A 57,671-nucleotide genomic window follows, 5' to 3' on the forward strand; every position below is an offset into this window, starting at 1 on the left:
TTAATCTCGATATCTTCTAAGTTGTCTGAAAACATTACATTTTCTGCATCATTTTGGTAAATATCAGGAATGTCTGACCCTTTCTCTTTTTCATTCTTGTGCGGGTTTTGGTGCTTGTTAAAATTAAGCACTTTCCCGAATGTTTGACCTTGTACCGAATAGATCGAGATAAATCGCGATTTATCTAGAGCACTCACGAGTTGTTCGATATCACAATCGTCATAAGGCAAAAGTTGAACTTTTAGACGCTTTGGCTTGTATTCAAAACAACCCTTAAAATCTGCAATGGTCCATAAGCCGACAAACAATAAACGCGCCAGTGGCGGCAATTCTGAAAGCTCATCATTTGTGAAAAACTGAGGTTTGATGTTTCTTGCTCTAGCCATTAATTACACCCCGCACATTTATTAATTTTCGTACCTGCATAAACCCTGTGAGTTAAGCGCAGTAGACCGCCACACACTCGGCATGGGTTTGTATGGGTAAAGGTTTTACGACCTGCTGAGCGTGCATTGGTGCGATTGATTTGCCATTGTGGAATATCAGAACGTGGCTCACGGTCGCCATCTAATTTGAACGGTAATGGCTCATGTCCGCGTACCCGGTCGAATGCGGTAAAGCGGTCGAGGATTGGAGATTCGGTCATGCTAAAACCTCCCGAACCAAAATTTCATAACGCTTGCCATCTAGTGATGGAAACTCCATGGAGTGCTTGGCTGCAAGCAAGTAATCACCAACAGCAATTACAGCGTCATTGGTCAGGTCGGTGCGCTCACCAACCCACAATCCTGTCTTCTCATTCACGCGACCAACAACAATCTGTTTTGTGATCGGCAACAGTCCGATTTTTATTGGGTTGCTCATGCCGCCACCTGCTGCGCTTTACGAACCTTATTCACAAGACCTGTGATACGAGTCAGACCAAATGCAGTGACGCGCATATGTAAGAACACGCGCTCTCTACCATCATTTTGATTGGTGATTACTGGTGATGTGCGATTAGTGAATACTTTGTTCAATACATATTGAGCATGTGGTTGAAGCTTGCGATCTGCATCACGGTAGATCCATTTTTTATCAATCAGTAGTTTGATTAACTCTGATTCTTTGATACCGATAGTTTTTGCACATTCACGCAAACAATAGGTATTGGTGGTGTCTGCAATCGTTTCTAAGGCTTCGGCTTTTGGTTCAAGTACCGCTACATATTGCTTAAGTGCAATGTTTTCTTCTTCAGCAGCTAGAGCTAATTTAATTAGATCCATGCGAGAAAGTTCGGCTGGCTTTTGGTTTTCCAATTCTGCCCAGCGATCAACTAATGCTGCGGTAAACTCTGGGCAAAGTTGAGCGACCACAATAATGCTGTCACGCTTGCCTTGTTCACCTGAAAAAACATAAAAAGTTGTGGGTCTGCCTGCTGTGGCCTTTTCCCCCATTGGGGGTAAAGTAATAACACCACGCTCAGCAAGCCTTTCAATTGATTGCTTTACTTTGTCATGGCGGGATTGAACAAGCTCTGAAATATCAAGGCTTGTCATACTCTGTTGATTATGATTAAATTGTGTCATCATATTCATGTTTGAATCTCCTTAGGATTTAGACACAAAAGCCCTAGCTATTTGCGGTAGCTGGGGCTTTCTCGTTTTTGGTGGTTTCAATCTCATGGATTACACAGAGCGAAATGATTTTCTGCCCAGTAGTGAAATCCACATTCTTCCGTTGTCCAGATGACAACAAGGAAATAAACGGCTGTGAACAGCCAGCTAAAGCTGCCAATTCTTTTTGGGTCATCTTTTCCAACAGCTGATTAATAATCGATTCCCAATTCATAGGCTATCCCTAACTATAACTTAGGTTATAATTTATAACTTTTGTTTTGACAAGTCAATAATCCATGTTATTTTAAATTGCGTTAAATTATTACACAGGTAATTATTTGTTATGAGTCTTCTTATGGTTGGTTTAACTTGCGGTGATCGTGTCAGAGAAGCACGCACCAGATTGGGATTGTCACAATCAGCACTGGCTAAAAAGTCAGAGGTGTCGCAAGCCGCTATCTCTAAAATAGAGAATAATGAAACCGACAACTCTAAATACATTGCCCAGGTAGCAAAAGCTTTAAATACATCGGTTGACTATCTAATCTACGGAAAAGAGTACATAAAGAAGCAGTCTGGAAGCCTTAATGACTTTGTTGTAGTTGGCGGTGAAAACCCAGGTGAAAAACCAAGTGTTGACGAATATGTTCTCGTTCCTCAGTTTGACATCTATGGCTCATGTGGCGGTGGTTCTATCATAGACAGTGTGGAGGTTAAGGGTGGTCTGGTATTTAGTCGCCAGTGGATTAGGGAGCAAGGCCTACCCAACCCAGACGATCTGCGTGTGATCTATGCGAAAGGCGAAAGCATGTACCCTTCCATTGAAGATGGTCAGGTGCTTTTAGTTAATCCGCATGACAACACACCAAAATCAAATAAGGTTTATTTCCTGTGTATTGACGAGCAATATTATGTGAAGCGCCTTATTAATATGGTGACACACTGGGTAATTAGATCGGATAATCCTGACAAGGTTCAGTACCCAGATATCATTCTCTCATTAGAAGAAATTAAAGAAAAAATAGAAATTGAAGGTCGTATTTGCTGGAAAGGCGGAGCGATGTAGATTCCCTAAATTATAAAGGCGCTCATGTAGCGCCTTTTTTATTACATCAGTTATAACAAAAATTATAAATAATATTCTCTATGTTATTGACACCTCTTTATAACTTAAGTTATATTAATTTCATCGAAACAAAGAAAAGCCCCAACGTTGCTAGAACAACTTGAGGCACGACCCACACCTTACTTGTGAGTGAGATTATTATGACCCAAACCGCATCCCACAGTCAAACCCCAGAGTTTGACACGAACAAAAGTCAAACGACTGCAATTCTTTATCAGCAGCCGACTGAAGCTGAAATGCGTAAACCAAGCCTTCTTCTGCGTCTTGGTGATCTGATGGCAGCAGCCGTTTTAATTGCGACTATTTCAGCCTTAACACTGATGGCTGTTCATGGTTGTTCGAATGACGTAGATCATCAGGAACGAATGGCGGTTAAACACCAGTTGCAGTTTTCCGCTAATGGAGGGAATCGCTGATGAGTCTTTCTAATTTCCAAGCAAAACTTAAATACACCTCAGATGAAGGCTGCGAATACGAATCTGATTTTCGTGTAAATCCGAAGCAAGAAGATGCAAACAAGGTTCTTCTTGACCTTATTGAACATTTAGCTTGGATGGGTGCTGTAGGTGGTCAGGCTGATGAAACCACAAAAGCGTTTGAGCGTGGCCATACACAAGGTGTTGAGCGTCTAGCTTATCTGGATTCTTTGAAAAAGGAGACCAATCATGAACGCAATAGCTAAACCTGAATTGTTCTCTATCGAAGCTATTCGACTTGAAACATTAGCTCGTAAAGTTGCTGAAGAACTGGTTGCCCTATCTGATCCAAGCGACACGGTTTCAGTTATCAAAAGCAATTGGATTCACATTACTTATCTTGGCCGTGGCTCTGAATCTTATGAATTAAGTCTTTCTGGTGAGTTCAGCGATAAAACGCGCATTGCCTATCAAAACGATGTTGTGCTGCGTCTCAATAAGATCAAAAGCTACATCTTAGAAGAAGCGGCTTAGGGGGTAATTATGAATGCTCAAGTTAATCCAGTAGAGGTTGTTAATAACTTCACAACACTCTCCAAAATCAACGTAAACCAACATACTGAAAAAAAAGGTCGTTTTACTTATTTATCGTGGACGTTTGCAGTTAGTGAGGCAATGAAAGCTGACCCAATGACTGTTTGGGCCTTTAGAGAGCCTATGGTTTTCCCAGATGGAACAATGATGGTTCACTGCGATGTCACTATGTTTGGCAAAAGCATCTATATGTTTCTGCCGGTAATGAACAATCAAAATAAAGCCATTCCAAAACCAAATGCTTTTGATGTGAATAGCGCAATGATGCGCTGTCTGGTGAAAGCAATCGCTGCTCATGGTTTGGGTTTATATATCTATGCAGGTGAAGATTTACCTGAAGAAGAAAAACAGGCTCAAGCACAACAATCTACGCAGCAACAGCCTGCACAAAAACCAATAGCCACTGAAGCAGAATGTCAGCAAGCATTGGTTGATATTAATAATGCTCAGTCAAAAGCTGATCTAGCTAAACCTTACAACTACTTCAAAGGCACTCAGTTTGCACAGCAAATTCACAATGCATGCAAAGCTAAAATTGATCAAATGGGGTGGCAATAATGACTGTCTTAAAAACCTTTCCCGCTCCAAAAATTAATCCTCTCGATAAAATCCTTATGGATTTCGAGATGGCAAAAAAAGGACTTAATAAAGTTGTTTTGGTGAATGGTGTTCCAGTTGATGCCACTCACTACGACACATACGGTGGAATGACTACACACCACCGCATAGATGCGCGCGGCTCATTCTATTCTGATGGTGTTAATTGGGTTTCTCATCATCAAGGTTTTGAGTCCTGGACTGTGACAAAAATCGGTTGCTTTGAACCACCTAGAACGAATGGTCCAAATGTGGTTAAGACTGTTATTCAAGATCAAGGGTCACGCGAAATTGAATACTACCGCAAAGGCTCTAAATGGGTGGGTGATTAATGAACTATTCCTACTCATCCCTAACTCGCGTGCTGTTAATCCAGCACAACGGTCGGATTAAAACGTACAAGGATATCAATCTTTTTGGCATTGAAGATTGCATTCAGGATTTTGTGAATAGCTGGGGGTACAGATGAAAAAGCGCAGTTTAGTTCATCCACTCATGAGCGAAGCCTTCATTATCTGGCTTGTCAGTATCGGCTATAAGGGCGTGACAAATGCGTCAGGTGTTTTGTTCTATTGCGAAGCGTCTGGCAGAAATTTCCCGCGTAACGTGATGATTATGGCGAATGGTCGACTGAATAAGCCTGCGACTCAGTTGTTTGAAGAATTCAAGAAATACAACCCTTTTGGCGAGGTGGCGTGATGGATATTAAAGGATTCAAAGCTTGGGCTGAAAGCAAAAAATTAAGCACGGATGGTGAGACTGGTCGCAATTACAGCTACACATTCTATGATTCAAAAACTCAGGCAGCATGGGATGCATGGCAAGCCAAAGCTCAAGCGGTGCCGGAAGTAATCACTATTGGTAATGAATTGCAATCATGGGTAGCTGTCTGGTCATTCAGGGCAAAAAATGACGGTGAAGATTACGTGGTGGTTGATGCAAACCTTCTTGCTGAAAAAATTGAAAAATTAACAGGAGCAAATGCGTGATGGATATTCAAAAAGAAAGAGAAGCATTTGAGCAGCATTTAACTGATACAGGTCTTGTTGAGTTTGCAGGCTATGGTTTTGCGGTTGATGAGTGTGATGAGTATTTGCATGAACCAACTCAAGTTGCATGGGATTCTTGGCTCATTGGGTTGAATAGAACCAAAGCCCAAGCGGTGCCGGAAGGGTTTGTTTTGGTGCGGAAAGAGCCAAGTGAGCAGTTGCTTAGCAAGGCAATCCGCAAATATTTGCAGGTTAGTGATCTTTCAATCATTACCAGTCGTATGACCCATCTTTATGAACTTATGATTCAGGAAGCTATGATCGAAACACAGGAGCAAAAGGGATGAGCGAAAATAGCTATTACAAAATTGAAGATGCTGAAACCTTGGCAAAAATTGATGCTTTTATGGATAAACGTGATGCCTTTTATGAGCAAGTCACAAAACTCTGTAAGCACTATGGCTTTGAGATGCATCAAACACACGACAGTATTCAAAATGGTATTCGTTTTTGCAATATGTCGGTAGACCCAAAGGCTGAAATTGATAAAACAAAATGGAAAACATCAAAGCATAAAAGTGGTTATTTAGCTGTTTTGCCTCGTGCTACTGCCAAAGAGCATAAGGCTGAATATGACGCTATGAAGCCGAAGTCCATGGCTTACGATGAGCTGAGTAAGATTATTTTGGCTGAAGATATTTTGCCTTGGGGTTCTGCTTACGGCTTATCTTGGAAAAAAGGTGAGTATTTCAAGTTTGAAACATCGCTAAAGGTTTCGCCAGTAGCTATTGAAATTTTGGGCAGTGAGTATCGAAAAGCTGAAGCACAGGAGCCAACCAATGACTGAATACAAGATTGAAAGCCTAAAAGACCTTCTAGGTATTCCTGTAGATCGAATTGATGATTGCTTGGATGAGCTAAAAGATGGTTTGAAGTTAATGCATGTACAAATGGAAGCTTTTGAAATCCCTGTGGCTGATGCTGTGTTTGATAGCTTCACTTGGCAAGATGATGGTGCGAAAAACATGACCAGTAATGCACATTTTTCTTGTGGTGGTGTTGCTCAAATTAAGGTGGATCGAAATGACTGAAAAACTAGAACAAGCCAAAGACCTCATTGAATCTTTAGCAGCTCGGAAAATTGGCGGTACTGGGATTGAGTTGAACAGTGAAGAAGTTGAATTGGCGTATGAAGTTTTTAACGATTATGTGGAACGGAATGAAGTGAAAGGCGTTGACGTGAAGTTGCCTTTTACTATCTTGCAGAGTTTGAAGGAGGTGTCATGAAAGCGAATAAGTTCATGAAAGAGCATGGTCTCCAATATACAAGAAATTTAGTTCGAGATTATCCGAATCATACCCATGTCACCAATGATGGGAGAATGTTTATTAATGAAAATACGTGTGTATCTCATATCAAAGTTCAGTTGAATGAATTGGTAAAAATGGACGACCTAAAACGCCTTGTTGAAAGTCGTGAGTTGGTTGAGTCTTATGGTGGGCTTGATTTGGCTAAGAAGGAATTGCAACGTCAGTCTATTTTGCGCTGGATAAATCCAGAAACAGAAAGGCTTCGCGGAGCCATCGCAGATGTTGAAAGTTGTCTTGAGACAGATAAGAAATTGGAGGGATTGTGATGATGCATACTGAATCAGAACATAATTTACTTCAGGCGATCTTTGATGAAATGCAAGAGCTGAAAAATGCCCTTGCTCATCAAGATGAGCGTCGAGTAAGTATCAAGGAGTTCGCTAGTCGAATGAACATGAGCGAACCCACTCTTTATGATCGAATCAAAAAAGGAGAAATAACCGCTCCACATAAGGATGGACCACGAAGTTACTATCTAAATAGTTATGTGAACGAAGTTGTCACAAGACATTCAAAAACTGATAAAGTAGCCGCTTAATAAGCGGCTTTTTAATGCCTGTTTTATTAGTCACTTTGCATGAAGTGAGTAACATTGTGAGTAATGGTTGAAATACTAAAAGCTCATTGCAATACATTTCAAGAGGTTACATCGAATATGCTTCTCATGATCGACAACTATGACTCCTTTACCTATAACATCGTTCAATATTTTGGCGAGTTAAATCAAGACGTAAAAGTAGTCCGTAATGATGCCGTGACATTGGAAGATATCGAGCGATGGCAACCCCAGTATCTGGTGATTGGTCCTGGCCCTTGTTCACCAAGTGAAGCCGGAATTTCAATTCCAGCCATTCAGCACTTTGCCGGCAAAATCCCATTGCTTGGCGTGTGTTTGGGACATCAAGCGATTGGCCAGGCTTTTGGTGGGGATATTATTCGCGCAAAGAACGTCATGCACGGTCGCTTGTCCGATATGTATCACAGTAACAAAGGCATCTTTAGCAACCTGCCTTCCCCCTTTTCTGCGACACGCTATCATTCACTGGTGATTGATCAGGCAACCGTACCAGATTGTTTGGAAGTGACCTGCTGGACCAATGAAGCCGATGGCAGTATGGAAGAAATCATGGGTGTTAAACATAAGACATTAGCCGTCGAAGGCGTGCAGTTCCACCCTGAATCTATTTTGAGCCAACATGGTCATCAAATCTTCCAGAACTTTCTCGAAATTTATGCATAAAGAGCGTAACGAAAATAATGAACATTCAACAAGCTTTAAATAATATTACCAAACAGATTCACCTGACCCAGCCACAAATGGAAGATGTGATGCGTAGCATCATGTCCGGTGAAGCAACCGATGCTCAAATCGGTGCGGTGATGATGGGCTTACGCTTAAAAGGCGAAAGTATTGATGAAATTACTGCTGCTGCACGTGTCATGCGTGAGTTTGCCATTAAAATTGATGTTAGCGATATTCCACATTTAGTCGATATCGTGGGTACTGGCGGTGACGGTCAAAACCTGTTTAATGTCTCTACAGCATCCAGTTTTGTAATTGCTGCTGCCGGTGCAACCATTGCCAAGCATGGTAACCGAGGCGTGTCTTCAAAATCAGGTTCATCTGACTTGCTTGAAAAAGCAGGCATTAACCTAAACCTGAATATGCAGCAAACTGAACGCTGTATCCGTGAAATGGGTGTCGGCTTTTTATTTGCACCGAATCATCACAAAGCCATGAAATATGCCGTGGGTCCACGTCAAGAACTGGGTATTCGCAGTATTTTCAACTTGCTTGGTCCACTGACCAATCCGGCAGGAGTACAACGTTTTGTACTGGGTGTATTCTCGAATGAACTGTGTCGCCCGATTGCCGAAGTCATGAAACAATTGGGTGCTGAACATGTCATGGTGGTTCATTCTAAAGATGGTTTAGATGAAATCAGCCTTGCATCTTCAACTTATGTCGCTGAACTAAAAGATGGTGAAATCACCGAATGGATGATTAACCCTGAAGATGTCGATATTGAATCACAGACTTTAACCGGTTTAATTGTTGAAGATTCAGCTGAAAGCCTGGCTTTAATTAAAGATGCTTTGGGCAAGAAAAAATCGGCAAAAGGCGAAAAAGCGGCCAACATGATTGCACTCAATGCAGGTGCAGGCATTTATGTCTCCGGTTTAACCACAAGCTATAAACAAGGTGTGGCATTGGCACATGACATTATTTACGGTGGACAAGCTTTAGAAAAAATGAGCGTTTTGTCTGAATTCACCAAAACCCTCAAAGAATACGAAGCTTAAGGCTATAAAGGAAATATTGTCATGTTAGATATCACAAATACGATTTTAGGTAAAATTGTTGACCGCAAGCAGATAGAATTTGCTGCACGTTTAAAACAACATAGCTTAAAAGATGTTGAAGAACTGGCGCAGGCAGCGACACCTGTACGTGGTTTCGCGCAAAGCCTGTTAAGCAAACGTCCAGGCGTGATTGCTGAAATTAAGAAAGCATCACCGTCTAAAGGCGTGATTCGTGAAAATTTTAATCCTGCTGAAATTGCCCAGCAATATGAGCAAGCGGGCGCAGTCTGTTTATCGGTACTGACTGATGTGGACTTCTTCCAAGGTGCGGACGAAAATATTGCGATTGCTCGTTCACATTGTACCCTTCCTGCTCTACGCAAAGATTTCCTGATTGATCCTTATGGTGTGATTGAAGCACGTGCCCTGCATGCAGACTGTATTCTTCTCATTGTGGCGTGTCTGTCTGACCAGCAACTGGAAGAAATGTCTAAAACTGCCTTTGAACACAATCTGGATGTTCTGGTTGAAGTGCATGATGAAGCTGAGCTTGAACGTGCACTGAGACTTTCAGAACGTTGTCTGCTAGGCGTGAATAACCGTAATTTAAAAACCTTTGATGTCGATTTAAATACCTCTCTGCGTTTGAAGAAATTGCTTGAGCCTTCACGTTTACTGGTGACTGAAAGTGGTATTGCCACACCAAATGATGTCCACATGATGCAACAGCATGATATTCATGCCTTCCTTGTGGGTGAAAGTTTTATGAAACAGCCTCGTCCAGATCATGCATTCACCGCATTATTTGGTCAGCCTGAACCTGTTTGATGAATAATTAAGATTATGAGTAAACATGATTCTTCGCTTTCGAAAGATCAGTACAACTTGCTGAAATCTTTTAAAAAGCAAATGACCAATCCGCATTCAACTGCTCTTGCCAAGCAACCTGAGCCTAAAGCTCAGGCCCAGCAAGAACAGGAAGATGATTTCGATTTGTTCCAAAAGTCGATGCAAGGTGTCAAAAAAATGGACACCAGTAATATTGCGCCGATTGAAAAGAACAAAAAGAAAAAGATGGATGCCCAAACATTAGCGAAACGTGCTTCAGCCACTGGCCCAATGCAAATAGACAATGCAGAGCTTTCTGATACCCAAGCCATGCTTAATCCCGTTGCCAGTCAAGCTACATTAAGCTATCGCATTGCAACTTTACAGCACAAAGTGTTTGAAGATTTAAAAGCCGGTAACCTGCGCTGGTTTGAGGCAGTGGATCTACATGGTTGTACGGTTGAAGATGCGCGAGCTGCGGTATTACAGATCATTCAAATGGCCAAAGATGAAAATCAAAATGTCATTAAAATTGTGCATGGTAAAGGTCCAGAAGCCATTTTAAAAACCTATGTCAATGGCTGGCTTCGTCAACACCGTGATGTTTTAGCGTTTGTCAGTGCACCTGAAAAGCAAGGTGGTACGGGTGCCGTTTTAGTCTTGCTCAAACGAAGCGAAAAAAACCCTAAATTTAAACAGTAATCGGAATTTTTCCCCAAAACACGGCATTGTAGCGGTTTTCTGCTACAATGCCGTCCTTGTTCGATATCAGTGTAAGTGAACACGTCTTATGTCTATGCAGCAATCCTACGCCAACATTTTAACTGCCGTTGGTGAAGATCTTAATCGTCCTGGTCTTAAAGATACGCCAATGCGTGCTGCTAAAGCTTTTTCGTATTTAACGTCTGGATATAGCAAAACTTTGGAAGAAGTGACCAACAGTGCGGTCTTCCCTTCTGACAACCGTGAAATGGTTTTAGTAAAAAATATTGAATTCTATTCTTTATGCGAACACCATTTATTGCCTTTTTACGGTCGTGTGCATATTGCTTATTTACCTGAAGGTAATGTTTTAGGTTTATCCAAATTTGCCCGCATTACTGAAATGTTTGCGCGTCGTTTGCAGATTCAGGAAAACCTGACTCAACAAATTGCTGAAGCTGTAGCTGAAGTCACTAAAGCACGTGGTGTTGCCGTTATGATTGATTCTGCACATATGTGCATGATGATGCGTGGTGTAGGCAAACAGGAATCCACCACCCGTACGGTTTCTTTTGTCGGTGATTTTAAAACCAATAAAGATGAACGTCGTGAATTCTTGACTGCTTTACCTGAAAGTCTCTAAGCTTTTCAGCTTTTAAAAAGTCCCCGCTTGTTCGGGGCTTTTTTATTGATGCTTTAATATTTTTCGTTTACACAACTTTTAACTTTAAGGATAAGTCATGTCATCTATTTACTTAGCAGGTCATGGTTTGACTCAGAGTGAGGCAACGATTGATTATCCTCGTCCTGATCGTCTGGTTGCAGGTAATCCTAAACGTATCACCCAAAGTTTATATGAGCATCCCAATATGAACTGTGGCATCTGGACGTGTGAAGTGGGAGCATGGAATATTCAATTTGCTGCCAACAAACAGGAATTCTTTCAGGTGATTGAAGGTCTGGTACGTTTACATGATGCCAAAACACAAAGTTTTGTCGAAATTAAAGCAGGTGAAGCTGGCATTATCCCACCCGGCTTTACTGGTAAATTTGAAGTTGTTGAAGCAGTTAAAAAATATTTTGTCGTGGTTGAAGCCTAAAACCTGTATATACAGGTTTTCTTTTTTCTTCGTGCTTTTATATGGGAGAAAACCCAAAGCTCATCCCTACATATCTAGCACAAAAACAAAAAAACCAAGACTGGATTAATCAGTCCAATATCTAGCGCTTTGTTAGAGCTCTGCACAGGCACAGGTGATTAGCAACCTGTAACTTTGTTTTGAGCCAAATAGACACGGTTTCGGCCACTATTCTTGGCTGCGTACAGTGCAGTATCCACAGCATCCAGGAAACGTTGATAATCGGGATGTCCATCATAAAGTGAACAACCGATACTGACGGTAAAATTAAAACTATTGCCCGTAGCGGTACGAATAGACGTTTCCTGAACACGCTTGCGGATATTTTCTGCAATTTCCTGCGCTCGGGTTAAATCACTGTCTACCAGAAGCAACAAAAATTCTTCCCCACCCACCCGGAATGCATAATCACTTCCCCTTACCGACTCCAGCAACACTTCACCAATAAACTGTAACGCCAAATCACCGGCTGCATGACCGTATTTGTCATTAATTCGCTTAAAGTAATCGGCATCAATTGCGAGCAAAGACAACGGCACATCATTTTTTCGAGAAAAATTAATCTCTCGGGAAATAATAGTATTTAAATAGCGTCGATTGAGCAGCTGAGTTAAAGAATCATTTCCTGAATCAATATATTCAGCCACCTGAAAAATCTGATCGACCAAATGCTGGATTTCTCTATTTTTCTCACGTATGTGTTGGATCAATTGAATAGTTTTATCTTTTTCAACACACGCTAAAACATTTTCATTTAACTGGTCAATCTCATAAATTCGCTCAATGATGACATCAACTTGCTCTGAACCTGTAAATGCATAGGCTGCTTTATGAATAAACCATAAACCAAACTCAGATTTCGATAATAAAGGATGCTTAAAATTAACCTTGTCTGAAAAAACTTTAAACATCAGCTCATTTTCCCAATCCAGTAATGAGCCACGCTGCTTATCTTTTTGTACGGCTACATCTTGCATGGCTGAAAATAAACGGTAGGTATGCTTGATGTCATTACTTTTTTCTACATTCACTTCATAAGAACGGCACATGATTTCAGACGCAAAACCCAATACCTGAATAATATAATTGATAATAACGAAACTATTTTTCTGTACTTTAAAGGATTGCAGATGAAAAACTTTATTTTCAATCTCCCGCACACCACGCATGATCAACCAGGAAGGAATCCCGATACGCGCATGAACTGTTCCCACCACCAGCTGTTTCTTTGACATTTCTTCAAAGTTTTGCTGAAATGGCACATTAAAACAATCGACTAGCCATTGGTTCAAAGTCGCTTTTAAACGGTTTTGAACAAGATTGTCCGAGAGAAAGTAGGATGCTTCTTTTTCTCGCATAATATTTTTATAGAATTCATCTACTAAAACGAGTGAATGGGCTTGAATAAATTGAAAAGTGTCATTTAAATCAGTTGTAGAGTAGCCAGCACAAATCGATTTCCATTGCTCCGCCAGCATGGCAATACTCTCTGTATTCATACAATTGATTCCAACAGCTTTAAAATTTAAAGGGAGATAATTAATTTATAAATATAACAAATTTTCAAAAAAATTACTGTGTGATCTATTTTAAGTTTTATCTAAATAATGAGATAACTAACAAAATATGATCTGATTTTAAAAAAAGTTTATATATCCTAAGCTTGCCTTATTCCAGTTTTTTCCATCCTGTTGTTGATATTCCCAGCCCACTCGAATCGCATTTTGCTGATTCAACACATATTGCCATTGAGTATTCAATTTCAATTGCCACTGGTGTGAATCTTCCCAATACGGCAATTCTACTTGAATTAAAGAATTAATTTTATCTGACCAAATATTCTGGCAGCCTAAGGTTGGTCCCATAGCGACACGCCAACCTTCATCCAATGCCTTGCCGGCTTGAATATGATTTTGCAGCTGCGCATAACATAAATGCTCACGTGCCTGATCGGAATAGCTATAGCCCATTTGCACTTTTAAATTGGCGACTCCATGCTGTTCCTGTTCACTAAACCTTCCACCCTGCTCTAATGCTTCTTGCTGCCAGCCTAAATTAAAGCCCCAAGACAAAGGCAGTTTAAAGGGTGAAACAGGATTGTAAGAATTGACTGTCATCAGGTCCATTTGTTCAAATTTCAGCTCATCTTCACGGTACTGTATTGCTGTATTTAAAAATAACAGCTGTGTGCCGGTACGAAAACCGCTCTGAGGATCTATCAGGTCATGATAGGCCTGCCTGTGTCCAAGCTCGATAAATTTCTCACCCTGCACTTCACCCGCCTGAATTGAAATATGACGAGCGTTATGACTTTGGGTCGGATCCGTTTTTGGACGCATCGGCGATTTTCGCTGCTTTTCTATATCAAGCTGGCTTCTTAAACCCAGTAACTGACGGAAACGAGGCTGGGCAAAAAATTTATCGACTTTTTGTCTCAGAAAATCCAGATATAGATGGTCATAGGCCATCTCCAGAATTTTAGCCTGATCCTGCACCGAAAACTTCTGTAGCTTTAAAGACTGAGTGTCTGTATTTGCATATGCCACCTGATGGGCAGTTTTCGCCAAAGTTGTACCGTGCTGTCTAGCTTGTGCCAATAATTGTGTTTCCAAAGCAGGTCGATAAATTTTTTCCTTGATCAGACCTTGCTGTTCCACAACTTTCAGGGTTTCTATAGGAATAGCAGCTGAATTGAACTGTTGTTGAAGATTTAGCTCGGGACGTGCCAGGTCAAAAAGTCCGAGCAAACGGTAAGCACAGTTGTCATTGATAAAATAATACGGGAAACTGACTTTCTGCATTTCCCACAGATGTTGAACCAGAAACAGCGTTTCTTCCGGATTTAAATTCAGCTCATATTCCCATAAATCACGACTTTCAAAGTCACCATATTCTTTGACCTTACGATAATAAGGCATTAGGGAATATTCGCCCGGGTATTGTCCGGTCAAGCCTTTCCAGGCAAAAGACCAGTTATCATTACTGTTTACTGTGGCCGCATAGTTTACCGCATAGGAAATCAGGTTTAATTGTTGCTGATCTTTCGGATCTAGACGCAATAAGGTATGGCCAAACATGGAGCTGGGATTACCCATAAAATCCGTGGCATAGATTAAAGTAGCCTTATAAGGTTTGACCTGACCAATCCACTGTTCAAATTCGGGACAGCTTACCGCCGGTAGTTGCTGTTCAGAGATGTTCAGCTGCTGTATCAGCCAGTGACTGCGTGCCGGAAATTTACAGCGTATCGATTGATTCGGTTCTGCTGCCGTAAATAAAGCCTGTATATTCTGCTGCATTTCCTTTTTAAGGTCGATTGATCCGTGCTCGGCCAAAAAATAACCTGCATAATTAACCTCGCTTTTACCCTGTGCATTCGCATACATGAGGCGTTGCCAGGTACGAGCGTGATTCAGCTGTTTGGTCTCGGCCAGATTGAGATAACTTTGTATTTCCGGTTTTATTTCGGCTGCATGACTTAAATGGACACAGGTCAGACCAAGCAGTAAAAAGGCATATTTCATTCAGTAATTTTATTCTCTGCAATTCTTGTATTCATAAGAAAACCCTGCCAAGGTGACAGGGTTTTCAGTCAGCGGCTTAGATGTAGGATTTTAATACATCATCCTTCGCCATAACCGTTTGTAGAGAGGTTAATACTTGAAGAGTATCCTGATTTTTATCAGAATAAATTTCAGAAAAATTCTGCTTGGATACCGCAAAGAAACGGGCTTTATCTTCAGCTTTAATATTGAGCAATTCAGCCAGCACATTCAGGCTTTCGCCCTCACCTACCGACATATCACGTGCGAGAGTTTCGGAATTTTCATTGGTGAAAGTGACCACCTGAGCGGTAACTCTTCCGCCTTGACTACATCCTAAAGTACCGAAAGTAATCCCGATCCATTGGTTAGTGAAAAGAACGTTGGTTGTTCCTGCTAGAAGTTTAGGAATGATGCCGGACTGACCTTCCCATACCTGACTACCTATACCACAACCGACATCATTGTCGGCCATAGCCATACCTGAACCTGTGACCAGTACAGCGGCCAGTATTATTTTTTTCAACATGCTTATTCTCCAATTATTCTCATGCAATCTTGTTATTACTCTAGTCATGTAATTTAAATTACACCCTTAGCAGATTAGCGGGAAGTCAAGTGTGGTGCAATGGAAAAAATGTATGCTTTAGCTAAAGATAAAGACCTGCTGTTCTAATGTGGTTTAAGTGTCCAGTTGCCTTCGGTATGACGCGTGCCTAAAATTTTCAGCACCAGCACCAGACTGAGCATTAACAGTAGATACCAGGAACCCAACTTGCCCCAACCGACCATATGCCAGGCATCGACCTGACTCGGATAAAGCCAGATTTTATAAAAGGTACTGATATTTTCTGCAACCCAGATAATAAACGCCAAAATCATCAACACGGGTAACATCGGAAGCTGGATTTTATGCTGCTGCAGCTGAAAGCGAATTTTTGTTTTCCAGAAAATGATGACGCTCCATGCAAATAGTAAATAGCGAATATCTGGCACAAAAAATTTGCTCATGAAATTAATATACGAGAATACTGCCAACGCCATCATGTTAAGAAAGTTAGGAAGCTTCTCGAACGATACCTGATACAGCCTTAATGAGCGGGCAAAAAAACTGCCTACGGCTGAATACATAAATCCAGCAAATAAGGGTACGGTCAAAATTTTGAATATTGCAGGTTGTGGATACTGCCATGAAGCAATTTGCGGATGGGTCAGGAAAATTTCCATGACCATCGCCATAATATGAAACAAGGCAATGACTTTGGCTTCTGACCATGATTCCAGCTTTAAATACAGCAAGCAAACTTGAATAATTAAGGCATAAAACAACAAATAGTCATAACGAAAAAAGCCATAAAGCTCTTGGCTTCCCATAGAGGCTGTAAATACAAAAGCAACCAACAGTAAAATCCCAAATAAGGCAGCCGAAGCTGCCTTAAATGAGAACTCAAAACATGATTTAACAAGACTGATCACGGTTGAATCCTAAAAAAATGATTTTACTCACAGATGCTTAAAGATATTTGGCGCTATATTCATGCACAGTATCAATAAATACTTTAGGATTTGCAGGATCGACCCATTGGGTAATACCATGACCTAAGTTAGCGATGTAACCTGTTTTTTCACCACCCGCATACGCATCATCCAACATGGCTTTGGTGGCTTTTTCAATGGATGCCGGTGTACCATACAAAGTGGCTGGATCCAGGTTTCCTTGCAAAGCAGCGCGGCCATTGACAGTTTGGCGTGCCACATTCAACGGCGTAGTCCAGTCCAGACCTAATGCATCTGCACCCGTGGCCAGCATAGGCTCGATCCACTGACCGCCACCTTTGGTAAATAAAATCACCGGTACTTTACGACCTTCATTTTCACGTTTTAAACCTGCAACAATTTTCTGCATGTAGTTCAATGAAAATTCAATGTATTCACGATGTGCTAATGCCCCGCCCCAACTGTCAAAAATCTGTATTGCTTGTGCACCCGCATCAATTTGCGCATTTAAATAATCAATGACAGCAATAGCCAGGCGGTCCAGCAAGGCATGCAATACTTCAGGTTGGGCATACATCATATGTTTGGTATAACGGAAGTCTTTACTTGAACCCCCTTCAATCATATACGTTGCAAGCGTCCAAGGACTGCCGGAAAAACCAATCAGTGGCACTTGACCGCCTAATGCAGAGCGAATGGTGGTTACAGCATTCATCACATAATCTAGATCAGATTTGGCATCAAAGTTGGGTAAATTTGCCACATCCTGTTCAGTACGAATGGTTTTATGAAACTTCGGACCTTCACCCGCTTCAAAATACAGGCCTAACCCTAAAGCATCCGGCACAGTTAAAATATCTGAAAATAGAATGGCTGCGTCCAGATCATAACGACGCAAAGGTTGCAAAGTGACTTCACATGCAAAATCATTATTTTTACACAAGGAAAGAAAATCACCCGCTTTGGCACGTGTTTCGCGATATTCAGGCAAATAACGCCCTGCTTGACGCATCATCCAAACTGGTGTGCTATCTACTGGCTCACACAACAAAGCACGTAGAAAACGATCGTTTTTTAGAGTCGTCATTTACTTTCCCATCTCATTTTTAATCTTCGAACCATCATACCAAAAAGCCCGAAAATTTAGTAACTTCTCTCGCCTTTAAAAAGTAATCATGGGAAATGTAAAATAATTTTTACACAAAACAAATACTGCATCTCCTCTTTTTTTCTGCAATACTTGTGTAGTTTTATCAAATTGTTAATGAATAATTTTTAAGGTTGAATTCCATGTTCGTTCGCACATTACTCGCTATGAGTTTAAGTTGCATTTTTGCGGGTACAACGTTTGCTGCATCTACTGCTGAACAGCCTTTAACTCCCAAAAAGATTGCTGATACTGCGGTTCAAGACCCTATTGACCCTCTTGCAACTGAAGCAGCCTCAAGCGCTCAAAGCACTGAAACCCATATTACACAACAAGAACAACAAGACTTGAATAAGGCTTCAAAAACCTTAGAAGATCTTAAAAATTCTGAAGATGATACCGCTGCAATCGGTACTGCACCTACGACAAAAACATCGAGTGTGACCCCCAGCTCTAGTGCTGCTGCAGCCAAAGCATCATGGACATTAGATGGCCTGAACAATGCCGAATGGTATGAAAATATTGGTAAAGGTCAGTTCCCAGTTTATGCTCGTGCACATGTCATGTTAAATAACTCGCATGCTTCCCCGGGTGCGATTGATGGTTCAAGTGGTAAAAACACCCTCAAAGCAATTGCGTCATTCCAACAAATAAGTGGCATTAAACCAACTGGGACCTTAACTCAGGAAACCTGGAATGCCTTAATTGCCAAACACGGTTCTAAACCTGCATTTATTGAATACACCATTACCGATGCCGACTTAAAAGGTCCTTATGCTGCATCTATTCCTCGCGATTATGCATTACAGGCAAAAATGAAAGGTCTGTATTACACTCGTGTAACTGAAATGTTGAGTGAAAAGTTTCATATGGATGAAGACTTTTTGAAAAAGTTAAATCCGAAAGCAACTTTCAAGAAAGCGGGTGAGAAAATCATTGTCGCCAACATCCGCAATGAAGTACCAGAAGATATTCATTTGATCGTTGCGCATAAAGGTGCCAAACAACTGTACTTGTTTAACAGTCGCAATCAAATGATTGGTTCATTCCCAGCAACCATCGGTAGTTCAGATACTCCTTCTCCTACTGGCACTTATAAAGTCACTGGCGTAGCACCAAATCCTTGGTATAGCTATTCACCAAGCAATTTTGTGCAAGGGAAGAATACTAAACCGCTTTCACTTCCACCGGGTCCCAATGGTCCTGTTGGAAATATCTGGATTGGTTTAAGTAAAAAATCATTTGGTATTCACGGTACACCAAACCCATCTGCAATTTCTAAAACTGCATCGCATGGTTGTATCCGTTTAACCAACTGGGATGCCAATGACTTAGGTAAAAAAGTGAAATCTGGCGTAACTGTTAAATTCCTAGAATAATCAAAATATTGATAATTCCAAAGCCTGCATTTATGTGGGCTTTTTTTACAAAAAATAAAATGCCATTTATCTTAAAACCACTCATAATGTGATCTATTCTACATATTCTAAATATTAACAATAAAAAATATCCGTTGCATAAATAGAATGATATGTCGCTTTTATACTATTTTTATCACTTTTATAGCACGGTATTATCATTCTAATTTCAAATAATAAGGAGCATCAAAGATGAATACTTTTTTGCATCATGCTGAGAATCGAGGTCATGTCAAAGCCGGCTGGTTAGATACCAAGCATAGTTTTTCTTTTGGCAGCTGGTATGACCCCAAATATATGGGCGTCAGTGTACTTCGCGTGATTAATGATGACACCATTGCTGCCCATAATGGTTTTGGCGCCCATCCACATGAGAATATGGAAATTTTGACCTGTGTACTGGATGGTACAATTTCGCATAAAGACAGCATGGGCAATGAACGTCATATTACTGCAGGTGAATGGCAACTCATGAGCGCGGGTACCGGGGTTCAACATAGTGAAATGAACAATGGCGATACCCCAGTGCATATGTTGCAAATCTGGATTCATCCAGATATTCAGAATGCTGAACCCAATTATCAGCAAATTCAGTGCAATCCGCATGAGCAACCGAATCAGTGGCATTTAATTGCTGGACCGAGTGATAATGCGCCTATGCATATTCGCCAACAAGCTGAAGTAAAAACTGCAGTCTTAAAAAAAGATCACCTGCTGCCTGTTGAAGCAACACAGCAAGTCAATTATGTGCATGTGATTTCAGGGGTAATCCAGATTGAAGATCAAATTGTGAAAGCTGGCGATGCGCTACTTTTTGCTGAAAATAATCAAATTAAAGCTTTAGAAGACAGTCAATTCATCTGGTTCGATTTACCACAAGCTAAAAATTAATGCTTTATATTGCTAATTTCCTATTTGAGATGACTATTGCCAATAGTCATCTCGATTAGATTTAAAAAGTGAATATTAAAAAATGTCTTTAACCGCTTATTCAATCTAACTATCGTTATATCTTGTCGCATCCATAGCTATAAAAATCAAACCAATAACCCTCATATTTTTACCCAAAAAAACTACCTTTTAGAGGAAAATAAATCCGGTTTATTTTGAAATAAAGAGATAGAACATTGCTTTCATCAGTAAGAACTATCTTGGTGAATCTATTATAATTGGTGAAATAAATCTATAAACCTTAAATTATTTTTAATAATCAGAAGAGAAAATCTACATGAATCAGATTTTGGATGTTCAAACCACTCAACAACAGGCTCTGCTTTTTTTATTAGATTTTTTAAAACAGAAAAATTACCACTTTACGACGATTACTCCTCTTTCCCATCAACGTATTTTGAACCGCAATAAGAATACAAAAAATAAGGATATTACTCTCCGCGATATATTTGGCTGGAATTTAGCATTCACAGAAACCGCTCTGGAATCCTCCCTTTTTACAATTCTAAAAGAAAATCAGCTCATCCGTTTCCATGATGGTCAGTGGTTCAGTCAAGTGCGAGTAGCTTCCTTAGATGATGAATTATTTATTCATTCTGGTTTTCCTACCGTTGAACATGACGCGGTTTTTTTTGGTCCCGATACCTATCGCTTTGTTTATCATTTAAAACAATATTTGGCGCACAAACCTCAGTCATTCAAGCAGGGGCTGGAATTGTGCTGCGGTACTTCTGCTGCTGCGATTAGTATGGCTAGAAATTTTTCTGATTTTGATAAAATTACCGTGGCGGATCTTAATCCGAAAGCATTGTCATATAGCCAAATCAATGCAAGCTTTGCAGATTTGAATAATATCACCCCAGTCTACAGCAATTTATTTAAGAATATTGAAGGACAGTTTGACCTTATTTTTGCCAATCCCCCCTATTTAATTGATGCAGATCAACGGCAATATCGTCATGGCGGCAATGAACTGGATGGTAGTGAATTATCCTTTAGAATACTGCAAGAAGGTATTACGCGGCTAAATCCACAAGGGTGTTTGTTTTTATATACGGGGGTAGCAATCCGGTCAGACCGTAACCCTTTTTTAGAACAGCTTGAAAAGTTAATGCGCTCTAAATCGAACATACACTGGTGTTATGAAGAAATTGATCCTGATGTTTTTGGCGAAGAGTTAGAGCAGCCTGCTTATCAACATATAGAACGAATTGCTTTGGTTTTGGTTAAATTGGAATTGATGCGTTAAGAATAGCTGTGTTACCCAAATATTTAAAAATTCAAAAGTATCCCCAGAAAAATAAATGATTTATCTATTTTTTTTTCATTAGTTTTGTCGGATTGTTTTTTATTTATCGTATCCATTCTTATATAGCTAAAATCGTAGACATTAAAAAAAGCCCCTGTTTTCACAGGGGCTTTTGAATTTGGCGGAAGCGGTGTACGCCTAACAGATGTCCTAGGCAATTTTGATTATGCCCAGGCTAGGAAATATTTTGTTGGGGAGAACGCTGCTGAATGGAAAAGCAATTTAGAACCCATCCTCGGTAATTTAAAACAGATTTCTCGCCCTCATCCATCTTTTTTATGATCAAGTTTATGATTTTATTAAGCATTTAAGATAGAAAAAAGAGATTCCCCCTAAAGCTCTGGAATTTGCAATTCTGACTATCTATCGTTCTAGTGAAATTTTTGGGACTAAATGGCAGGAAATTGATTTTAAGCATAAAGTCTGGATTATTCCTAAAGAACAAGTGAAAGCTCAAAAGGAACATGGTGTATCGTTATTTCAAGAAGCTATTAATTTGCTTAAATCAATTCAAGAATATACTCCACCTCAAAATTTCATCTTCCCTGCTCCACGTAATGGGCAAATGCTTTCGGATAGGTCATTAACTACACTGATCAAACGCATGCATGAACAAAAATTTAAAGATACGGGCTTAGGCTATATTGATCCAAAACAAAATCGAGTGATTACAACACATGAATTCAGATCAACATTCCGTGACTGGTCAACCGATAAAACAGACTACCCTCGTTAAGTTTGTGAACATGTACTTGCACATAAATTACCAGATGAAGTTGAAGCTGCTTATTTACGTGGGGCTTAGCTTGGAAAACATAAGAGTTTGATGATAGGAAGTAAGTTTATTAATTTTTTCAAAAAAATCATAATTTAAAACTACACCTAGCCAAATTGCGAGAATCAAATTAAATTGCATTAAAGTAATAGGTTTTTTAAATTTTTTATTTTTAATAACAAGTGAGGCATATTTATTCAGTCATAAATTTTTAAAAGATATTTTATAAATTAAACCTTAAAACTGCATTAAGCAATACGACTATTCTTTAATAATTATAATAAAAATCAAATATTTAAGATAATTAAACAATGAGCATCTAACTTTCCTAAATGCGTTTAAGTGACTAAAATTTTATTGTATATCTGATAGAAGAATTAAACAGATTATTACTTTTTCTTATCGACAGATAAGAACAAAAATATCATTTATTCTTAAGCTTAAGTTAATTAATCCAATTTAAAATATTAAAAAAGATCACCAAAGAGTCCAGCTGATGAATCAACAAGAATCAAGTATCGCTACTCACCTTTCTAAAGTTCCTCAGATCACTGCACTTTTCTGGATCACTAAAATTTTTGCCACAACTTTTGGTGAAACTGGCGGTGATGCAGTATCGATGTCTCTAAATTTAGGCTATTTGATCAGTACCTTTATTTTTGCAGCCATATTTATAGCTTTGCTATTCTTTCAAATCAGCTCTAAATCTTACCGTCCTTATTTGTATTGGTTTACTATCATCGCCAGTACGACCGTAGGTACGACACTGGCTGATTTTGTCGATCGATCTTTGGGGATTGGATATGTCGGCGGAAGTAGCCTGTTGCTCGGTTTGGTCTGCTTGTCTTTATTCAGCTGGTATAAAGTTGAAGGCAGTATTTCACCGCATACTGTGAATTATCCACGGGCAGAAATTTTCTATTGGTTAACCATTACCTTTTCCCAAACCTTAGGGACGGCTTTAGGAGATTGGTCAGCAGACACCATGGGGCTGGGTTATAGCGGTGGAATTATTCTTTTCGTCGGTCTTATTCTTATGATTTTGGCCCTGTACAAATTCACTCATGTTTCAAGAACCTTACTGTTTTGGAGTGCATTTGTTTTAACTCGCCCTTTGGGCGCTGTGGTCGGAGATTTTCTGGATAAACCGATCGCTTCGGGTGGTTTGGATTTAAGTCGTTTTACTGCTTCAGCTGTTATTTTGATTGCGATTCTATTGTGTATTTACTTTAGCAATAAAACGACTGTAAAAAAGGCCTAAATATATAAGGTCGTATTGATATTGAAACATTGATTGGATCTGTGCGCTGACACAATAAGCCAGTAAGCCCTGCTAAAAATGCTTTCAACAAGGAATTTTTTTGCCATGATGTCATTGATTCAAACCCATCAGCAATTGTTCATCTTGGGCATCCTCCTATTTTCACTGGTTATTCTTTTGTGGGGGTTGCAGTACTGGATTATTCGGCATGGCAAGCAATTATTTGATCAATTTGTGCAGTATGGGAGAATGTTTAAACAACATGTCGGAAAAAGCAATTTATTCATTCGAATGAAATATAAGTACCCGCGTTTTTTTGGTTTTTTGTCGAGAAGATTCCAACTTCAGCATTTTTATGGCTTACCTCTGACGCTTTTATTTTTAGCTATGGGCTATATTTTAGCTTTGTTTACCGGACTTGTTGAAGATGTGGTTACTTCAGACTCCATCGTGACAATGGATTATTTTGTTTCCCAACAGATGAATATGCTGGATCGGCCCAGTTTAGTGAATTTTTTTATTTTCATCACCAGTTTTGGTTCTACAGCAATTTCTTGTTTGATTGTGATTTTAGTCTGTGTGATCTGCTGGATCATTCGCCAACCCTATATATTAATAGGGTTGCTGGTCTCCACCATAGGAAGTTCTATATTTACCTTCCTCAGTAAATTATTATTTCATCGCGTGCGACCAGTCGATGCTTTACTGCTTGAGCAGTCATACTCATTCCCTAGTGGGCATGCCACCATTGCCATTGCCTTATATGGATTTCTTGCTTACCTCACTATTCGTTTTAGCGCAAATTTTATCAGACAAGTCCGTATATTTTTTACGATGTTTCTTTTTGCTGTACTTTTAGGCCTCAGTAGAATGGTATTAAATGAACATTATCTAAGTGATGTACTGGGTGGATTTTTAGTAGGAATATTATGGTTAATTATCAGTATTAGTCTGACAGAATGGTTAAGTGCCAGAGGAAAAATTATTTGGCAAATACCTGGGTCAGCTATGCAGACTTATACAGTAGGCCTAAGCATTATTTTGGTTCTGCTTGCTGCGCTAATATATGCAGAAGTCTATCAATTTCCATTGTTAGCTTAAGTAAAATCAACTTTTAAGATCTTTTAGTGGCCAAGTAAAATAATTGACCAAATAATAAAAATAATGAGAAATGCTAAAAATTGTGCCGCACTTCTCATATCTTTTGCATTTTTGGAATGCTGGTTTGTCAAGTGAAATCCGATCTAAAACAGCTTCAATTGCAGAATTGAATAATTCCACATACAGCCAGTAAACGGACAGCCCCCATCAGTGCCCGTTCTATAGAAGAAACAGCAATAAAAAAGCTCATAGGAATTAGAATAAGATTAATTAATACGATTTGACGAAAAGCCGCCTATTTTTAAACGCTGTTTTAAATCCTGAAAATGAATAGACAGTGGCTACTAGAATCCGTTTTAAATTTTTTTTGCCTTTTAATCCCGGTTTTTGAAATTAGCCAATAATAATCTCTACAGATGAAATAAATTTATTATAATCATCCTGATAACAAAAAGGATATACCTTGTGCGCCATTCTTACCATATTGAAAAACATTACATCGAACGTGCGGGATGGTTGCGTGCAGCTGTGCTGGGGGCAAATGACGGGATTATTTCAGTCACGAGTCTCGTGGTGGGAATCGCAGCCAGTGGAGCATCCACACATACCCTATTGGTGACCTGTATCGCCGGGTTAATATCTGGAGCTGCATCGATGGCGGCGGGTGAATATATTTCTGTTAAATCGCAACAAGACATTGAAAAGAATGATCTGGAGATGGAAGAACGTGAACTGCAACGCCATCCTGAACATGAATTAAATGAGCTAAAAAATATTTACATACAGCGTGGATTACATCCCGATTTAGCGCAACAAGTCGCGCAACAACTGACTGCACACAATGCTTTAGATGCACATGCGCGTGATGAAATTGGTATTTCAGATCATACTTCTGCCCAGCCCTTTCGTGCCGCATTCTCTTCAGCTATTGCATTTACTGTAGGCTCATTATTTCCTTTAATTTCAATTATGCTTCTGCCAGAGCAATACTTAGAGAAAGGCGTCATGCTGATTGGGGTATTAAGTCTCGGAATTATGGGTGCCTTGGCCAGTTATGCGGGCGGTGCAAGTATTTGGAGAGGTTCGATTCGGGTGATGATTTGGGGAATTATCGCTATGTTATTCAGTGCTTGGATCGGATCATTATTTAATCTTGCGGTGGCATAAGATCCCTTTTTTTGTATAATCCAAATACTCCCACTCCATGTGGAGTATAGATAATAAATCTATAGAAATACCTTACATGTCTGACATGCTTTATATCGATAAAGCATGTTGTTCTAGGTGAACAATATGCCTATTTTTTATAGTTATAAATCTAAATCATTTCATTTTTTTAAAAAGCATACTTTTTAATACATTATCTTTGAAAATAAAATGGTGGATTAATGCAGCACAAGCATGTAAACCTACGACTGTAATAAAGAAGTTACCTAAAAATTGATGTATCTGACCAATATATTTAACCTCTCTAACACTGCTCAAAAGTGGCAAATTTAAAGAGAATACTTGAAAAGTATCCGTAAAACTCGATAATGCAAGCCAGCCCGCTATTGGAACGACACATAAACTTACGTAAAGCGTAAATCTGACAATTTTAAATAATTTTATTTGATACGGATTAATGATCTCATTTTGAGGAATATTTCTTTTATAGAAAAAAACAAAAATCAACCGCACGAAAAATAGAATAAATATTGAAATTCCACCTATAACATGAATCTGGCCCTGCAACCCTGTTCTTGTTGGATCTCCACTCGTCAAATATACAATTACAACTAAAACAAAGGTGATCCAGTGCATTATTATTATAGGTTTAGGATAATTATTATTCATATTTTTTCCTGAATTTTAAATATTTATATAAGACGGAACCGATGAAAGAAGAATAGATAAACTTTATCTAGTAAAGTAGTGCTAGCCCAAGTTGGCTGCAGATCATCTCCATACTTAAAGTTCTTTTATAATTTCAACATACCTCATTTCTAGTCTATACATGGTACTACTATAATCTTAAAAATAACTTGCCAGACGCTTAGAAACTTTGGGTACGAAGATTTGTTTTTAATAGGCAACTTATAAATATTATTTCAAACATTGTAGGCACTCAGCATTGTGGTTAAACAGCTCCTTTCAGTATTACTGGTGCATCCTGCACACAGTGATTTTTTCGTCAGTTGTGGGAACTGTTATAAGCCTATTCGGCCTAGAACTGGCATGCTTTAAACATGGGTCTCTGTGCCTTCTTCACTTTACAATTCACCCAGCGCCATAAAACTATTCCTGTAGCTTTTTTGTTGATTATTTTAGGTATTGGTTTAAATGTTATGGGGTATACCCAAGAATGGGGAATTAGTTCTGTTGGGCATTTTGAGTTTATTCTACCGAGTTTTAACTTACCTCATTTGAATATGAATAATTGGTTGCAACTAGTAGAAATTCCGCTGGCAGTTGCACTGATTATTTATGCCGAATCTTATACGTCAATTCGTACCTCTGCTCTAAAATAAAATGATTCAAGCGAGCCGAACCGTGACCTGATTGCATTGGGGGAGGGCGAGTAATATTTGCTCAGGATTGTTTAAGGGAATGGCAGTTGGCGCAGGCTATTCAGCGACTTCAGCCAATGAGTCTGCAGGAGCAAAAGCAAAAAATCAGCATGGGTGGCAGCGCTGGCAGTGGTGATTTTTTTGCTGTGCTTTCGTCAGTATATCGCCAATACTCTTGAGTCAGTTTTGGCGAGCATTGTGATATATGCGGTAAGTGGGCATCTTCGTTTTGCCCCATTTAAACAGTATTTTATTTGGCGTAAAGATCGGTTGTTGTCGATTATTGCGATTTGGGCAGTGATTATTTTTGGTGTGCTAAATGGTTTATTGATTGCGGTAATTGTGAGTGTTTTAATGTTATTAAAAAGCTACTCTGTTCCTCGAATTGCGTGGCTTGGACGTCTAAATGGTGGGCATGATTTTGTAGACACAAACCGTTTCCCTGAAGCTGTAGCACCTTATGCTATTTTAATTGCACGACCTGATCATCCACTATTTTTTGCCAATACAGAAAAAATCTGTCATACGATTCTAAAGAAGGTTTCTGGGCAAAATTATGAACATGTGATTTTGAATCTTGAAGAATGTCCAAGCCTTGATAGTACCAGTATTGAAGAGTTGCTATCGTTGGCTAAGCATTTGTAAGAGCAGCGGATCGACCTGCAATTGGCAAGAATACGTCGTTCAGTCGAACACCTTATTGTATGTGAATAGTCCATTATTTCCCCACTCTAGTTATGATTCACAAAGTGTCGATGATGCCGTATATCAGTTAGAAAGCAACGCTTCGGCGAATTAATCAGAGATAGTTTGTTCAGTGGGCAATTAAGTGTAGTAACAACTAATCTCTCTGGTAACACCTTTTCAAGTCAATTTATCATCCATTATTCGAAGTCGTTTAGAATGATGTTAAAAACTTGATTTTCCTTTTCAAAAAATGGTTATGTGGGGTAGGTTGAGGGGTAAAACCATAGTTAAAAAATAAGCCCTTGTAAAAACAAGGGCTTATTTAAATATTTGGCGGAAGCGGTGAGATTCGAACTCACGGAGGACTCACACCCTCGTCGGTTTTCAAGACCGGTGCATTAAACCGCTCTGCCACGCTTCCATGTGCGCCATAATACGGATCTTTTTAAAAACTGACAAGTAAAAATTACAACTAAACCATTCAAATGAATATTGTTTCGCCAAATTAACTTAAAAAATCATAATTTGGCTGCTAATTCCGCACCCTCGCGGATTGCACGCTTTGCATCAAGCTCTGCAGCCAGTTTGGCACCGCCAATAATATGGTAATTCGCCAAGGTAAATTCATCGTCATTCGGCATGATGTCTTTTACCGAATCTTGCCCGGCACAAACCACAACAGTATCTACACGTAACAGTTGATCATAGCCGTTAGTTTCAATCCATAAGCCCTCATTGGTAATAGATTTATATTGCACCCCACGTAGCATCTTCACTGCATGCTTTTTCAATTGCGCACGATGCACCCAGCCTGAAGTTTTGCCTAAACCCATACCCAGCGGTGTCGTTTTACGTTGCAATAAATAAATTTCGCGAACAGGATGATCTACTTCAGCAGCTTGCATGCCACCTTCAGAAATATAGTCCGGATTTGGATCAATACCCCACTCACGTTGCCAGTCTGCCAAGGGCTGGGGTTGCGGCTGATGTGCCGGTTTTAATAAAAATTCCGACACATCAAAGCCAATACCACCGGCCCCAATTACGGCAACTCTACGACCCACTGGAGCGCCGCGCAACACCTCTGCATAAGACAAGACTTGAGGTGCCTCACTACCTTGCATTTTTAAACTCCGCGGTACAACACCTGTTGCAACAATGACTTCATCAAAGCCTTCGCGTTCAAGCTGTTCACGGTTCACTCTGGTATTTAAGCGAAGCTCTACCCCTGTTTTTTCAATTTGAACTTTAAAATAACGAATGGTTTCGTGAAATTCTTCTTTACCCGGTACCACTTTAGCTAAGTTAAATTGCCCGCCAACCTCTGTTGCAGCTTCAAACAAGGTAACTTTATGACCGCGACTTGCCGCCACCGTTGCAGCAGACATTCCTGCCACACCCCCACCAATAACAGCGACCTTTTTAGGTGCTTTGGTTTTTAAATAAACCAGTTCTGTTTCATAGGCAGCACGTGGATTGACCAGACAGGTTGCCCGTTGATTTTTAAAAGTATGATCCAAACAGGCCTGGTTGCAGGCAATGCAGGTATTAATTTCATCCACCCGATTGGTCGCTGTTTTATTAACCCAGAAAGCATCTGCCAAGAATGGGCGCGCCATCTGCACCATATCTGCTTTTCCAGCCGCTAAAATGGCTTCGGCTGTTTCGGGCATGTTAATGCGGTTGGATGCAATCACTGGAATTGCGACATGCTTTTTCACTTCTGCGGTGTAGTCTGCAAATGCAGCACGCGGAACTGAAGTCACAATGGTGGGAATACGTGCCTCATGCCAGCCGATACCGGTATTGAGCAAGGTAACTCCTGCCTTTTCCAGAGCTTGAGCCACTGTAATCACTTCCTGCATGGTATTGCCATCATGCACCAGATCAAGCATCGACATGCGGAAACAGATAATAAAGTTTTCACCAATTTTTTCACGAATCGCTCGTACAATTTCTACTGCAAAACGCATGCGGTTTTCAATGTCACCACCCCAGCGGTCGTCGCGGATATTGACATGGCGGCTTAAAAACTGGTTCAGCAAATAACCTTCAGAACCCATAATTTCCACACCGTCATAGCCGGCTTTTTTAGCAATACTGGCGGTATGAGCATAATCCTCAATGGTATCCAGAATCTGCTTTTCGCTCATTTGACGCGGTTTAAATGGTGAAATCGGTGACTTGATTGGGCTGGCAGAAACCACAAAAGGCTGGTAACCATAACGGCCAGAATGCAGAATCTGCATCAAAATTTTTGCACCATGCTTATGTACCGCATGGGTTACTAAACGATGCGGTGCCACATCGCCCAAATTGTTCATGGTCCCACCAGCCGGCAGTAACCAGCCTTGACGGTTTGGTGAAATCCCGCCAGTGATAATCAGCCCCACACCGCCTTTTGCACGTTCCCCAAAATATGCCGCCAATTTTGGATAATTATAAAATCGGTCTTCCAGACCGGTATGCATAGAACCCATCACGACACGGTTTTTTATGGTCGTAAAGCCCAAATGTAGCGGTTTTAAAATATTTGCATAGCGAGTTGTCATGATGAATCCTTAATTTATTGGCTTTGCAACTTGTTGCATACTACTTTACCTATTTTTATTTATTTGTTTATGACATCTTTGCAGCATTGTCTGACGAAACAGTCAATTTTCCATAAAAAAGGTGCAGTTTTTAGACTGCACCACAGATAAAAACCATGATTATTTATATTTTAATTCTAGGTTTTAACTCCAACCTTTTAATTTGGAGGTATGGCCAATCCCGACATTAAAACTATTGGTGGGATCCAACTTTTGATAATGATTTTTGAGCGCAGGCTTGGCCACATACAAATGTCCGACATTATGCTCGGCAGGATATTCGGCCCCACGTTGATCCAGTAAATGCCACATTTGATGCTCTATCGCTAAAGGATCAACACCTTTTTTCACAATATAGTCTTGATGGAACACATGACATAAAAAATGACCATAATACAGTTTATGGATAATCAGCTCATCCATTTCCTTAGGCAAAGTTTCGACCCATTCACGGTCGTTACGCCGTAAAGCAATGTCCAGCGCGACAATATCTTCTACTTCTGAGCGATGCGTGTCGCGATAACGAATCGCTGCGCCTGCAACGGCAAAACGATGTAAAAAGGCTTTACGCCCTTCTTCTTCAGTACAGAGAAAATAATTTCCAGTGGTATGAGATAAAAAATACTGTTTTAAAAATTGCTGAACCTGTGCTACATCCTGATTTTCGATACGCAGCACCAAATGATGCTCATACAGATCACGAAATTCATTCATGCGTTTCGGCAAATGCGACGGCAAAAATTTGCTCACCATTTGCAAGACTTTATCTGACAGCCCTTTCATGCCGATTTTTTCCAAGTAGCCATCGACTTTATCTTTCATGGCGAAAGCAGCGGGTACTTTGGCAGTCCCGAATTTCTCGATAAACATGAAAGCATCTTTACCATATTCGGCGCCAATATCATAAGCGACACGGTGAATATACTCTCCTGCAATCGGCAGGCGCGGTAAGTCTTTCAAAAGGAAACGGCGGATTGCGGTTAAATCTTCTTGGTTATTGGTACCGACATAAAACACCTGACTGGGAATTTTTTCAAAAGTGTCCAGACGTACCGCAAAAACACAAACTTTACCTGCCGAACCGGAAGCTTCAAACAAACGCGATGGATCGGCATTAAATCGTGCTGGGGTGTTTTCATCGACCTGAGTGACATCATGTGCATAATGCTGATCTGAGGCACAACAATTAGCATCATCTTGAATATCATTCACCTGATATGTCTGATTCTCTAATCTTGATAAAATTTCTTCGGGGGTTGTTCCCAAATTTATGCCTAAATGATTGACCAGTTCAAGCTGTCCTGAATCATTCACTCGTGCATACAGCGCCAGTTCAGTATAAGCCGGCCCACGGCGAACCAAGGCTCCACCCGAATTATTACAGACTCCACCTAATACTGACGCACCAATACAGGATGAACCAATCACGGAATGTGGTTCACGATTAAACGGTGCCAGCTGCTTTTCTAATTTATCCAAAGTTGCCCCAGGCAAACAAACCACTTGTTTTGCATCATTAATCACTTGAATGCCAACTAAACGCCGAGTGTTGATGAGTATTACAGGACGATCATAATCATCACCAAAAGGCGTTGAACCTCCAGTGAGTCCAGTATTGGCTGCCTGCATAATCACAATACTGTCAGCCTGAACAGCAATTTGTAATACCTTCCATTGCTCAACTAAAGAACCAGGCACCACCACCGCCAGAACCTTACCTGATCCGTAACGACGACCTTGACGATATAAACGGGTGTCATTTTCATCGGTCAATACATGTTGCCTACCGACAATATTAATGAGTTTTTGAATAGTGTGCAGTGCAGCTGATTGCGTGAACATATTTCCAATCCTTTTCTAAAGTCCTTTTGAGCTACTCACCGCTCTTTTTAATATGCTTAAAAAATAACGTTATAACTAATATTTGATACGCGAAAAAGTCATCCGTTGCTGTTTGAGGCAGACTAAAATAGGAGCTTCAATGTTTCTGCGAGAGGTTCATTCGTTTTGTTATTTGACGAGTTCAACGGATGACAAATGCCTTTGGTTACTTTGGGCGAAACCAAAGTAACAGCTGAGCTCCAAGTATTTGCTTTTTCATGATAAGACTCCGTCTAAAGTCGTCTTGTTTGAATTTCTTCTGTATAGGATTAACAGATACCTGGAGAAAAACTAAAAAAGCGGAGCCATTTTTCTGAAATTTAGAATTTATAAATTCTCAACATCTTCCCTAACCCCCTCTTTAATAAAGAGAGGGAACTCATTCTTTTTTAAAAAAGAGTTCGGATAGATCATCACTCAGCCAACTCTCTATTCAGCTTCACCAAACAATCTGACGTAATATCTTGAATCGTTCTAGCCCCGGTCAAAGTCATCGCTACACGCATTTCTTTGTCGATTAAATCCAGTAGATTAGAAACACCGGCTCCGCCTGCTGCACCTAAAGCATAAATAAAGGCACGACCGAGCATGCAAGTATCTGCACCCAAAGCCAGCATGCGCACCACATCTAAACCATTACGAATACCGGAATCGGCCAAAATTTTAATCTCGCCTTTGACTGCATCGGCAATCGGCGGTAGAGCGCGGGCACTGGATAAAACGCCGTCCAGCTGACGTCCCCCATGATTCGACACCACAATCCCATCGGCACCAAAACGTACCGCATCCTTGGCATCTTCAGGATCTAAAATACCCTTGATGACCATGGGTCCATCCCAGTATTCCCGAATCCATTCCAGATCTTTCCATGAAATAGACGGGTCGAAATTATTGCCTAACCAGCCGATATAATCTTCAAGTCCAGTCGGTTTACCCAAGTATTTTGAAATATTGCCCAAGTCATGCGGACGGCCATGCAATCCCACATCCCATGCCCATTGTGGATGTAATACCGATTGCAAATAACGGCGCATGGCTGCATTGGCGCCACTCATTCCGGAATGGGCATCGCGGTAGCGCGCGCCTGGAACGGGCATATCTACCGTAAAGATTAAAGTTGAGCAACCCGCTGCTTTGGCACGCTCTAAGGCATTTTTCATAAAACCGCGGTCACGTAGCACATAGAGCTGAAACCACATTGGGCGCTGGATGGCCGGTGCCACTTCCTCAATCGGACAAACTGAAACTGTCGACAAAGTAAAAGGTATGCCTTTTTTATCTGCCGCGACCGCCGCCTGCACTTCACCGCGACGCGCGTACATCCCGGTCAATCCGACCGGCGATAAAGCGACAGGCATCGACAAGGTTTCATCAAACAATCTGGTTTCCAGACTTAAAGACGACATATCGTTCAGAACACGCTGTCTTAAGGCAATTTTGGATAAGTCTTCTACGTTACGCTTGAGTGTATATTCTGCATATGCACCCCCATCAATATAATGAAACAAGAAGGGTGGCAAGCGACGTCTAGCGGCTTCGCGGTAATCATTGGCAGAAGAAATAATCATGGTTAAATCCTATTTAATCGACTCGCACGCTGACGACGGGCATCTTCCTCATCAATCGATCGTACTTGTTGAATAACAAACTCAATATGTCCACACACTGCCTGTCTGGCAGCTTCCGGATCTCGACGTTCAATCGCATCTATCACTTGTTGATGCTGTAAATGCAACTGATCAAAACGATGGGGTTCGGAATACACTTTCCGGCGTCCCAGCACCACGTTGAATTGCAACAAATCAAATAAGCCGCGCATCATCTGGATCAGCACCAAATTATGTGAAGCTTCGGCAATAGCAAGATGAAATCTGGCATCGGCCTGTGCTGCCTGATCATCATCACCGATGGCTTGAAAATGGCTAATCTGTGCATAGCAATCACGAATGTTTTGCAAGTCTTCGGGCGTGGCACGCTCTGCGGCATACCACGCTGTTCCCCCTTCCAAAATAGTTCGTGCTTCTTGCACATCAAAACGGTAAGCAGGATCTTGATCAATTAAATCACTTAAAGGCTGCACGATTTGATGTTGTGACCAATTGGTCGGCAATTGCTGCAAAAAAGTACCTGCTCCCACTTTACTCAGCAACATTCCTCGACTGGTCAGTTGCTGAATGGCTTCGCGTAAAGAGGAACGAGACACTCCCAGTTGTTCACATAATTTTCGTTCGGCAGGCAAACGGTCTCCAACTTGCATATTATTTTGTTCAATCAATATGCGCAGACTTTGTACGACTTTGTCGGAAACTTTCATTTGCTGTCCTCAATTGCGTGTTATGGAATCATCCACGGGAACACATAAGCTTGTAAGGTAATAATAATACCCATCATGATGGTAAAGACGATACTGTGTTTAACCGTAAAACGGAACAGATCAGATTCTTTACCCACAAGCCCTACCGCGGCACAGGCAATTGCAATCGATTGCGGTGAAATCATTTTTCCGGTGACTCCACCACTGGTATTTGCTGCAACCAATAAAACTTCAGGAACACCAATCTGTTGAGCTGTAGTGGCTTGCAGCGCTGCAAACAACGCATTCGCCGAAGTATCGGAACCGGTTAAGAACACCCCGATCCACCCTAGAAATGGCGAGAAGAAGGTAAAGGCCTGTCCGGTATGCGCAAGTGCCAATGCCAAAGTTGCCGACATGCCCGAATAATTGGCAATAAAAGCAAAGGCCAGCACCATGCCAATCGAATAAATCGGTGTTTTTAATTCATTGATGGTTTCACCAAAAGTCACTACAGCTTCTTTTGGCTTCATTTTCAGGAAAATAATGGTAATAAGTGCGGCAATAAAAATGGCTGTACCTGTGGCAGAAAGCCAGTCAAATTTATAGATGGCATCATAATCTTTTACTTCGGGTACCACAGGAGGCATTTTTTGCACCAGTTGATGCAAATAAGGCACTTTGATTGAAAAGACCAAATCGTGTAAAGCACCGTCTTTGGTGAACAAGTCTTTAAAAGGTTTGATGCTCCAAATGGTCACCATCGCGGTTAAAATCATGAATGGAGACCAGGCTTTGGCAATCTGTGCAAGACTGTATTGTTTTTGCTGATCGGCTTGTAAACTCACATCCAGATTGGCATCTTCATTGCTAAAACGGAAGATATGTTTCGGTTTCCAGAATTTAAGTAAAATCGTCAAGGTCACTAAAGATGCAATCGCTGCAGTAATATCCGGCAGTTCTGGACCAACAAAGTTAGACGTTAAATATTGTGCAATCGCAAAAGACCCCCCTCCCACAATCACAGCAGGCCAGGTTTCTTTAATACCGCGCCAGCCGTCCATAATTCCCATAATCCAGAACAACACGATTGGCACCATGAACGGTAACTGACGGCCCACCATCTGGCTGATTTCCATGGTATCCACGCCAGACACCTGCCCTGCGACAATAATCGGAATCCCCATTGCGCCAAAGGCAACAGGTGCGGTATTTACAATTAAACATAGACCCGCTGCATATAACGGTTTAAAGCCCAAGCCGACCAGCAAGGCCGCAGTAATGGCGACCGGTGCACCAAATCCTGCAGCACCTTCCAGGAAGGTACCAAAAGCAAAACCTACCAGCAGCATTTGTAAACGTTGATCTTCGGTAATGGATAAAATGGAAGAACGGATAATATTAAATTGGCCGGTTTTTACTGAAATTTTATATAAGAACACTGCTCCAATAATGATCCAGGCAATCGGCCACAAGCCGTAGAAAAAACCATAAATCATGGAGGCAAAAGCCATTGCAACAGGCATCTGATAAGCAAAAAGAGAAACCAACAGTGCTAGAACAACCGTAATTGTTCCCGCCACACTACCTTTTAACCGGAAAATCGCCAATGCGAGAAAGAAAAAGATAATTGGAATAAGGGCAATCGCGCTGGAAATCCAGATATTGCCCATAGGATCATAAATTTGTTGCCAAGATTGAAGCATTGTCTTCTCCTTGAAATGCTCACGGCTCTATTAGAATTGGTCTGATTATTTAAACGATTAACTCGTAATTGGTACGACCAATATTGAGTTAAATAAAAAAATAATTCATATTTCAGCAAATATACTAGTTTTTGTTTAATTAAAGATCAATAGCGGTCTGATTAAAATAATATTGGTCCTACCAATATTATCTAAATTTAAATAATAAATTAATTTTTCAAAACGCTCCTAAAACTACTTAAAAGAATTACTACCTTTGTTTTTACTTAAGTTTTTTGAATAAAGTTTTAATCTTTTTATATTTATGCAACTTTAGTCTAATCCTCTAATTTTTCACTTCTTACTGTATGTTTTTAATACTCAAGATTTCTTGCTTACCTCTTCACTAAGATTCTCAATCTCGATATAGATTAAATCGGCCGGTCATTTATTTTAACGGTTTGAAAGGAGTTGCAATTGAGTAAAGTAAAGTCTGGCTTAATCAATTTTTTTTATCTTTCTGTTCTGTCCCCCCCAGAGTGGGTTGCTAAGCTCAAACGATTTACTTCATTAATTTATGGTTTAATTTATTTAAGTTAACTTACTTTCTATGTCCTTAAATCACCTGTTGATGATTTTTCACTATACTATCCGCTTAAAAAGTACAGATATTTTTTTTGATTGCTTATTTTTACGAAAAAAATTTCACCTAAAAGTGCTACAATTGAGGGAACTATAGATTCTCCTCGGCTACCAATTATCGTGGTGCCTATTTCATATCGTTAGGACTTACAATGACTGACAATGCAACTATCTTGCAGAATGTACCAGTAGGCAAAAAAGTCGGGATTGCCTTCTCTGGTGGCCTTGATACCTCAGCTGCTTTATTGTGGATGAAACAAAAAGGTGCTGAACCTTATGCTTATACAGCAAATTTGGGTCAGCCAGATGAAGAAGACTACGATGCGATTCCTAAAAAAGCTGAAGCTTATGGCGCAGTAAAAGCTCGTTTGGTTGACTGCCGTTTACAGCTTGCACTTGAAGGTATTGCTGCAATTCAGTGTGGCGCATTCCACATTAGTACGGGTGGTGTTCCTTATTTCAACACAACTCCATTGGGTCGTGCAGTAACAGGTACTATGCTTGTTACCGCAATGAAAGAAGACGACGTAAACATTTGGGGTGACGGTTCAACTTATAAAGGTAACGACATTGAACGTTTTTACCGTTATGGTTTGCTGACTAACCCGAACCTTAAAATCTATAAGCCTTGGTTAGACCAAACGTTTATTGACGAATTGGGTGGTCGTGCCGAAATGTCGCAATTCTTAATCGACAACGGTTTCGACTATAAAATGTCAAAAGAGAAAGCCTACTCAACTGATTCAAACATGTTGGGTGCAACTCACGAAGCCAAGGACCTCGAATACCTGAATGCCGGTATCAAAATCGTAGATCCAATTATGGGTGTTGCGTTCTGGAAAGATGATGTTGAGGTTAAACCTGAACTTGTATCTGTGACTTTCGAAGAAGGTACGCCAGTTGCATTGAATGGCCAACGTTTTGACAATCCGGTTGAATTGATTCTTGAAGCCAACCGTATCGGTGGTCGTCATGGTCTAGGCATGTCTGACCAGATCGAGAATCGTATCATCGAAGCAAAATCTCGCGGGATCTATGAAGCACCGGGGATGGCTCTTCTTCATATCACTTATGAACGCCTTGTAACGGGTATTCATAACGAAGATACCATTGAACAGTATCGTATTAACGGTTTACGTTTAGGTCGCCTGCTTTACCAAGGTCGTTGGTTCGACTCACAAGCATTAATGCTTCGTGAGACTTCTCAACGTTGGGTCGCTAAAGCAGTAACCGGTACAGTAACTTTAGAACTTCGTCGTGGTAATGACTTCACCATCATGAACACTGAATCTCCTAACCTCACTTATGAAGCTGAGCGTTTGACTATGGAGAAAGGTGATTCTATGTTTACGCCTATGGACCGTATTGGTCAGTTAACTATGCGTAATCTGGACATTACAGATACGCGTGCGAAACTCGGCATCTATACCAACGCAGGTCTTCTTGCTGTGGGGACAGGTTCTGCAGTACCTCAATTAAAAGACAAAAACAAATAAGTTTGTTTTATTTTAAAAAAACCGCCTACGTAGGCGGTTTTTTTATGCTTGAAGTTGGAGTCTTTAGGCGATATTTGTCGTACGAATAGATTGATAATAAATTTGGTTTCTTCCCAGTTGTTTAGCCCGATATAAAGCTTGATCGGCAATCTTGAGTAATTCTTCTTTACTAATCTCATTTTCTCCACGATAAACCGTAATCCCCAAACTAATTGTAATGTAGCTCGACACCAATGATTTAGCATGTGGAATTTCTAAACGCTCTATTGCTTTAAAAATATTCGATGCAACCGCATAGGCACCATGCGCATCTGTTTCAGGTAATAAAACCACAAACTCTTCACCACCATAACGTGCAACGAAATCCATATGCCGAATGGCATTTTTAATCGATTTGGCAATTGAAGAGATCACGTCATCGCCTTTTTGGTGGCCATAAAAATCGTTATAGTTTTTAAAGAAATCGACATCAATAAACAAAATAGATAAAGAAGTGTGTTCAAGACGAGTTTGCTGATAAAAAACTTCCATCATTTCATCAAAAGTACGGCGATTCGAAATTTTAGTCAGTTCATCGTGCTGACTAAGATGCAGTAATTCTGAATTATGAATGCGGTGAATTTTTTCACTAATTTTAGCCCGCATTGAATATAAATAAATCATACGTTCACGTGCAAAGATCATATGACTAATGACATAACCCAGTACACAGCTTCCCGTGAGAATACGTCCCAATACCATCGCATCAAAATTGATATGCAGTCCTAAAAGCAGAACAATTGTAAATATGGCTGCCGACACACCGGTCAACAACATATGAAACGGTTTTACCCCGGTAAGAATATAACCAAGAATATAAATAATACATAATATAGCCATGGCCTGATGCTGGAGCACCACCGTTTCAACCGTTATGGTCAACCATGACATGGATACAATGGCCCAAAACTTGATTCCCATCGCAGCATGGGCAAAATATGGACGTACTTTAGGAAAATAAGCAAACCAAAATAGAACCAGCAAACATGCGCCACCATTCACCAGTCCTAACAGGCAGTGCATAAAATCATGGACAAAATATTGCTTGTCGATAATCCAGTAATCACTTGGAATCATGACCACTACGAAAAGAAAATAGATTAAAACACCACCCCAGAAATATTTTTCAACATGTTTACGCGCGCGTTCTAAATTTTTAGACCAAAATTCCTGTTCCAGTTTTTTTGGAAAAACTTGTCCTACACGGCGACTTTGCTGCGTAACCAGTTCTTCTACTTTTTCTTTATCGTACTGTAATTTCGCGAGATTATACTTGTATTCCATTTGCAAGCATTATGTATTTGTTTTTTAGTTACTTAAAAATAACACAATTTTATGATTTATATTTAAATATATATCGCCTTTTGTCTTTAATTGTCGTTACCATTTTCACACTTTATGGATTATCATTTGTTTTATTTGTCCGATTAAGATGACCTTGAATACAATCACTCTTCTCCAGCCAGATGATTGGCATGCTCACCTTCGTGATGGTCTTGCTTTAAAACGTACGGTTCCAGATTTAGCCAAACAGTTTGCGCGCGCAATTTGTATGCCAAACACTGTTCCTCCTGTGAAAACAGTGGAAGAAGCTAATGCTTATCGTGAACGAATTTTGGCCCATGTCCCTGAAGGCATCTCATTTGATCCACGTATGGTGCTTTACTTTACGGACTTCACTCAACCTAGCGAAGTTAAAAAAATTAAAGAATCTGAACATGTAAATGCCATTAAGCTATACCCTGCTGGTGCAACCACAAATTCAGACAATGGCGTAAGCGATATTCGTAAAGTCTATGCTGTAATTGAACAACTTGAAGAACATCAAGTTCCTTTACTGCTACATGGTGAAGTCACTCATCATCATGTCGATATTTTTGATCGTGAAAAACGCTTTCTGGATGAAGTTCTTTCTCCGCTATTAAAACAGTTCCCTAAGCTTAAACTTGTACTTGAACACATTACTACAAGTGAAGCTGCACATTTTGTACTTGAACAAGACCGCAATGTCGCAGCCACAATTACCCCTCAGCATTTATTGTTTAACCGTAATGATATGCTGGTAGGTGGTATAAAACCGCATTTTTATTGTTTGCCAATTTTAAAACGTCAAACCCATCAGCAAACTTTACTTGAAGTGGCGACCAGCTCGAATCCTAAATTTTTCTTGGGTACAGACAGTGCGCCGCATTCAAAAAATGCCAAAGAAAATGCATGTGGCTGCGCAGGTTGTTATAGTGCACCCACCGCAATTGAATTATATGCTCAAGCTTTTGACCAAGTGGGTAAAATTGAACGCTTGGAAGGTTTCGCCAGCCATTTTGGTGCTGACTTCTATGGTCTTCCGCGTAATACCAATACCATTACCCTAGTAAAAGAAGAGCAAGTTATTCCGACAAGTTTAGACTATTTGGATGGTGAAAAAATTATCCCACTATATGCGGGTAATACCATTCAATGGAGAAAAGTGTGACAGATGAAACCCAACCAATAATTGGTCAGCGTTTCCGTGGATTTTTACCTGTTGTTGTCGATGTCGAGACAGCAGGTTTTAACTCACAGACCGATGCCTTATTGGAAATTGCAGCAATTCCCATCATTTATAACGAAGAAGGTCAATTTGTGCCAGGCGAAGCCCATCACGCACATATTAATCCTTTTGAGGGGGCTAATTTAGACCGTCGTTCACTGGATTTTATTGGGGTTGATCCATTTAACCCGATGCGCATGGCTATGGCTGAAGATGAAAAAAATGCCTTAAAACGTATTTTTAAATCTGTAAATGAAGTTCGTCGCCAGCAGAATTGTACCCATGCGGTTTTAGTCGGTCATAATGCGCATTTCGATCTAGGTTTCTTACAGGCAGCAATTGCGCGTACTGGAACTAAAAATCAAAATCCATTTCACAGTTTTTCTGTGTTCGATACCGTGACTTTAAGTGCAGTCATGTTTGGTCAAACCGTACTGGCAAAATCCTGTATTCACGCTGGAATTGAGTTCGATGGCAAGGAAGCACACTCTGCTTTATACGATACTCAAAAGACTGCTGAACTGTTTTGCTATATTTTGAACAAACTCGCACCTCACCTACTTGACACTCTGATGGCGGATCAATAAGATACCGCCATCTTCTATACGTCCCTATCGTCTAGAGGCCTAGGACATCGCCCTTTCACGGCGGTAACCGGGGTTCGAATCCCCGTAGGGACGCCATCTATTTATATCTCCTTTTAAATCCCCACTAAACAAATTTCTATTGTTCAGCTTTTCCATGTTCTTAATTTCTCTATCCCCTTGATTATATTACTTTGTATTAAAATTTTTATTGAAAATAATTCTCATTTCTATTGATTAAGTTATTAAAGTTAATGATAATCTCTCGCATTACGATTTAAACAATTTTTCAATAACTATGCGTTTTGCTTACTCCCCTCTTAGCTTTGCTATATTAACTGCGCTGAGTACTTCTATTTACGCTAATGATCTTTCACAAGCTGCAACATCTGCATCAATTGATTCACCTATTCCTCTTACCCCCATTGTGATGCAGGCAGAAAAAACTGTTGTCCTAGGAACCACCAGCTATACAAAAGAAGATCTAGAAAAAACACCGAATAGCTCAAAAAATATCACTGATTTTTTAAAGGTCAATCCGAATGTACAATTCTCAAATGACCATTTAGCAGCCAGCACACAAGCGGATTTAAAACCCGCCGAAATTTCAATTCATGGCGCACAGTCTTTTCAGAATAAATTTATCATCAATGGTGTAAGTAATACTAATATTTTGGATCCACAAGGCAATGGCAACGCCTATACGGGACAGCTTGCTTCGGGTTCTCAAGGTGTTGCCATCAATACAGACTTATTGTGTAATTTAGACGTATTGGACAGTAACGTCAGCGCAAAATATGGTAGTTTTACCGGCGGCGTGATCAGTGCTGATACCTGTGCACCTGATACGGAAATTGGTAAAATCCACGGCAGCATTAGCTACGACTATACGGAAAGCGATTGGTCCCGCTATCACCTAAAAACAGATGCAGATAAAGACCTATTTGAAGACGAAACCACTCAGGCCAACCAAAACGAATATACCCGCCAAGGTATTAGTGCCAACATGTACAGCAAATTGTCTGAACAATGGGGCATCAATCTATACGGCTCAGAGCGCCGCTCTGTCATTCCGGTAGCCAGCGGTTTTGATACCCCAGCACACATTGAGCAAAAAAAGCACAATAGCAATATTGGCGCGACTGCCTTCTACACCCCGAATGACGAAATGAAGGGCAAATTCGGCTTTACCCTCGGCGACCTTGAAGACAATAACCATACAGCATCGCGCCGCAATTCAAAAAATACGGTAACCAATGATTCGTTAATGATCTTCGGTGAACTCAATCAGCAAACCGACTGGGCTAAACTCAAACACAAATTGAATTATCAAAAAATTGATAATGTCCGTGATTGGTTAGACGATGAAGGTAAAGTTTGGCTGTATGCTGAAGGCAGCAAGGACTGGCAAGATACAGATAAGGTAAAAGAAGGTTCACTAGGGACAGATATCCGCTTAAAACAAGAATCCTTCAATTATGAATTTGACGCTATATTCAATCATTTTAAATGGGGTCAAAGCGTACATCAAATTTCAGCCGGTGCAGGCTATCAGCGTGATGACGTCTCTTGGTCACGTCCAAATACTGCATCTTTGTATGTAGCAACTACCCACTCAACCAATCCCAATCTAGTAACGCTCAAAAATTTAAATGGCGAAAAATGCGCTGCTGGTGACCGCCTTTGTGATGAAGCCGTGACCGCACCTTTCACCTATAAAGATCAAGAATATACTTATAATGGTCAATATTATGTGAGTGGAACGCTACATGAGGCAGGCACTTTTGATGGTATCTATGAGCAGTCTTTTCTATATGTAGAAGATGAGATTAATTGGAATAAATTTAAAGCCCGTCTTGGCGTTCGTGCTGATTACGACGGCGCCAACAATAACTTAAATTTTGCACCGCGCAGCAGCTTTAGCTACAAACCGTTTACTAACGATGCATTGACGCTGACGACAGGCTGGAATCGCTATTATAGCGCGCCCACCTACAATACCGACCTTCAGCGTGAAATCGCAGGCTTAAGTTATACCATTAAACGTGCAGATCAAAATTCAGAATGGGTCAAATCACCAAATGTGACTTATAACAGCACACGCAAAACAGATTTAGATACGCCTTATGCTGATGAATTTATCCTTGGCTTAAACAGCCAATTTAAAAATACCAATGTGATACTTAAATGGGTAAATCGCGAATATAAAGATGAAATCACCCGTAACCGTACCGATATCCCTTTAGATTCAACCTACAAATATTCATATGAATATGGCAATGACGGTTATGGCAGTGCAGACACCTATACGCTGAGCATAAATACGGTCAACCCACTGAATTTCAAAGGGAGTTGGCATCAATTTGGTCTTGCTTTAGATTACAATAAACGTGTCCGTGGCACACCAGACTATACTGAGAATACCATTGATACAGACATGACTAAGCTGGTGTCATATGATGGTAAAATCATGCAGTATGCAGACCGCCCCGCCTCTAACTTCAATCAACCCTTTGCTGCTCGCCTGAATTGGGATATTGGCTTTAATGCACTACCGTTAAAAATCTACCACTTTTTTAGCTACAAAAATGAATACAATCAAGCTATTAGTTCAACCAATAAAGTCGAATATGAAGGTGTGAAGCTGGACACCTATGTGGTGGAAAAAATTAAACCGCGTTTCTCTTGGGATATGCGTACAACCTATGATTGGAAAATTGGTAAAGATTACGATGCGATTTTTGGCCTGACCATCAACAATCTGACCAACCGCAACAATCAATTTGTCTACAATAGCAAACTCTACTCAGAAATCGGTCGTCGTTTTATTGCCGATATTACTTTTAAATTCTAATTTTATCAGTTTAACTCCTGAGCACTACGGTGCTCTTTTTTTATAGCAGTTTGCATGCTAACGTTAGCGCTTCTAAATGAAGGTTATGCCCAGTATGTTGAAAAAAGTTTTTATTGTTTTAATGATTTTGCTGCCTTCGGCTATATATTTATATCTCGCCAGCAAAGATGCAGAGCATGCTAGTGAATCCTCCTCTGCCACGCCTAAACAAATACCTGCACAAGAACAATCACAAAAATATCAAACCCCGCACCACTAATGCATAATTTTAACAACCTGCCTTACTGTAAAGGGTAATTTATCGGTTTTATAGCTCTTAACTTCATCCTTTTTTAAATGTAAATACATTTTAATGGCAAGAAAATATTCACACCATTTTCAAATTGAATTGTTTATGGTGCAATTTACTTTTTAAATTGTCATTTTTTATGCAAGTAATTCAATATTTAAAAAATAATCCAATTCCAGGTTTGACAGCCCCATTAAAAATCCATAATATACGCATCACCTCCTAACGACCCTATCGTCTAGAGGCCTAGGACATCGCCCTTTCACGGCGGTAACCGGGGTTCGAATCCCCGTAGGGTCGCCATATATCGTGCTATACGATCATTCAAGCTTCAATACTTCTCATTATTACATTGCAGATTTGTAGTTTTTCACTACAATAGCTCGCTTCATTTGTCTTTTTTGTTTTTCTCTTATGCAGTCATCTCATACTCCGAATGATGCTTCGCATCAGGGCAATTCTGCGCCTTTAAAACGCGCTATGAGTACTCGACATCTGGTCATGATTTCGCTTGGTGGCGCAATCGGAACAGGTTTGTTTTTAGGTTCGGGTGAAGTCATTGCACAAACGGGGCCTGTAGGTGCAATCATCTCCTATGTATTGGGCGGTTTAATTGCCTACGCTGTTATGCTTTGCTTAGGCGAGCTTGCGGTACATATGCCCGAATCGGGTTCTTTTGGTACATATGCACGAAATTATATTGGTCCAGGTACCGGGTATACCGTAACTTGGCTTTACTGGTTAACTTGGGCAGCGACGCTCGGTACAGAATTTACTGCTGCTGCATTGCTGATGCAGGAGTGGTTTCCTCATGTATCGGTCTGGTTATGGACCATTATTTTTGCTGCGGTGGTTTTCGGCTTAAATATGAGTTCAACCCGCTGGTTTGCCGAATCCGAATTTTGGTTATCTTTAGTTAAAGTATTGACTGTTATTGCCTTTATTTTACTGGGACTATTGGCTATTTTTGGCATTTTAAACTTTAATGGTTATGAGTCTGCTCCCTTGTTTAGCAACTTAACCGCTCAAGGTTGGTTCCCACAAGGCGTGTTCCCTATTTTTGCAACCATGCTGATTGTCAATTTTGCCTTCTCTGGTACTGAATTGATTGGTGTGGCTGCAGGTGAAACCAAAGATCCAGCCAAGAATGTCCCTAAAGCCATCAATGCAGCTATTTGGCGTTTATTGATTTTCTTTGTCGGTACCATCGTGGTAATCAGTGCGCTGTTACCGCATCAAATGGCCGGCCTAAATGCCGAAGGCGTCAGTAGCAGTCCCTTTGTTACTGTATTTACCCATATCGGTATTCCATACGCTGAAGACATTATTCGTTTTGTGATTATCACGGCATTATTGTCTGCGGCAAATTCGGGTTTATTTGCTGCATCACGTATGATGTGGTCGTTATCTGATAAAAAACAATTACCTGCGGTTTTCTCTAAAGTGAATCATCGCGGTATTCCCTTTGTGGCCGTAGTGGTCACCATGCTGGGTGCCTTACCTGGTTTATTGTCTGAACAATTTGCCCCAGAGACTATCTTTAAGAATTTACTGGGTGTTGCAGCATTCACGATGGTGATTGTATGGATGAGTATCTGTTTAAGCCAGTTCAATTTCCGTCGTCAGTGGTATAAACAGGGTCACAGCACAAAAGACTTAGGTTTTGCTGCGCCATTGTTTCCTATTGTGCCCATTTTAGGTTTTGTGTTCTGTTTTATCACGGCAATAAGTATGGCATTCGACCCTGAAATGCTGCCTGGCTTTATTGGGTGCCTGCTCTTCATTGCAGCTTGTTATCTCAGTTACTATGTTTTCTACCGAAAGCAAAACTAACACAGAAAAAGAGTGGTCAAGTACCACTCTTTTTTTTAAGCTAAATAAAGATAATAACTTCTATAAAAAACATGAGCCGGTATGAAAATCATTTTTATTCACGGTATGAACCAACAAAATTATGATGAAAAGTCATTAAAAAAACATTGGTTAAATGTATTTCAAATCGGTTTAAACCATTCCGGGTACGATATTAATGTTAATTCACTGGAAATCAAGCTGCCCTTTTATGGTGATTTACTCAGCAAGCATCACTTGTATAACACTCTGGATTTAGACACATTTTTACCCAAATCAATTTCACATCTGCATCTCCCCTTTCACTTAGGCCACAATACCTGTATTGATCAAGAACATAGACCTTGCGTCACCTCTTTACCCACTTTTAATCCAAATCATTCTGAAACGCTTACCCAACGTTTATCCGTCATTTCTGCGCTCACCAAAGACCATGCCTTCCGGGAACTGTCCTTGTTTCTTAATCATTATCCCAAACTGCATGAAACATTGATTCATAAATTTTTAATTGAAACTTATCTGTATTTATCTAATCCAGATTTTATGCATGAGGTACATCACAGGATTATGTCGCATCTTGTTCCCAACAAAAATCATATTATCGTGGCCCACTCACTAGGTTCTGTGATTGCTTACAACCTCCTCCATCGATTCAAAAGCTTTAGATTACAGCGTTTTATTACTCTGGGATCACCGCTCGCCTTTAAAGTGGTTCAAGCCAAACTGGTTGTACCGATTTCCCGACCGCCTCAACTGCAGGGCGACTGGTTTAATTTTTATTCACCTGAAGACTTTTTAACAGCCTTCCCCCTCTCTGAAGCCCCTTTTAATTTCGACCCCCCGATTATTAATCAGGCAATTATGACACTGATCAATAATCCACATAATATTAGCGGCTACTTGCAGCATCCTGATGTGATTAAAAGCATTGTTGAGGCCTTAAACTGAAAAAACACGGCATTTCAGCGTATATTTCACCTATTTGTTTTATTTTTATTCACTTGATTCAGTTTTTAAAGATTATCCTGGAAAAAGGTTTGACAGGGTATCATATCCACCCTATTATACGCCCACCTCTGAAACGTCCCCATCGTCTAGAGGCCTAGGACATCGCCCTTTCACGGCGGTAACCGGGGTTCGAATCCCCGTGGGGACGCCAATTCATATAGATGACCCTATCGTCTAGAGGCCTAGGACATCGCCCTTTCACGGCGGTAACCGGGGTTCGAATCCCCGTAGGGTCGCCATATTCGAGATTGAAAAATCTCAAAAAAAGCCTGAGCATAATGACTCAGGCTTTTTTTTAAATATTCTTAAATTTAGTATTGCTTTCTGCTTTATAACTTCAAGACAGTAAAATAATAAATTTAACCTTATATATATTCGTTTGCTCCACAAAACCAATTCACGTTCTCAACGCATCCTCTGGTTATTAGAAGAATTGCAGCTTGATTATGAAGTGGTCTTTTGTGGTGCCAATATCCCGACTCAAGAATTAGCACCCCTCCAAAGCAATCATCCACCCACCAAATTTCCGACTGTACAAATTTTTCATGATGATTTGACAGAGGTCATTACACTGTCTGAAACAGCTGCAATTGCCGATTACTTAAGTCATCAATTGAATGCTTTAGGTATATCCCTGCTCTCAGGCCAAGAAGCACATTTATATTTTTACTGGAAAAATTTTGCTGAAGCGACTTTTATGCCCGATTTAGCCCTGAAACAGATTTTTGCTCAAATTGTAGCAAGAACCCCTCTCTCCGTGAGACTGGTCAGTAAGTTTCTAAAGTTTGGCTTTGATCGAGGTTATTTAAATCACGCATTGCAGCAGCATTTGTTGATGATAAATGAACATTTAAAAAGTCACCCATATTTAGCCGGTAATCATTTCAGCATTGCCGATCTTTTATTATGGTTTCCACTATTGGCTTGTACCTAAGCCAGTACAGAATTTTCATCCCTGCAAAATATTCAGTGTTATCTGCAACAAATCCAAAGCAGACCCGCCTTTCATAGCGCGATAAAGAAAGGTCAATGGTCTGCTGTAGAGTTTAAATCTTATTGGTCAAAAGCGTGGTAATCCAAACTTAAGCACTGCGACGTGAGTTGACTCGCCCTTTAATCATGGCCGTAATATTACCTTTAGCATATTTAAAGAAAACTTTCAGTGGCGAGAGTTTTGGATTCGGACGTTTGCCTCGTGCGATCTCTTTAAACTGTGCGGCATACCAGATAATTTCCATGATTGCCATTTTATCGACCATTGGAATACCCGTTTTGATTTTATCCACCGCATAACGAACATCCTCTCCAGCAATCAGACGATTGGTTAAATCAGTTTCGACCGCCAACGGACGCGCAATTCCAATAAAATCGCATGCACCACTATCCAGTGCAGCATTCATCCCTTCTACCGTACGAAAGCCACCAGTCACCATCAAATGGCATTTTACTTGCTGACGGATCTGCTCCGCAAAATCGAGGAAATAGGCTTCACGAGCAATGGTGCTAATTTTACGTTTATCTGCTCTAGCTCCAGCCATTGCTGGTGCTTCATAAGTTCCACCAGAAATTTCGATCAGATCGATTCCCGCTGTATCAATCGCTTTAAAGACTGCAATTACTTCATCTTCAGTAATGCCACCCCGTTGGAAATCCGCTGAATTCAATTTTACGGAAATAATAAACTTATCCGAAGTGACTGCTCGTACTGCTTTATAAATTTCCAACAGGAAGCGCATGCGATTTTCAATCGAACCACCCCATTGATCCTGACGCTTGTTGGTCAATGGCGATAAAAACTGGCTGATCAGATAACCATGTGCACCATGTAACTGTACACCTTCAAAGCCAGCTTTCTCGCAAATTTGAGCAGAGGTGGCAAAACGTTGAATAATATCGAGGATTTCCTCTTCAAGTAATTCACGCGGTGTACCAAACGTGGTCGCAAGCATTGGGCTAAAAGGCACAGCCGATGGCGCCACGGTTTCTTTATTTAAACCTTTAGGGCACTGACGGCCTGGATGGGACAACTGGATCAGTTGCACCATGCCATGTTTTTTACCGATCTCTGCCCATTGCTTCAGCTGAACCAAATCACGCTCTGACTCAATTACCACCACGCCCGGTTCGTTTTTGGCACGGAAGTCCACCATCACATTACCGGTAATTGCACAACCCAGACCACCTTTTGCCCAGGCTTCATACAAACCCAAATGCAACTGACCCGGCTGACCTGCATCATTTGCCAAGGCTTCACTCATCGCACCTTTAATAATGCGATTTTTAAAGGGAGTATTTCGAATACTGATTGCTTCGGCAAGATGGCTCATATTCATATCCTGATTTATTTGTATTTATATAGAGCTAAGACTCTAAACTGATTATGCCATCCGTCAAGAGCAATTCTGACAATATGACTTGTCAGTAATTTTAAACATACTGGCTTGCTTCAATCAATTGACGGGTATATTCAGTTTTTGGATTTAAAAATAATTGTTCTGTACTTTGAAATTCCATTACTTGGGCATGACGCAGCACTAACACTTTCTGACACAACGCCTTCACCACCTGTAAATCATGGCTGATAAATAAATAACTGATCTGGTGCTCTTGCTGTAAACGTCTGAGCAATTTCACGATTGCACGCTGAGTGGTGCGATCCAGTGCCGAGGTCGGTTCATCCAGTATCAGTAACTTCGGTCGTAATACCAATGCTCGTGCCAAGGCTACACGCTGACGCTGTCCACCTGACAATTCATGCGGATAACGCGTTCTAAAATTGATGGGTAATTCTACTTTTTCCAAAGCTTCATCAATCCGCTGCGATATTTCTGTGGCTGACAGTTTTTTTAACCCCAACCCCTCGCCAATGGTTTGCTCGACATTCAGCCGCGGATTTAAACTGCTAAATGGGTCTTGAAACACAATCTGAAACTCGGCACGCAATGGTCGTAACTGCTTTTCATTACACTGATTTAAATCTGTGCCAAGCAGAACGATTTCACCATCACTTTTAATTAAACGCGTAATCGCCAAAGCCAGCGAACTTTTACCCGAACCACTTTCGCCGACAATGCCAATTGACTCACCCTGTGCCAACTGCAAATCTAGGGGTTCAACTGCAACAAAGTATTCTTTGACCCGGTTCAGCAATCCTTGCTTAATCGGAAATTTTACCGCGACATTGTGTAAAGCCAAGATATTGGGACTGTCTGCAATTTGAATTGCTTCACCAAAATCATGATTCAGCAAATCTCGGGTATAGGCCTGTTTCGGGTTTTTAAAGATTTCCGCAACGCTGCCCTGTTCTTCTACTACGCCTTTATTCATTACAATCACCTGGTCAGCATAGCGACGTACCAGATTTAGGTCATGGCTAATTAAGATCATCGCCATATTGCGGCTTTGTTGTAATGATTTAAGCAGATGTAATATTTGCGCCTGTAAAGTGACATCTAAAGCGGTAGTGGGCTCATCAGCAATCAGAATATCCGGATCTAAGGCCAATGCCATGGCAATCATCACCCGTTGACGTTGCCCACCGGAAAGTTCATGCGGATAACGGCGTAATTTTTCTTTAGGCTCGCTAATTCCGACATCATTCAACAATTCAATAATACGTGCCTGAGTCTTCTGCTTTGACCAGCCTTGCAGCAACAAAGTTTCACCAATAATTTTTTCTACCCGATGCAACGGATTTAAAGCCGTCATCGGTTCCTGAAAAATCATGGCAATTTTATGGCCACGAATTTGTCTCAGCTGTTCAGTTTTAAGGGTCAGCAAATCCTGTTGGCCCAGTCTAGCCTGACCTTTTATTTTTAAGGTGCTCGGTAAAAGCCCCAACACAGCCAGACTACTAATTGACTTACCGGAACCACTTTCACCGACAATGGCAATGGTTTCACCTGCATGCAGCTGAAAATTCAGGTTATCCACCAAAACCTGCTGTTGATGCTGAATATTAAGATGCGCTACAGTTAAGAGCGCTTGCGGATTATTGGCGTCTTGGATCGAATGCATCACGTGTCGCCTCCCCAATATAAATTAATAAAGATAGGACAATCGCCAAGGTAAAGAAGCCCGATAGTGCCAACCACGGTGCATTCAAATTGGATTTACCTTGTAATAATAATTCACCTAAAGATGCCGCATCCGGTGGCAAGCCGTAGCCTAAAAAGTCTAAGGCGGTCAAAGCGGTGATATTGGCGGTTAACATAAACGGTAACTGCGACAAACTCGAACTCATGGCATTCGGCAAGATATGACGCAGCATAATGGTTCGGTCTTCCACACCCAGACTGCGTGCGGCCCGGACATAATCCAGATTACGTGCCTTTAAAAATTCAGCACGAACCAGTCCCACCAAAGTGGTCCAGCCGAATAACAGCATAATCAGAAACAGCCAGTACACATTCGGAGTAAACATGCTGACCAGAATCATCACCATGAATAGCATCGGTAAACCGCCCCACACTTCCAGAATGCGCTGACCAAGCAGATCAATCCATCCACCATAATAGCCCTGAATGGCGCCAACGGCGATTCCGAGAATGGCTGAAGCAATGGTCAAAGCAAAACCAAACAGCAGCGACACACGCAAACCATAGAGTATCCGCGCCAATACATCACGCCCTTGGTCATCCGTGCCTAACCAGTTTTGGGAAGTCGGTGCAGAGGGTACCGGAACCGCCAGTTCCAGATTAGGTGTTTGGTAGGAGTATTTAATCAGCGGCCAGACTGCCCAGCCTTTCTCGTTAATGAGTTGCTGTACCACTGGATCTTTATAATCGGCTTCGGTTTCAAAGACACCGCCAAAGGTAGTTTCCGGATAGGATTTTAAAACCGGCACATAAAGTGAATGATCATATTTCACTAACAGCGGTTTATCGTTGGCAATTAATTCAGAAGCCAGCGACAATACAAAAATGACCGTGAAAACAATTAAACAGGCAAAACCAAGTTGATTTTCCTTAAATCGTTTCAGGCGCGCATGCATTAAAGGCGACATTATTCTGCACCTCGCGAATCAAAATTAATACGCGGGTCAATCACCTGATATAGCACATCACTAATTAAACGCAGAATCAAACCCAGCAAGGTAAACAGGAACAAGGTTCCAAAAATCACTGGATAATCACGCTGTTGAATGGCTTCAAAACCGAGCAAGCCCAAACCATCCAAATTAAAGATGATTTCAATAAACAAGTTGCCGACAAAGAAAATACCAATCAGCGCTTCCGGTAAGCCCGCAATTACAATCAACATCGCATTACGGAATACGTGACCGTATAATACCCTTGATTCGGTTAAACCTTTAGAGCGCGCCGCCAAGACATATTGTTTATTTAATTCTTCCATAAACGAATATTTGGTTAAATAGGTGAGGCTGGCAAAACCACCGATCACCATCGCCAGCAAAGGCAAAGTCATATGCCAGAAATAATCTTTAATTTTTCCCAATACGCTCAGTTCACTAAAATTTTCTGAAACCAGTCCCTGTAATGGGAACCACTGAAAATAGGAACCACCCGCAAAAAACACGATTAGCAAAACCGCAAAGACAAAAGAAGGCACCGCATAGCCAACAGCCAGCAACATGGAAGTAGATTTATCAAACAGCATGCCATGTTGGCGGGCTTTTTTAATACCTAAAGGAATCGAGACCAGATAAATCAGCAAAGTGCTCCATAATCCTAATGATAAGGACACCGGCATTTTTTCCCAGAGCAGTTGGGTCACCGGCTTATCTTTAAAAAAACTGGTGCCAAAATCGAAAGTGACATAACTTTTCAGCATCATCCAGAAGCGTTCAGGTGCAGGCTGATCAAAACCATATTGCGCTTTAATCTTCCCGACCATTTCTTCACTCAAGCCTTTTGCACCCTGATAATTGCTTTTGGTCGCAGCGGTTTCACCACCAGTCGCACCTAGCCCCTGAAAAGCTTCTGCTTGTTGAATGGCTTGCTCAACCGGACCTCCGGGTGCAATTTGAATCACCACAAAGTTAATCAATAAAATGAAAAACAGTGTCGGAATAATCAGCAGCAGTCTTTTTAATATATATATGCCCATCGAAACGACGTTCCTTGTGCCTGTGCTCTTGCTTATTGTTGACCTAAATAATGTGTGACTTTTTTTGCTTGTTTCGCATCACTCCACCAATAGTCAATCCCTGTTGAAAGCTTGGGTTTAACCTTGGGTTGATGATACATGTTCCAGTAGGCAAACCAGTTTTCACCTTTACCATAGGTCGGAATTTGATAATAACCGGCACGCAATAAACGATCCAGCACCTTGGTTCTGACCACCAACTCTTCACGATTGGGGGCACGGATCACCTGCTGAATCACAGCATCAATCACCGGATTCTTAATACCTGCATAATTATAATTGCCGGGCTGATCTGCCGATGCACTGCCCCAAAACTGCGCCTGCTCATTCCCCGGATTAAGCGACTGTGGCATCACACTGGTGGTCATGTCAAAGTCCTTACTGCGCATACGTTCAATGTACTGTGGCACGTCGACATGACGAATGGCCACATCAACGCCCAAACGTTTCATATTGCGGACAAACGGCATCAGCGTACGTTGTAAACCGTCTTGATGAATTAAAAACTCAATCTGAATCGGCTTGCCTTTGGAATCAAGCAATCGACCTTTTTGAAAGCTATAACCGGCTTTTAATAAAAGTTGGCGTGCAATCAGCAGATTATTGCGATTAAAACCACTGGCATCAGACCCTGGATATTTCCAGACTTTCAGGACACCCTGACGTTGAATCGGATTGAGTTTGGCTAAATACGGTTTGAGAACCTTAAACTCCGCTGAACTTGGGATACCTTTCGCTTCAAGTTCACTATTGGCAAAGTAACTCTGTAAACGCTGATATTGTCCATAAAACAGGGCTTTATTTTGCCATTCAAAATCGTATGCATAAGTGATGGCTTGGCGGAACTTGATGTCTTGAAAAGGTGTACGACGAGTATTAAACACAAAACTTTGCGTCGGAATGGGATTCTGATGCTTGAATCTGTATTTTACTACCATCCCTGTCCTTACTGCAGGAAAATGATATTCCGTAACCCATTTACGCGCAGTAAACTCTTCATGCAGGGTATATTGACCGGACTTAAAACCTTCAAAAGCAATATCGAGACTGCGGTAATAAACATACTTCAACCGATCAAAGTTATAACGCCCTTTATTGACCGGTAAATCTTTAGCCCAATAATTCAGGTTACGTTTGTAGGTAATACTGCGACCAGCATCAATCCGATCAATCAGATACGGTCCCGAACCTAGAATCGGCTGCATGGTGACCCGGGTAAAATCTTTGTTCTGCCAATCTTTTTTAGAATAAATGGGCAGTTGCGACAAGATCAGCGGCATTTCTGAATTATTGTCAGACTTAAAACTCATCTTTACCGCATACTTGGACAACACTTCGGTTGTATCCAAATCTGCCAGATACATTTGCAAACCCGGATTAGACTTGTTCTGATACGCATCGAAACTAAATTTCACATCTTCGGCAGTCACTGCACTGCCATCACTAAAACGTGCTTTGGGGTTTAAATGAAAAATGACATATTTGGTTTTATCTGGATCAAAGGTGACTTTCTCCGCCAACAGTGGATACATCACCCCAGGCTCATCCAGTGACGCCGACATCAGCGAGTCAAACAAACGATCAACGCCCTCTGTTGAACTGCCTTTGCCATTCATACTATTCAGGTTATCGAATGTGCCATTACTTGCTGTACTTAAATAACCGCCTTTTGGAGCATAGGCATTTGCATAAGGCATGACCGACAAGCCTGCATATTTCGGCTGGCTATGGATTGCGATATAAGGGGTGGTCTGTACTGCAGCCCACAGCCCTTGCGTAAGAAGACTCACCCCACAGGCAAAACCAAAGCGTTTTGCGAAAGCAAATGACATCTGAAATGGCTCCCTGTCTTTGCGTATAATTATAAGTTTGGCACTTTAATGACATCACCGATACGCAATTGAGTATTCGGTTGAATCGCGTTCATTTCAGCCAGTTTGCTGCTTTCCAAACCATAACGGTTGGCTAGACCAATCAAGGTATCACCGCGTTTGACTTTATAGTCAATCACTGTTTTAGGGACCATGATCTGCTGACCGACACGTAAACCTGCCCGTGCATTTAGATCATTTAACGATGCCAATTCAGCAACTGTTATTCCGGCCCGACTGGCAATCACATTTAAAGACTCGCCTGGTTTCACAGTATAAGCATCAGCATTTTTTGATGATTTCATCACTTTTGCTACAGGTTCATCCACTTTAGCTTCTAGCTTTGGAAGATCGCCTTCAATTTTCAAACGTTGCCCACTACGCACACTTGAAGTTCGGGTCAAGCCGTTTAGTGCAGATAAATAATCCAGCTGTAAATGATATTTTTTGGCAATACTGCTTAATGTCTCACCTGATTTTACAGTATGCGTATCTGGCTGTTTGTCGAAGGTCACTTTTTCAATTTTTGCTTCAACTTTGGCTGGAGCTGGTTCTTCACCCGTGAGTTTTAAGCGCTGTCCAGCACGCAAGCCTGTATTACGGTTAATGCCATTAATATTGGCAATATAATCCATGCCTAAATTATATTTAGCTGAAATAGCCGACAAACTATCACCCGATTGCACGGTGTAATTTTCAGGAACAGTTGAACCTGCAGGAATTTTAAGGGTCTGACCAACTTGCAAGCCGCTGCTATTGGATAATTTATTGAGCTGGGCTAATTCAGTTAAAGAAATTTTCGACTGTGCAGCAATACTGGATAAAGTATCACCTCGTTGAACACGATAGCTTTCAGTTTTATACGATGGTTCTACACTAGCCGTTTCTACTTTAACTGCAGTATTTTTTTCTTCTTGCTTCGCTTCTACTTTAGTTTCAGCTTCTTGTAATGGCACATTAATTTTCTGCCCTACTATGAGACTACTGCCCGCAGTTAAACCTTTGGTTAAATCTGCCAGCTCCTGATTAGACAAGGCATAACGGTCTGCAATCAGTTTTAAATATTCACCACGTTTGACCACATAAGACTTGGTTTTCACTTTGGCATTGAATTTTGCGTTACTGATTTTAGTTTCAGCCAGATCGGAATTACTTGACGCCGTTTCCTTTAACGACAATTTTTGCCCAACACGCAAACCACTACTGACTGATAGATTATTGTAATCCGCAAGTTGTTTAACTGACATGCCAAACTGGCTAGCCACCCCAGTCAAGCTGTCATTGGCTTGAACCACATAACTTTCAGGCTGCGCTTTTGACTTATTGCTGGCAGATGTTTCTGTCTGTTTCGGTTTAGCATCATATAGATAAATACTGGTTCCGACATAAAGCGCTGATTTTGGATCAATCTGATTCCACTTTGCCACATCACGCCAGTTCAAGCCATTTTTCATGGCAATAACAGCCAAGGTATCTCCTGGAAGTACAGTATAAGTACTGCGTTTTCCTTTAGGTGCGACCACCACAATTTCTGAATCCGTTTTAACGTAGTTTTTACCTTGGTTACGTTTCGCTTCGTCAGAATCAATTTTGGTATTTTCCGCTACCCCTTTAGGATAAGAAAAAGCTTTGGTCAGTTCTTTCCCTTGTTGCTCTGCCACAGATTGACTGGTTTGAATCGCGGTAAGTTTAATTTTACCGTCAAAAGGATCTATAATTTCTGTACCTTGCGGTGCCAAGGCTTTAAGTTCTGCAACCACTTTATCTTGTTCAGCTTTGCTGGCTACAGGTTGTAGCACTTGCTCGACTGTTTTATTTTCACCTTCAGCTCTTACTGCAGCCAAAATTTGCTCACGCTCAGCCGAAGACAATGGCGGCTCGACGGTTACCGGCTTAACATTTGCTACTTGAGTCACGGCGACAGGAATACGGGGCGCACTTGGAATATCGCTATTCGATGCAAACGATGCCAGTGCGGCTGAACCTTGAGGGGTAGAAAGAGGTGGCTTTGATGTGGAGGTTGTTGTCACAGGACTCGTAGCTTTAAC

General features: G+C 40.8%; 58 protein-coding genes, 5 tRNA genes and 3 pseudogenes (2 of these 66 cut by a window edge). 41 read left to right on the forward strand and 25 right to left on the reverse strand.

Annotated elements, in window-relative coordinates:
- The 5 genes in view from E0H89_RS00610 to E0H89_RS00630 are tightly spaced (at most 34 nt apart) and all read right to left on the reverse strand, a layout consistent with a single transcriptional unit that may run on beyond the window.
- Nucleotides 1-386: the 5' portion of a hypothetical protein gene (locus E0H89_RS00610; protein ID WP_131213641.1), read on the reverse strand. Its footprint begins 490 nt before the window's first position; 386 of the gene's 876 nt are visible here — the first part of the coding sequence; the start codon lies at nt 384-386; its stop codon lies off the left edge, out of view.
- Nucleotides 386-646 carry a hypothetical protein gene (locus tag E0H89_RS00615; protein ID WP_131213643.1) on the reverse strand — a complete coding sequence of 87 codons (261 nt, stop codon included), beginning with the start codon at nt 644-646 and terminating at the stop codon, nt 386-388. The genes E0H89_RS00610 and E0H89_RS00615 overlap by 1 nt, the downstream gene beginning before the upstream one ends.
- Entirely contained in the window at nt 643-864 is a 222-nt protein-coding gene (locus E0H89_RS00620) for a DUF7446 family protein (protein WP_131213645.1), read from the reverse strand. Before E0H89_RS00620 ends, E0H89_RS00615 begins: the two co-directional genes overlap by 4 nt.
- Nucleotides 861-1,577 carry a phage antirepressor KilAC domain-containing protein gene (locus E0H89_RS00625; protein WP_131213647.1) on the reverse strand — a complete coding sequence of 239 codons (717 nt, stop codon included), beginning with the start codon at nt 1,575-1,577 and terminating at the stop codon, nt 861-863. The genes E0H89_RS00620 and E0H89_RS00625 overlap by 4 nt, the downstream gene beginning before the upstream one ends.
- Before the next feature lie 34 nt (nt 1,578-1,611).
- A complete protein-coding gene (locus E0H89_RS00630; RefSeq protein WP_131213649.1) occupies nt 1,612-1,830 on the reverse strand; it encodes a helix-turn-helix domain-containing protein in 219 nt (72 codons plus the stop codon).
- Between the two features lie 123 nt (nt 1,831-1,953).
- On the opposite strand from E0H89_RS00630, the gene E0H89_RS00635 reads away from it, so the two are divergent.
- The 20 genes from E0H89_RS00635 (at nt 1,954) to E0H89_RS00730 (ending at nt 11,625) form a co-directional block, all read left to right on the forward strand.
- A complete protein-coding gene (locus E0H89_RS00635) occupies nt 1,954-2,664 on the forward strand; it encodes an XRE family transcriptional regulator (RefSeq protein ID WP_165493989.1) in 711 nt (236 codons plus the stop codon).
- 200 nt (nt 2,665-2,864) lie between these two features.
- A complete protein-coding gene (locus tag E0H89_RS00640) occupies nt 2,865-3,140 on the forward strand; it encodes a hypothetical protein (RefSeq protein ID WP_131213653.1) in 276 nt (91 codons plus the stop codon).
- Nucleotides 3,140-3,406 carry a hypothetical protein gene (locus E0H89_RS00645; protein WP_131213654.1) on the forward strand — a complete coding sequence of 89 codons (267 nt, stop codon included), beginning with the start codon at nt 3,140-3,142 and terminating at the stop codon, nt 3,404-3,406. The genes E0H89_RS00640 and E0H89_RS00645 overlap by 1 nt, the downstream gene beginning before the upstream one ends.
- Complete coding sequence (locus E0H89_RS00650) at nt 3,390-3,674, forward strand: hypothetical protein (RefSeq protein ID WP_131213656.1); 285 nt, start codon at nt 3,390-3,392, stop codon at nt 3,672-3,674. Before E0H89_RS00645 ends, E0H89_RS00650 begins: the two co-directional genes overlap by 17 nt.
- Before the next feature lie 9 nt (nt 3,675-3,683).
- Entirely contained in the window at nt 3,684-4,292 is a 609-nt protein-coding gene (locus E0H89_RS00655; RefSeq protein ID WP_131213658.1) for a Sak single strand annealing protein, read from the forward strand.
- Nucleotides 4,292-4,663, forward strand: a complete 372-nt coding sequence (locus tag E0H89_RS00660; RefSeq protein WP_131213660.1) for a hypothetical protein — start codon at nt 4,292-4,294, stop codon at nt 4,661-4,663. Before E0H89_RS00655 ends, E0H89_RS00660 begins: the two co-directional genes overlap by 1 nt.
- A gap of 163 nt (nt 4,664-4,826) precedes the next feature.
- On the forward strand, nt 4,827-5,030 hold the full coding sequence (locus E0H89_RS00665; RefSeq protein ID WP_250697801.1) for a hypothetical protein: 204 nt from the start codon (nt 4,827-4,829) through the stop codon (nt 5,028-5,030).
- Nucleotides 5,030-5,320, forward strand: coding sequence for a hypothetical protein (locus E0H89_RS00670; protein WP_131213664.1), 291 nt, complete (start codon nt 5,030-5,032; stop codon nt 5,318-5,320). The genes E0H89_RS00665 and E0H89_RS00670 overlap by 1 nt, the downstream gene beginning before the upstream one ends.
- Nucleotides 5,317-5,667 (forward strand): hypothetical protein, encoded by a 351-nt coding sequence (locus tag E0H89_RS00675; protein WP_131213666.1) that lies wholly within the window; start codon nt 5,317-5,319, stop codon nt 5,665-5,667. The genes E0H89_RS00670 and E0H89_RS00675 overlap by 4 nt, the downstream gene beginning before the upstream one ends.
- Nucleotides 5,664-6,167: a Mu-Gp12 family protein gene (locus E0H89_RS00680; protein ID WP_131213668.1), complete on the forward strand. Its 504-nt coding sequence runs from the start codon at nt 5,664-5,666 to the stop codon at nt 6,165-6,167. The genes E0H89_RS00675 and E0H89_RS00680 overlap by 4 nt, the downstream gene beginning before the upstream one ends.
- Nucleotides 6,160-6,411, forward strand: a complete 252-nt coding sequence (locus E0H89_RS00685; protein ID WP_131213670.1) for a hypothetical protein — start codon at nt 6,160-6,162, stop codon at nt 6,409-6,411. Before E0H89_RS00680 ends, E0H89_RS00685 begins: the two co-directional genes overlap by 8 nt.
- Nucleotides 6,404-6,607, forward strand: a complete 204-nt coding sequence (locus E0H89_RS00690) for a hypothetical protein (protein WP_131213672.1) — start codon at nt 6,404-6,406, stop codon at nt 6,605-6,607. Before E0H89_RS00685 ends, E0H89_RS00690 begins: the two co-directional genes overlap by 8 nt.
- Nucleotides 6,604-6,957: a hypothetical protein gene (locus E0H89_RS00695; protein WP_131213674.1), complete on the forward strand. Its 354-nt coding sequence runs from the start codon at nt 6,604-6,606 to the stop codon at nt 6,955-6,957. Before E0H89_RS00690 ends, E0H89_RS00695 begins: the two co-directional genes overlap by 4 nt.
- Nucleotides 6,958-6,959: 2 nt before the next feature.
- On the forward strand, nt 6,960-7,229 hold the full coding sequence (locus E0H89_RS00700) for a helix-turn-helix transcriptional regulator (protein ID WP_131214006.1): 270 nt from the start codon (nt 6,960-6,962) through the stop codon (nt 7,227-7,229).
- 117 nt (nt 7,230-7,346) lie between these two features.
- Complete coding sequence (locus E0H89_RS00705; RefSeq protein ID WP_131213676.1) at nt 7,347-7,931, forward strand: anthranilate synthase component II; 585 nt, start codon at nt 7,347-7,349, stop codon at nt 7,929-7,931.
- Nucleotides 7,932-7,948: 17 nt separating this feature from the next.
- Nucleotides 7,949-8,995, forward strand: coding sequence for an anthranilate phosphoribosyltransferase (trpD, locus tag E0H89_RS00710; protein ID WP_131213678.1), 1,047 nt, complete (start codon nt 7,949-7,951; stop codon nt 8,993-8,995).
- Between the two features lie 21 nt (nt 8,996-9,016).
- Complete coding sequence (gene trpC / locus E0H89_RS00715; RefSeq protein WP_131213680.1) at nt 9,017-9,823, forward strand: indole-3-glycerol phosphate synthase TrpC; 807 nt, start codon at nt 9,017-9,019, stop codon at nt 9,821-9,823.
- A 15-nt stretch (nt 9,824-9,838) separates the two neighbouring features.
- Nucleotides 9,839-10,525: a Smr/MutS family protein gene (locus E0H89_RS00720; protein ID WP_131213682.1), complete on the forward strand. Its 687-nt coding sequence runs from the start codon at nt 9,839-9,841 to the stop codon at nt 10,523-10,525.
- A 94-nt stretch (nt 10,526-10,619) separates the two neighbouring features.
- Nucleotides 10,620-11,168 carry a GTP cyclohydrolase I FolE gene (folE, locus tag E0H89_RS00725; RefSeq protein ID WP_171255180.1) on the forward strand — a complete coding sequence of 183 codons (549 nt, stop codon included), beginning with the start codon at nt 10,620-10,622 and terminating at the stop codon, nt 11,166-11,168.
- 97 nt (nt 11,169-11,265) lie between these two features.
- Nucleotides 11,266-11,625: a cupin domain-containing protein gene (locus tag E0H89_RS00730; protein ID WP_131213684.1), complete on the forward strand. Its 360-nt coding sequence runs from the start codon at nt 11,266-11,268 to the stop codon at nt 11,623-11,625.
- A 158-nt stretch (nt 11,626-11,783) separates the two neighbouring features.
- Here E0H89_RS00730 and E0H89_RS00735 read toward each other — a convergent pair whose 3' ends face one another.
- The 5 genes from E0H89_RS00735 to hemE all read right to left on the reverse strand — a co-directional run bounded on the left by E0H89_RS00735 (nt 11,784) and on the right by hemE (nt 17,790).
- Nucleotides 11,784-13,163, reverse strand: a complete 1,380-nt coding sequence (locus E0H89_RS00735; protein ID WP_131213686.1) for a diguanylate cyclase — start codon at nt 13,161-13,163, stop codon at nt 11,784-11,786.
- A 138-nt stretch (nt 13,164-13,301) separates the two neighbouring features.
- Nucleotides 13,302-15,188: an Lnb N-terminal periplasmic domain-containing protein gene (locus E0H89_RS00740; protein WP_131213688.1), complete on the reverse strand. Its 1,887-nt coding sequence runs from the start codon at nt 15,186-15,188 to the stop codon at nt 13,302-13,304.
- A gap of 76 nt (nt 15,189-15,264) precedes the next feature.
- Nucleotides 15,265-15,735 (reverse strand): DUF3015 family protein, encoded by a 471-nt coding sequence (locus tag E0H89_RS00745; protein WP_131213690.1) that lies wholly within the window; start codon nt 15,733-15,735, stop codon nt 15,265-15,267.
- Between the two features lie 143 nt (nt 15,736-15,878).
- Complete coding sequence (locus E0H89_RS00750; protein ID WP_171459111.1) at nt 15,879-16,679, reverse strand: DUF817 family protein; 801 nt, start codon at nt 16,677-16,679, stop codon at nt 15,879-15,881.
- Between the two features lie 40 nt (nt 16,680-16,719).
- Nucleotides 16,720-17,790: a uroporphyrinogen decarboxylase gene (hemE, locus tag E0H89_RS00755; RefSeq protein ID WP_131213694.1), complete on the reverse strand. Its 1,071-nt coding sequence runs from the start codon at nt 17,788-17,790 to the stop codon at nt 16,720-16,722.
- A 203-nt stretch (nt 17,791-17,993) separates the two neighbouring features.
- Between hemE and E0H89_RS00760 the strand changes: the two genes are divergently transcribed.
- From E0H89_RS00760 to E0H89_RS00785, 6 genes and pseudogenes are all read left to right on the forward strand, one after another.
- The gene (locus E0H89_RS00760) at nt 17,994-19,229 is read left to right on the forward strand and encodes a L,D-transpeptidase family protein (protein ID WP_131213696.1); all 1,236 of its coding nucleotides are present in this window, start codon (nt 17,994-17,996) and stop codon (nt 19,227-19,229) included.
- Nucleotides 19,230-19,460: 231 nt separating this feature from the next.
- Nucleotides 19,461-20,159: a pirin family protein gene (locus tag E0H89_RS00765; RefSeq protein WP_131213698.1), complete on the forward strand. Its 699-nt coding sequence runs from the start codon at nt 19,461-19,463 to the stop codon at nt 20,157-20,159.
- A 337-nt stretch (nt 20,160-20,496) separates the two neighbouring features.
- Nucleotides 20,497-21,468: a methyltransferase gene (locus E0H89_RS00770; RefSeq protein ID WP_131213700.1), complete on the forward strand. Its 972-nt coding sequence runs from the start codon at nt 20,497-20,499 to the stop codon at nt 21,466-21,468.
- Nucleotides 21,469-21,687: 219 nt separating this feature from the next.
- A pseudogene (locus E0H89_RS00775) lies at nt 21,688-22,402 on the forward strand (tyrosine-type recombinase/integrase); the annotation flags it as partial.
- Nucleotides 22,403-22,799: 397 nt separating this feature from the next.
- Nucleotides 22,800-23,564, forward strand: a complete 765-nt coding sequence (locus E0H89_RS00780) for a COG4705 family protein (protein WP_131213702.1) — start codon at nt 22,800-22,802, stop codon at nt 23,562-23,564.
- Nucleotides 23,565-23,669: 105 nt separating this feature from the next.
- Entirely contained in the window at nt 23,670-24,665 is a 996-nt protein-coding gene (locus E0H89_RS00785; RefSeq protein WP_131213704.1) for a phosphatase PAP2 family protein, read from the forward strand.
- 23 nt (nt 24,666-24,688) lie between these two features.
- On the opposite strand, the pseudogene E0H89_RS00790 reads toward E0H89_RS00785, so the two are convergent.
- Nucleotides 24,689-25,016: pseudogene (locus tag E0H89_RS00790) on the reverse strand (diacylglycerol kinase).
- Nucleotides 25,017-25,130: 114 nt separating this feature from the next.
- Between E0H89_RS00790 and E0H89_RS00795 the strand changes: the two are divergent.
- On the forward strand, nt 25,131-25,832 hold the full coding sequence (locus tag E0H89_RS00795; protein ID WP_131213706.1) for a VIT1/CCC1 transporter family protein: 702 nt from the start codon (nt 25,131-25,133) through the stop codon (nt 25,830-25,832).
- Between the two features lie 156 nt (nt 25,833-25,988).
- Here E0H89_RS00795 and E0H89_RS00800 read toward each other — a convergent pair whose 3' ends face one another.
- Nucleotides 25,989-26,501 carry a cytochrome b gene (locus tag E0H89_RS00800; protein WP_131213708.1) on the reverse strand — a complete coding sequence of 171 codons (513 nt, stop codon included), beginning with the start codon at nt 26,499-26,501 and terminating at the stop codon, nt 25,989-25,991.
- Between the two features lie 392 nt (nt 26,502-26,893).
- Between E0H89_RS00800 and E0H89_RS16615 the strand changes: the two genes are divergently transcribed.
- On the forward strand, nt 26,894-27,175 hold the full coding sequence (locus tag E0H89_RS16615; RefSeq protein WP_250697802.1) for a SulP family inorganic anion transporter: 282 nt from the start codon (nt 26,894-26,896) through the stop codon (nt 27,173-27,175).
- Nucleotides 27,176-27,328: 153 nt separating this feature from the next.
- Nucleotides 27,329-27,859 (forward strand): STAS domain-containing protein, encoded by a 531-nt coding sequence (locus tag E0H89_RS16620; RefSeq protein ID WP_250697803.1) that lies wholly within the window; start codon nt 27,329-27,331, stop codon nt 27,857-27,859.
- A 373-nt stretch (nt 27,860-28,232) separates the two neighbouring features.
- Here E0H89_RS16620 and E0H89_RS00810 read toward each other — a convergent pair.
- The 6 genes from E0H89_RS00810 to lldP all read right to left on the reverse strand — a co-directional run bounded on the left by E0H89_RS00810 (nt 28,233) and on the right by lldP (nt 36,372).
- Nucleotides 28,233-28,322: transfer RNA gene (locus E0H89_RS00810), tRNA-Ser, on the reverse strand.
- Nucleotides 28,323-28,419: 97 nt separating this feature from the next.
- A complete protein-coding gene (locus tag E0H89_RS00815) occupies nt 28,420-30,453 on the reverse strand; it encodes an NADPH-dependent 2,4-dienoyl-CoA reductase (protein ID WP_131213710.1) in 2,034 nt (677 codons plus the stop codon).
- Between the two features lie 183 nt (nt 30,454-30,636).
- On the reverse strand, nt 30,637-32,334 hold the full coding sequence (gene dld, locus E0H89_RS00820; RefSeq protein WP_131213712.1) for a D-lactate dehydrogenase: 1,698 nt from the start codon (nt 32,332-32,334) through the stop codon (nt 30,637-30,639).
- A gap of 452 nt (nt 32,335-32,786) precedes the next feature.
- Nucleotides 32,787-33,941 (reverse strand): FMN-dependent L-lactate dehydrogenase LldD, encoded by a 1,155-nt coding sequence (gene lldD, locus E0H89_RS00825; RefSeq protein ID WP_131213714.1) that lies wholly within the window; start codon nt 33,939-33,941, stop codon nt 32,787-32,789.
- A gap of 2 nt (nt 33,942-33,943) precedes the next feature.
- A complete protein-coding gene (lldR, locus tag E0H89_RS00830; RefSeq protein WP_131213716.1) occupies nt 33,944-34,687 on the reverse strand; it encodes a transcriptional regulator LldR in 744 nt (247 codons plus the stop codon).
- Nucleotides 34,688-34,707: 20 nt separating this feature from the next.
- A complete protein-coding gene (gene lldP, locus E0H89_RS00835; protein WP_131213718.1) occupies nt 34,708-36,372 on the reverse strand; it encodes an L-lactate permease in 1,665 nt (554 codons plus the stop codon).
- A gap of 773 nt (nt 36,373-37,145) precedes the next feature.
- On the opposite strand from lldP, the gene argG reads away from it, so the two are divergent.
- A complete protein-coding gene (gene argG / locus E0H89_RS00840) occupies nt 37,146-38,489 on the forward strand; it encodes an argininosuccinate synthase (RefSeq protein ID WP_131213720.1) in 1,344 nt (447 codons plus the stop codon).
- A 63-nt stretch (nt 38,490-38,552) separates the two neighbouring features.
- On the opposite strand, the gene E0H89_RS00845 is transcribed toward argG, so the two are convergent.
- Nucleotides 38,553-39,812: a GGDEF domain-containing protein gene (locus E0H89_RS00845; RefSeq protein ID WP_131213722.1), complete on the reverse strand. Its 1,260-nt coding sequence runs from the start codon at nt 39,810-39,812 to the stop codon at nt 38,553-38,555.
- Nucleotides 39,813-39,966: 154 nt separating this feature from the next.
- On the opposite strand from E0H89_RS00845, the gene pyrC reads away from it, so the two are divergent.
- The 11 genes and pseudogenes from pyrC (at nt 39,967) to E0H89_RS00895 (ending at nt 48,719) form a co-directional block, all read left to right on the forward strand.
- On the forward strand, nt 39,967-41,001 hold the full coding sequence (gene pyrC, locus E0H89_RS00850; protein WP_131213724.1) for a dihydroorotase: 1,035 nt from the start codon (nt 39,967-39,969) through the stop codon (nt 40,999-41,001).
- Nucleotides 40,986-41,645 (forward strand): ribonuclease T, encoded by a 660-nt coding sequence (rnt, locus tag E0H89_RS00855; protein WP_131213726.1) that lies wholly within the window; start codon nt 40,986-40,988, stop codon nt 41,643-41,645. Before pyrC ends, rnt begins: the two co-directional genes overlap by 16 nt.
- 20 nt (nt 41,646-41,665) lie before the next feature.
- A tRNA-Glu gene (locus tag E0H89_RS00860) sits at nt 41,666-41,741 on the forward strand.
- A 199-nt stretch (nt 41,742-41,940) separates the two neighbouring features.
- Nucleotides 41,941-44,496 (forward strand): TonB-dependent receptor plug domain-containing protein, encoded by a 2,556-nt coding sequence (locus E0H89_RS00865; RefSeq protein ID WP_131213728.1) that lies wholly within the window; start codon nt 41,941-41,943, stop codon nt 44,494-44,496.
- Between the two features lie 94 nt (nt 44,497-44,590).
- Nucleotides 44,591-44,755, forward strand: a complete 165-nt coding sequence (locus E0H89_RS16390; RefSeq protein WP_165493990.1) for a hypothetical protein — start codon at nt 44,591-44,593, stop codon at nt 44,753-44,755.
- Nucleotides 44,756-45,012: 257 nt separating this feature from the next.
- Nucleotides 45,013-45,088, forward strand: a tRNA-Glu gene (locus E0H89_RS00870).
- Between the two features lie 111 nt (nt 45,089-45,199).
- The gene (locus E0H89_RS00875) at nt 45,200-46,618 is read left to right on the forward strand and encodes an amino acid permease (protein WP_131213730.1); all 1,419 of its coding nucleotides are present in this window, start codon (nt 45,200-45,202) and stop codon (nt 46,616-46,618) included.
- Between the two features lie 81 nt (nt 46,619-46,699).
- Entirely contained in the window at nt 46,700-47,584 is an 885-nt protein-coding gene (locus E0H89_RS00880) for a hypothetical protein (protein WP_131213732.1), read from the forward strand.
- 135 nt (nt 47,585-47,719) lie between these two features.
- Nucleotides 47,720-47,795 (forward strand) — tRNA-Glu (locus tag E0H89_RS00885).
- A gap of 12 nt (nt 47,796-47,807) precedes the next feature.
- A tRNA-Glu gene (locus E0H89_RS00890) sits at nt 47,808-47,883 on the forward strand.
- A 128-nt stretch (nt 47,884-48,011) separates the two neighbouring features.
- Nucleotides 48,012-48,719 (forward strand): annotated as a pseudogene (locus E0H89_RS00895) (glutathione S-transferase N-terminal domain-containing protein).
- 7 nt (nt 48,720-48,726) lie between these two features.
- On the opposite strand, the gene E0H89_RS00900 reads toward E0H89_RS00895, so the two are convergent.
- From E0H89_RS00900 to E0H89_RS00925, 6 genes are all read right to left on the reverse strand, one after another.
- On the reverse strand, nt 48,727-49,971 hold the full coding sequence (locus E0H89_RS00900) for an NADH:flavin oxidoreductase/NADH oxidase family protein (protein ID WP_131213734.1): 1,245 nt from the start codon (nt 49,969-49,971) through the stop codon (nt 48,727-48,729).
- A gap of 100 nt (nt 49,972-50,071) precedes the next feature.
- Nucleotides 50,072-51,661: an ABC transporter ATP-binding protein gene (locus tag E0H89_RS00905; protein ID WP_131214008.1), complete on the reverse strand. Its 1,590-nt coding sequence runs from the start codon at nt 51,659-51,661 to the stop codon at nt 50,072-50,074.
- The gene (locus E0H89_RS00910; protein WP_131213736.1) at nt 51,636-52,649 is read right to left on the reverse strand and encodes an ABC transporter permease; all 1,014 of its coding nucleotides are present in this window, start codon (nt 52,647-52,649) and stop codon (nt 51,636-51,638) included. The genes E0H89_RS00905 and E0H89_RS00910 overlap by 26 nt, the downstream gene beginning before the upstream one ends.
- Entirely contained in the window at nt 52,649-53,713 is a 1,065-nt protein-coding gene (locus tag E0H89_RS00915; protein WP_131213738.1) for a microcin C ABC transporter permease YejB, read from the reverse strand. The genes E0H89_RS00910 and E0H89_RS00915 overlap by 1 nt, the downstream gene beginning before the upstream one ends.
- Nucleotides 53,714-53,745: 32 nt before the next feature.
- On the reverse strand, nt 53,746-55,584 hold the full coding sequence (locus E0H89_RS00920; protein ID WP_131213740.1) for an extracellular solute-binding protein: 1,839 nt from the start codon (nt 55,582-55,584) through the stop codon (nt 53,746-53,748).
- A 29-nt stretch (nt 55,585-55,613) separates the two neighbouring features.
- Nucleotides 55,614-57,671 carry the 3' portion of a LysM peptidoglycan-binding domain-containing protein gene (locus E0H89_RS00925; protein ID WP_131213742.1) on the reverse strand. The gene runs 1,212 nt beyond the window's last position, so 2,058 of the gene's 3,270 nt are visible here — the last part of the coding sequence; its start codon lies off the right edge, out of view; it ends in the stop codon at nt 55,614-55,616.

The sequence above is a fragment of the Acinetobacter sp. ANC 3781 genome (assembly GCF_004331285.1).
Lineage (GTDB): Bacteria > Pseudomonadota > Gammaproteobacteria > Pseudomonadales > Moraxellaceae > Acinetobacter.

Coding starts and splice junctions, on each gene's coding strand:
- hemE (WP_131213694.1), bottom strand. CDS start 17,790: ATGACGACTCTAAAAAACGATCGTTTTCTACGTGCTTTGTTGTGTGAG.
- E0H89_RS00920 (WP_131213740.1), bottom strand. CDS start 55,584: ATGTCATTTGCTTTCGCAAAACGCTTTGGTTTTGCCTGTGGGGTGAGT.
- E0H89_RS00875 (WP_131213730.1), top strand. CDS start 45,200: ATGCAGTCATCTCATACTCCGAATGATGCTTCGCATCAGGGCAATTCT.
- trpC (WP_131213680.1), top strand. CDS start 9,017: ATGTTAGATATCACAAATACGATTTTAGGTAAAATTGTTGACCGCAAG.
- trpD (WP_131213678.1), top strand. CDS start 7,949: ATGAACATTCAACAAGCTTTAAATAATATTACCAAACAGATTCACCTG.
- E0H89_RS00735 (WP_131213686.1), bottom strand. CDS start 13,163: ATGAATACAGAGAGTATTGCCATGCTGGCGGAGCAATGGAAATCGATT.
- E0H89_RS00815 (WP_131213710.1), bottom strand. CDS start 30,453: ATGACAACTCGCTATGCAAATATTTTAAAACCGCTACATTTGGGCTTT.
- E0H89_RS00900 (WP_131213734.1), bottom strand. CDS start 49,971: ATGAGCCATCTTGCCGAAGCAATCAGTATTCGAAATACTCCCTTTAAA.
- E0H89_RS00760 (WP_131213696.1), top strand. CDS start 17,994: ATGTTCGTTCGCACATTACTCGCTATGAGTTTAAGTTGCATTTTTGCG.
- E0H89_RS00685 (WP_131213670.1), top strand. CDS start 6,160: ATGACTGAATACAAGATTGAAAGCCTAAAAGACCTTCTAGGTATTCCT.
- lldR (WP_131213716.1), bottom strand. CDS start 34,687: ATGAAAGTTTCCGACAAAGTCGTACAAAGTCTGCGCATATTGATTGAA.
- E0H89_RS00620 (WP_131213645.1), bottom strand. CDS start 864: ATGAGCAACCCAATAAAAATCGGACTGTTGCCGATCACAAAACAGATT.
- E0H89_RS00905 (WP_131214008.1), bottom strand. CDS start 51,661: ATGCATTCGATCCAAGACGCCAATAATCCGCAAGCGCTCTTAACTGTA.
- E0H89_RS00700 (WP_131214006.1), top strand. CDS start 6,960: ATGCATACTGAATCAGAACATAATTTACTTCAGGCGATCTTTGATGAA.
- E0H89_RS00690 (WP_131213672.1), top strand. CDS start 6,404: ATGACTGAAAAACTAGAACAAGCCAAAGACCTCATTGAATCTTTAGCA.
- E0H89_RS00660 (WP_131213660.1), top strand. CDS start 4,292: ATGACTGTCTTAAAAACCTTTCCCGCTCCAAAAATTAATCCTCTCGAT.
- E0H89_RS00765 (WP_131213698.1), top strand. CDS start 19,461: ATGAATACTTTTTTGCATCATGCTGAGAATCGAGGTCATGTCAAAGCC.
- E0H89_RS16615 (WP_250697802.1), top strand. CDS start 26,894: ATGGGTCTCTGTGCCTTCTTCACTTTACAATTCACCCAGCGCCATAAA.
- E0H89_RS00780 (WP_131213702.1), top strand. CDS start 22,800: ATGAATCAACAAGAATCAAGTATCGCTACTCACCTTTCTAAAGTTCCT.
- E0H89_RS00630 (WP_131213649.1), bottom strand. CDS start 1,830: ATGAATTGGGAATCGATTATTAATCAGCTGTTGGAAAAGATGACCCAA.
- E0H89_RS00845 (WP_131213722.1), bottom strand. CDS start 39,812: ATGGAATACAAGTATAATCTCGCGAAATTACAGTACGATAAAGAAAAA.
- E0H89_RS00615 (WP_131213643.1), bottom strand. CDS start 646: ATGACCGAATCTCCAATCCTCGACCGCTTTACCGCATTCGACCGGGTA.
- E0H89_RS00785 (WP_131213704.1), top strand. CDS start 23,670: ATGATGTCATTGATTCAAACCCATCAGCAATTGTTCATCTTGGGCATC.
- dld (WP_131213712.1), bottom strand. CDS start 32,334: ATGTTCACGCAATCAGCTGCACTGCACACTATTCAAAAACTCATTAAT.
- folE (WP_171255180.1), top strand. CDS start 10,620: ATGCAGCAATCCTACGCCAACATTTTAACTGCCGTTGGTGAAGATCTT.
- E0H89_RS00915 (WP_131213738.1), bottom strand. CDS start 53,713: ATGGGCATATATATATTAAAAAGACTGCTGCTGATTATTCCGACACTG.
- argG (WP_131213720.1), top strand. CDS start 37,146: ATGACTGACAATGCAACTATCTTGCAGAATGTACCAGTAGGCAAAAAA.
- E0H89_RS00640 (WP_131213653.1), top strand. CDS start 2,865: ATGACCCAAACCGCATCCCACAGTCAAACCCCAGAGTTTGACACGAAC.
- E0H89_RS00655 (WP_131213658.1), top strand. CDS start 3,684: ATGAATGCTCAAGTTAATCCAGTAGAGGTTGTTAATAACTTCACAACA.
- E0H89_RS00910 (WP_131213736.1), bottom strand. CDS start 52,649: ATGTCGCCTTTAATGCATGCGCGCCTGAAACGATTTAAGGAAAATCAA.
- E0H89_RS00665 (WP_250697801.1), top strand. CDS start 4,827: ATGAGCGAAGCCTTCATTATCTGGCTTGTCAGTATCGGCTATAAGGGC.
- E0H89_RS00680 (WP_131213668.1), top strand. CDS start 5,664: ATGAGCGAAAATAGCTATTACAAAATTGAAGATGCTGAAACCTTGGCA.
- E0H89_RS00770 (WP_131213700.1), top strand. CDS start 20,497: ATGAATCAGATTTTGGATGTTCAAACCACTCAACAACAGGCTCTGCTT.
- E0H89_RS00740 (WP_131213688.1), bottom strand. CDS start 15,188: ATGAAATATGCCTTTTTACTGCTTGGTCTGACCTGTGTCCATTTAAGT.
- E0H89_RS00635 (WP_165493989.1), top strand. CDS start 1,954: ATGGTTGGTTTAACTTGCGGTGATCGTGTCAGAGAAGCACGCACCAGA.
- E0H89_RS00705 (WP_131213676.1), top strand. CDS start 7,347: ATGCTTCTCATGATCGACAACTATGACTCCTTTACCTATAACATCGTT.
- E0H89_RS00645 (WP_131213654.1), top strand. CDS start 3,140: ATGAGTCTTTCTAATTTCCAAGCAAAACTTAAATACACCTCAGATGAA.
- E0H89_RS00880 (WP_131213732.1), top strand. CDS start 46,700: ATGAAAATCATTTTTATTCACGGTATGAACCAACAAAATTATGATGAA.
- E0H89_RS00650 (WP_131213656.1), top strand. CDS start 3,390: ATGAACGCAATAGCTAAACCTGAATTGTTCTCTATCGAAGCTATTCGA.
- E0H89_RS00745 (WP_131213690.1), bottom strand. CDS start 15,735: ATGTTGAAAAAAATAATACTGGCCGCTGTACTGGTCACAGGTTCAGGT.
- E0H89_RS16390 (WP_165493990.1), top strand. CDS start 44,591: ATGTTGAAAAAAGTTTTTATTGTTTTAATGATTTTGCTGCCTTCGGCT.
- E0H89_RS00625 (WP_131213647.1), bottom strand. CDS start 1,577: ATGAATATGATGACACAATTTAATCATAATCAACAGAGTATGACAAGC.
- E0H89_RS00800 (WP_131213708.1), bottom strand. CDS start 26,501: ATGAATAATAATTATCCTAAACCTATAATAATAATGCACTGGATCACC.
- E0H89_RS00695 (WP_131213674.1), top strand. CDS start 6,604: ATGAAAGCGAATAAGTTCATGAAAGAGCATGGTCTCCAATATACAAGA.
- E0H89_RS00730 (WP_131213684.1), top strand. CDS start 11,266: ATGTCATCTATTTACTTAGCAGGTCATGGTTTGACTCAGAGTGAGGCA.
- E0H89_RS00865 (WP_131213728.1), top strand. CDS start 41,941: ATGCGTTTTGCTTACTCCCCTCTTAGCTTTGCTATATTAACTGCGCTG.
- E0H89_RS00720 (WP_131213682.1), top strand. CDS start 9,839: ATGAGTAAACATGATTCTTCGCTTTCGAAAGATCAGTACAACTTGCTG.
- rnt (WP_131213726.1), top strand. CDS start 40,986: ATGGAGAAAAGTGTGACAGATGAAACCCAACCAATAATTGGTCAGCGT.
- lldP (WP_131213718.1), bottom strand. CDS start 36,372: ATGCTTCAATCTTGGCAACAAATTTATGATCCTATGGGCAATATCTGG.
- E0H89_RS00670 (WP_131213664.1), top strand. CDS start 5,030: ATGGATATTAAAGGATTCAAAGCTTGGGCTGAAAGCAAAAAATTAAGC.
- lldD (WP_131213714.1), bottom strand. CDS start 33,941: ATGATTATTTCTTCTGCCAATGATTACCGCGAAGCCGCTAGACGTCGC.